Here is a 44051-nt window from a genome sequence, read left to right as displayed (position 1 = left end):
GAGCCCTGCTCACCCAGGCGGTCGCCGAAGCCGAGGCCCGCTCACCTAGGCGGTCGCCGAAGCCGAGGCCCGCTCACTGCGGCGGACGCCGGAGTCGAGCCCTGCTCACCCAGGCGGTCGCCGAAGCCGAGGCCCGCTCACCTAGGCGGTCGCCGAAGCCGAGGCCCGCTCACCTCGGTGGGAGCCGGAGACGAGGGCCCCGTCACCCCGGCGGGCGCGGCAGCCGAGCCCCCGTCAGGCCAGTAGCGTGCCGAGGCCGCCCGCGCGGGCCAGGGACTCCAGGTCGTCCAGGGCGGCCACGGCCGCTGCCGCCGCCGCCGGATCGGACGCCTCGAGGCCGCTCGCCGCGAACTCGTCCTCGTCGAGCCGCCGTACGTCCGTGCCGTCCGCCGAGCACCACAGGTCCAGGTCGAGATCCTCCACGACCAGCTCCGGGCCGGAGCGGACGGCCGGGCGGGTGATGTCGCAGTAGTGGCCCTTGAGCGTGCCGTCGTGCGCGCGGACCTCCTTCACCGAGTACCAGCGGTCGCGCCAGTAGTACTCGGTGAACACGTCACCGGGCTCGAAGCGGACGAAGCCGAAGTCGCGCACGCCGCCGCCCGCCCAGGGGGCGCGCACGGCGATCCGGCTGCCGTCGTCGGACAGCAGCCGCGCCGGGTAACGGATCTTGGTGCGGCCCGCCTTGACCAGGACGACCTCCACGGCGGGCCCTTCGTCAGCCGAGTTCACGGACATGGCGCACCTCCGTGGCGCAGACCTCGTAGCCCAGCCACTTGTTGACGGTGATCATCGGCTCGTTGCCGGTGTCGTTGCCCGTGAAGGCCTCCGTGCACCCGGCGGCGCGGGCGCGGTGCAGCGAGGCGGTCTTGGCGAGCTTGGCCAGGCCCCGGCCGCGATGGGCGCGGGCGGTGCCGGTCATGGCCGTACCGTACCGGCCGGCACCGTCGGTGTACGCGAGGGTGAAGGCGACCGGGCGGCCGTCCGCCACGGCGACGGTGGTCAGGCCGAGGTCGAGCAGCGGGTGCCGCCAGGTCGCCTCCAGCCAGGCCTCGTAGTCGGTGAGCGCGGTGTCGACGTCGCCCGGCTCGTCCGACGTCACCTCCGCGTCCAGCTCGAACACCGGGCGCGGGTCGCCGGCGAAGTCGGCGCCGCTGCGCAGCTCCATGCCCGGGGGCGGGTCCTGGAGCGGGGGCAGCGTGCCGTTCGCCAGGTCCAGCCGCAGGAAGTAGGCGGAGCGGCTGGGGCGGTAGCCGCGCCGCTCGGCGAAGGCGCGGCCCGCGGGCTCGTCCGGCACCCAGCTGTAGACCTTCCGGACGCCGAGGGCGGCCAGGCGCTCCTCGGCGGTGCGCACCAGCAGGGTGCCCGCGCCGCGCCCGGTCCGCTCCGGGTGCACATAGATGTTGGCGTTGCCCTGGCCGGGCTCGGAGCTGTCGTGGGCGAGGCTGACCTGGGCGGTGCCGGTGATCTCGCCGTCCTCCTCGGCGACGAGCTGGGTGAAGCGGGCGTCCGGGTGCGAGTGCGTCAGGTCGTGCAGCACGGACTCGGGGGTGGACAGCATGAACGGAACGGCGAGGCGGCGGACGCGGGAGAAGCCCTCGGCGTCGGCGCGTACCTCGGGTCGCAGATCGCGCACGATGACAGTCATGACGGCGCACGCTACGAGCAACCGGCCGGGCCGCGCCTCTCATTTTCCGTCCGGTGCGGGAGAATCGGGGCGTGAGCCTGAAGATCCGCATCGACGACAGTGCGCCGCCCTATGAGCAGGTGCGGGCGCAGATCTCCGAGCAGGCGCGGTCCGGAGCGCTGCCGGTGGGGTACCGGCTGCCGACGGTCCGGGGGCTGGCCCAGACGCTCGGCCTCGCGGCCAACACCGTGGCCAAGGCGTACCGGGCGCTGGAGGCGGACGGGGTCATCGAGACGCGGGGGCGCAACGGGACGGTGATCGCCGCCGCGGGCTCGGCGGCCCAGCGGGAGGCGGCGTCGGCCGCCCAGGCGTTCGCCGAGCGGGTGAAGCGGCTGGGGCTGACCGAGGACGAGGCACTGGCCGCGGTCCGGGACGCCCTGCGTGCGACCTACGGGGAGTAGCCCCTGCGGGCGACCGGCGGGAGTGGCCCCTGCGGGCGACCTGCGGGGAGTGGCCCCTGCGGGCGACCGGCGGGAGTAGCCTCCGCGGGCGACCGGCGGGAGTGGCCCCTGCAGGCGACCGGCGGGGAGCAGCCCCTGCGGGCGACCTGCGGGGAGTGGCCCCTGCGCGCGACCCTGCGGGGTTGCCGGAGCGGACCCGCCCGGTGCGCTCAGGCGTGGGCGACCTGCTCCGGGGTCCGGGTCACGTCCAGTCCCGCCGACCTCGCCGCCCGCCCGAACGCCACCGCGTCCCGCACCGCCGCCCCGCCCGGGTCGTTGTTGAAGTAGGCGTAGACGTCCTCCCCGGAGGTCCAGGTCGTCGCGATGCGGTCCACCCAGGTGTGCAGAGCTTGGCGCCCGTAGTGCGGCCACGGGCGGGCACGGCCCTGGTGGAAGCGGACGTAGCCCCAGTCGGCGGTGCGCCACAGCGGGGTCGCGGGGCGGGAGAGGATGTCCGCCCAGCACAGCGCCGCCCCCCGGGCCTGAAGGACCTCGCGCACCCGAGGCGTCCACCACGACTCGTGCCGGGGCTCCACCGCGACCCGCGCCGAGGCGGGGAAGCAGCGCAGACAGGCGTCCAGCAGGCCGGGGTCGGCGCGCAGCGTGGGCGGGAGCTGCAGCAGGACCGGGCCGAGCCGGTCGCCCAGCCCGGCCGCGTGGCTCATCAGCCGTTCGACCGGCTCCTCGGGGTCCCGCAGCCGCTTGATGTGGGTGAGGTAGCGGCTCGCCTTGACCGCGACCACGAAGCCCGGCGGGGTGCGCTCCCGCCAGGCCGCGAAGGTCTCCGTGGACGGCAGCCGGTAGAAGGCGTTGTTGATCTCGACAGTGGCGAAGCGCGCCGCGTACTCCTCCAGCCAGAGCCGCATCGGCACCCCCGCCGGGTACAGCACCTCGCGCCAGTCCCGGTACTGCCAGCCCGACGTCCCGACGAACACGGTCATACGACCATCAAACACCCGCCGCTCCACCGGGACAGCCCGGGCCCTGCAGATTCCGGGTTCTACAGGTACAGCCCGGCGTCCGTGTCCCCGCGGGGCTCCGGCAGCGCCGTCGGCGAGGTGCCCCGGCGCAGCGCGTACAGCTCGGCCAGCGTGGCGCCCTCCCGGCCGATGCCGTCCTCGCGGCCCAGCCAGTTCACCGCCTCGCGGCGGGTCAGCGGCCCCACCTCGATCCGGGCCAGGCACCGGCCGGGCCGGACCACCGCCGGGTGCAGCCGCTCCAGGTCCTCGTTGGTGGTGACCCCCACCAGCACATTGCGGCCCTGGCCGAGCAGCCCGTCGGTGAGGTTGAGCAGGCGGGACAGCGCCTGGCCGGCGGTGTGCTTGGCCTCGCCGCGGATCAGCTCGTCGCAGTCCTCCAGCAGCAGCCGCCAGCGGCCCTTGCCCGCCGGGTCGTCCTCGCCGATGGCGATGTCCATCAGATAGCCCACGTCGGAGAAGAGCCGCTCGGGGTCGAGCACGCAGTCCACCTGGCACCAGTCCCGCCAGGACCGGGCGAGCGTGCGCAGCGCGGAGGTCTTGCCGGTGCCCGGCGGGCCGTGCAGCAGGAGCAGCCGGCCGGAGATGTCCTCGGGGGTGGTCTTCATCAGGCGGTCCATCGCGTCCGCCACCGGCGCGGTGTAGTTGCCGCGCACCTCCTCCCAGGTGCCCGCCGTGATCTGCCGGGTGGTGCGGTGCGGGCCGCGCCGCGGGGAGACGTACCAGAAGCCCATGGTGACGTTCTCCGGCTGCGGCTCCGGTTCGTCCGCCGCGCCGTCGGTGGCCTCGTCCAGCACCTTCGCGGCCAGCTCCGCGCTGGTCGCCGTGACCGTGACGTCGGCGCCCCGGTTCCAGCGGGAGACCAGCAGTGTCCAGCCGTCCCCCTCGGCCAGCGTGGCGCTGCGGTCGTCGTCCCGGGCGACCCGCAGCACCCGCGCCGACGCCGGCAGCAGGGTCGCGCCGGAGCGGACCCGGTCGATGTTGACGGAGTGCGAGAACGGCTGCTCGCCGGTCGCGAAGCGGCCGAGGAACAGCGCGTCGACGACATCGGCCGGGGAGTCGCTGTCGTCGACGGTGAGCCGGATCGGCAGGGCGTCGTGCGGGTGCGCGGACATGCCGCCATGATCGGGCACACGGGGCGCGCGTGCACCCGGTTTCCCGGGCACACGCGCAGGGCCGCCCGTTTGCCCGCTCCCGCCGTTCAGTTCAGGGCCCGCGCCACCGCCCGGCGCGCCTGCCGGGCCCGGCGGACCACGGCGTACCCCTTGGTCAGCGCGCGGTCCGGGGCGAAGGTGCGCCCGATCGCCCGCCCCTGGACCAGCCGCTCGAACTCGGCGGTGGTGGTGCTCCGGCGCACCGTCACCCGCCGCAGCGCGTACGGCCCCTGCGCGCGCCGGGCGAGGTCGTTGCCCACGGCGAGCGCCTGGGCGTACCCGGCCTCCCGCACCGCCTCGCGCACCCGGCGGCTGGAGTAGCCGTAGGGGTACGCGAAGGAGGCGGGTGCGCGGCCGAGCTGGTCCGAGACGATCTCCTTGCACAGGATCAGCTCGGAGCGCAGCGCCCGGTCGTCGAGCTGGTCCAGCTGCGGGTGGGAGTGGCTGTGCCCGCCGATCTCCACGCCCGCCTCCGCCAGTTCGCGCACCTGGTCCCAGTCCAGCATGGTGTCCAGGCCGCCGCCGGTGTCGTACGGGCCGCGCAGCCAGCCCGTGGAGACGAACAGGGTGGCTATGAAGCCGTGCTTGGCGAGCACGGGCAGGGCGTGCCGGTGCACGCCCTCGTAGCCGTCGTCGAAGGTGACCAGCACCGGGCGCGGGGGCAGCGGGCGGCCCGTGCGCCAGCAGGCGGCCAGCTCCGCCGTGGTGACGGGGGTGAGCCGCTGCTCGGCGAGCACCCCCATCTGCTCGGCGAACGCCTGCGGGGAGACGGACAGCGCACGGGTCGCGTCATTGGGGTCGGTGGCGACCGAGTGGTACATGAGGATCGGCACGCGCACGTCATCCATGTGCGTCACCGCCCCGGTCACCGCCGGCCCTGCGGTCCGCGCCGGCCCTGCGGTCCGCGTCGGCCCTGCGGTCCGCGCCAGCCGCGTCGGCCCTTTCGATGTCCGCCACGGAGAACGTCACCGCGCCCGGCCGCGCCCGCAGGCTGCCCACCGCATAGCCGGCCGCGGCCGTGAGCACCCCGGCGACGATGGCTCCGGCGCGTCCCGCGCCGCCGGGGCGGCCCAGCAGGGCGTCGCGCAGTCCCCGCGCCACCCCGGCCGGCAGCACGCGGGTGGTGTAGCGGCGCTCGGACTCCAGGCCCTTGTCCGCCCCGACACTGCGCGCCACCAGGGCTTTTGACAGACCCTCGGCATAGGTGCGGGTGCGGAAGTAGCGGAAGTGCTCGCGTGCCTCGGGCACCCGGTGGTGGATCACCGCCCGGTCGTCGATCAGCAGCACGGCGTCCGGGCAGGCGCGGCTGAGCCGGATGCACAGCTCCGTCTCCTCCCCGCCCAGCGGGCGCTTGCTGCCGTCCCGTCCGATGCCGGTGGCGAAGCCGCCGGCATGGTCGAAGGCGCTGCGCCGGAAGGAGGCGTTGCCGCCGAGGACGTTGCGCACCCGGACGCGGCCGGGCGGCAGGCCCCGGTAGGTGCAGCCCACCACCCAGTCGAACTCCTCGGGGAACCAGTCGGGGCGCCGGCCCGACGCCCAGATCGGTTCGGTGCGGCCGCCGACCGCCATCACCCGCGGATCGGCGTAGGCCTCGGCCAGGTACTTCAGCCAGTCGCGTTCGGCGACGGCGTCGTCGTCCAGGAACGCCACGATCTCGCCGCGGGCGGCGGCGATCCCGGTGTTGCGCCCGGCGGACAGGCCGCGCGGGCCCGCGTTGGCGAGCACCCGCACGACGGTGCCGTCCTGAGGATCCTTGAACTCCTTGCCCAGCCGGTCCAGGAGAGCCGGGTTGTGGTCGACGACCAGCAGCGTCTCCAGGGCCGGGCGTGACTGCGCGCGCACCGAGGCGACCGCCGCGAGGACGTCCTCGAAGCGGTCCTCGGTGTAGGCGCAGATCACGACCGAGATGCCGGGCGTCCCGGGCTCGCTCAAGACACCTTCTCCCGCACCGTCTCCAGCAGCGGCGAGTGGTGGCCGCGGCGGCGCAGCGCACGCCGGTTGGAGCGCTCCTTGAGGATCACCTTGAGCACCCGCAGACCGTCGCGCACGGCGCGCAGATTGCTGGTGCCGTGGATGCGCAGATACTCGTGGCTCGGGATCTCCTGCACCTTCAGGCCCGCCTTGACGACCCGGATGTTCATCAGGGTCTCCACCTCGAAGCCGGTGCAGTCCAGCTCGATCTTGTCCAGGCAGTGCCGCCAGAACGCGTTGTATCCGTAGCAGAGGTCGGTGTAGCGGGCGCCGAACTTCCGGTTGACGATGGCGCAGAGCACCCGGTTGCCGAGCTTGCGGATGAAGGTCATGTCGTCGGTGCCGCCGCCGTTGGCGAACCGGGACCCCTTGGCGAAGTCCGCGCCGGAGACCAGGGCGGAGACATAGCTGACGATCTCGTTGCCGTCGGCCGAGCCGTCGGCGTCGACCATCACGATGATGTCCCCGGTGCAGGCCTGGAAACCGCTGATCAGGGCGTCACCCTTGCCCTTGCCGCGCTGCTCGACCACCTTGACCCCCGGCCACAGCTCGCGGGCCACCTCGACGGTGTTGTCGGTGGAGTTGCCGTCGACCAGCACCACCTCGTGGATCCAGTCGGGCAGCGTCTTGAAGACGTACGGCAGGTTCTCCGCCTCGTTCATGGCCGGTATGACCACGCTGACCGGCGGCGCTATCGCCAGATGCGAGGAGACTGGCCGGTACTTTCCCGAGGTCGACGGATCATTGTCGTCCTGATCCGTGGCCGCGGGCTGCAGAACTGAGCTCATGAGTCTGGTCCCTCTCGTCCGGTGGACCGCCCGCCCCTGGGCAGCCCGGCTCTTCTTCCGGTTCGAAAGGGGGGTTCTCACCCGTGGCATGACGGCACGGAGCTCCGTGCACGCCGGGTGAGCTGGCAAATCTGGCCGGCTGCGGAATGGCAGCCAGCCGCGCGGCACGGCTCGTTCACGGTTGCGATCACGAGCACGGCACCCCCCTACCGCGCCCCGCGCCGGCCCGTCGCGCCCCTGAGCCCTCCCCTGGAGTCGCGTACTGACGCACCGGTACGGGTGAGATGTATGACGGTATTGACGATTGAACCCGTATGGCAAGACCTGGAACGTGCCTCACCTTTTTGATGGTTTGGCCATGGGTCGGGCTTCAATGTGGCTCAGCCGCTCAGAGGGGGTCAAGGTCCGAACGGCCCTACGTCCGGAATTCGTCCGTACTTCAACCGGTGCCGTTCGCGGGTGATCCGCGCCTTACCACAGAATCCGTGAAGAAGTCGCGGAGTTCCTGGAAATAGTCCAAAGGTCTTGGCATGGACACTTCCTGTCAACACGCGTAGTTGCTACGACGGTTGCGGCAGAGATCCTGCTAAAGGGAGGTTCCATGAGACGTTCCCGACTTGTCCTCTTTCTGAGCTCACTCCTCCTCACCGCCGCCACCGCCCTCACCGGGGCCACCACGGCACACGCGTCCCAACTGGCCGCGAACAGCGGCTATGTAGCCCTCGGTGACTCCTACTCCTCCGGTGTCGGAGCCGGCAGCTACATCTCCTCCAGCGGCGACTGCAAGCGCAGCACGAAGGCCTATCCGTACCTCTGGGCCGCCGCCAACTCACCCGCCAGCTTCACCTTCACGGCCTGCTCGGGCGCCCGGACGGGTGATGTTCTCAGCGGTCAGCTCGGCCCGCTCAGCAGCACCACCGGTCTCGTCTCCATCAGCGTCGGCGGCAACGACGCAGGTTTCGCCGACGTCATGACGACCTGTGTGCTCCAGTCCGAGAGCACCTGCCTGTCCCGGATCGCCACCGCGCGGTCCTACGTCGACTCCACGCTCCCCGGCCTGCTCGACAACGTCTACTCGGCCATCCGCAGCAAGGCACCCAACGCCCGGGTCGTCGTCCTCGGCTACCCGCGCTTCTACAAGCTCGGCACCACCTGCGTCGGCCTCTCCGAGACCAAGCGGAAGGCGATCAACGACGGCGCCGACCACCTCAACAACACCATCGCCCAGCGCGCCCGCGCCCACGGCTTCACCTTCGGCGACGTGCGCACCACCTTCACCGGCCACGAGCTGTGCTCCGGCAGCCCCTGGCTGCACAGCGTGAACTGGCTCAACATCGGCGAGTCGTACCACCCCAAGGCGGCCGGCCAGTCCGGCGGCTACCTGCCGGTGCTCAACGGCGCCGCCTGACCCGGACGCGCCCGCCGCTCAGGGCGCGGCCACCGAACCGGAAGGAGAAGGGGAGGCCCCGCCCGTCGGGGTCTCCGTCTCGCACGTCACCGAGAACGGCACCTTCTGCGACGTCAGCCGCACCGGATCGCGCACCTCCACACCGATCGCGCTCTGCAGCGTGCCCGTCTCCGAATACGTCGTCACCACCACCGTGTCCCGCTTGGTCTGACCGCCGCCCTCCGGGAACGACAGCGTGCGCCACCCCGTGTCGTCCACCGCGCCGCCCTCGGCCACCCAGCGGTAGCTCACCTCGGCCGGCAGCCGGCCCACCGTGAACGTCGCCGTGAACGACGGTGCCTCGGCGCTCGGCGGGGGACAGGTCCCCGAGTACTCGGTGCGCTCCCCGTGCACCGTCACCCGCACCGTCTGCGCAGGCTCACTGGTCCGCTCCGACTCGCTCGGCGTCGGCGAGGTCGGCGGACCCGAGGTCCGCGGGTTCTCGCGGCGCTCCTCCTCGTCACCGGTCTGCGCGGGCGTGCTCACCTCGGTACCGGTGCCGGCCTCGCCCCCGCCGCCTCCGTCGCCGCGGTTCATCAGCCCGTACGTCAGCGCCGCCAGCGCCAGGACCAGCACGGTCACGCCCGCGATCAGCGCGATCCGGGAGCGGCGGGAGTGCTCCGGCTCCTGCCGGGTGACCTGGGCGGTGCCGTCCGGCACACCCGGGCCCGGCATCGCAGGCGTGGCACCGGCACTGCGGTGGGCCTGCGGACCCGTGGGCGGGCCCGGCTGCGGGGCCGCCACCGTCGGGGCGTACGGGTCCGGGCCCGCCGGAGCCGCGTGCGGCGAGCCTCCCTCGCCGATCACCCGCAGATCCGCCAGCGCCTGACCCGCCGACAGCCGCTCCGCCGGATCCTTGCGCAGCAGCCCCTCGATCACCGGGGTGAGCGGACCGGCCCGGCGCGGCGGCGGCAGTTCCTCGTCCACGATCGCCCGCAGCGTGCTCAGCGGGGTGTCCTGACGGAACGGCGAATGGCCCTCGACCGCCGCGTACAGCAGCACCCCGAGCGACCACAGATCCGACTCGGGGCCCGGGGTGCGGCCCAGCGCCCGCTCCGGGGCGAGGAACTCCGGCGAGCCGACGACCTCGCCGGTCATGGTCAGCGCGGAGCTGCCCTCGACCATGGCGATGCCGAAGTCGGTGAGCACGATCCGGCCGTCGTTCGAGATCAGCACATTGGCAGGCTTCACATCCCGGTGCAGCACCCCGGCCGAGTGCGCCGCCCGCAGCGCCGCCAGCACCTCCGCGCCGATGTGCGCGGCGCGCTGCGGGGAGAGCGGACCCTCGGCGTCCAGCACCTCGGCGAGGGACAGGCCGCGGATCAGCTCCATGACGATCCACGGACGCCCCTCCTCCATCGCCACGTCGTACACCGTCACCACATGGCGGTCGGCGACCCGGGCCGCCGCCCACGCCTCCCGCTCCAGCCGGGCGTACATCCGCTCCACATCGGATGCCGGCAGCCCCGCCGGGGCGCGCACCTCCTTGACGGCGACCTCGCGGTGCAGCACCTCGTCGCGGGCCCGCCAGACCGTGCCCATACCGCCCTCGCCGAGTGGCGACAGCAGGCGGTAACGGCCCGCGATCACCCGCTCCTGGCCCGGTTCTTCGGACACGGCGCCCCCATTTCGCATCCGGGCGAATCTTCCCGTACCTGATGAAAGTAGCTCAGCCGAGAGCGGATGCGGCCCCCCTGAACACCAAACCCGCCCCGAGAGCCACCACGACGAACGCCGAGCCCAGCGGGGCGGCGCGGCGCGCGAAGGCGGCCAGCGGGCTCCTCGTCCAGCGGGGGCGGCGCGCCAGCAGCCGGGCCGCACCGCTGCCCGCCTTCACCACGGCGTACCCGGCGGCGGTGAGGGTGAGGGCCAGTCCCACGCCGTACGCCACGACCAGCAGCAGCCCGAACCAGGCCTGGCCGAGCGCGGCGGCGCCGACGAGCACCACGACGGCCGAGGGGCTCGGCACCAGCCCCCCGGCGAAGCCGAGCAGGATGGTGCCGCGCAGGGTGGGAGCGACCGCGTGGGTGTGGGTGCGGCCGCCGTGGGTGTGCGTCAGGGAGTGGGACGGGTGCTCGTGCGCCGCGCCGTGGTCGTGCGGGTGGGAGTGCGGGTGCGCGGGGTCGTCGTGTCCGTGTCCGTGGTCGTCGGGGTGGGCGTGGGTGTGCTCGTGGCCGGGGTGGGGTCCGTCCGGGTGCTCGTGGGTGTGCCCGTGTCGGGGCGCGTGAGAGTGGCCGGGTGAGCCGGGCCGGTTGCGCAGGGCCCGGCGCACCAGGCTCGCGCCCGCCAGGGTGACCAGGACGCCGCTGGCGATGCCGAGCCAGGCGATCACCGAGGGGGCGGCCACCGAGCCTGCCGTCACCAGCAGGCCCAGGGCGACCACGCCGAGGGTGTGCGTGATCGTCACCGAGGCCGCCATGGGCAGCACGTCCCGGAGGCGGGCCCGGCCTCCGCGTGCCGCCGCCGTCGCGGCCATCAGCGTCTTTCCGTGCCCCGGTGCCAGCGCGTGCATCGCGCCCAGGAACACGGCGATCAGCAGGGCGAGGGCGGCGAAGCCCGCGGTGAGATCGTGCCGGGCGACCAGATCGTCGAGGGCGCGGGTCCACCGGTCGGCCCCGCGCGGCAGCACGGAGGAGGCGGGAGCCTCGCCGCCCTCCTCGGCCAGCGCGGGCCCGCCGGGACGCACCCGCAGGCTCGCGCTCACGGTGTCGGCGGGGGAGGACAGCAACTCCTCCGGATACCGGGTAAGTTCACGGGACACCGAGTTCTCCGGCACGTCCGAGGCGGTGAGCGTCATCCGGTCGCCGCGCGCCGTGATCTCCCGCCAGCCCGGCCCCGAGGAGGCGCCGGCGCCCCGGAACCCGACCGCCACCGTCTCGCCCTCGGGGAGCGGCGCGGTCAGCCCGCACTCCACCCGCAGGGTGTCCAGCCCGGCCTGCCCCGGCCGGACCCGCGCCCGGCTGCTGGTGACGGTGACCGGCACCTTCCGCCCGTCGACCCGGACCTCGCTGTCTCCGGCGGCTGCCGCGCAGCGCTCCCGGGCCCAGCGGTCGATGCCCAGCCGCTCGACGTCCGGACCGGCCTGGGTGGCCGGGATCTCGGCCAGGTCCTCCACATGGTGGACGCGGAGTTCGCCGGGCGCGGCCACCAGGCCGTCGTAGCGGTTGACGGTGAAGTTGCCGAGCGGATGCGCGCTCGCCGCCGGGGCCGGGACCAGGACGAGCGCACAGGCGGCGGTGAGCACGGCGGAGCCGGCGGCGAGCGCACGGCGGAGGCTCGAAGGGCGGAGGATCAACGCGCCGCCTCCGGATCCTTGAGGTCCTTCAGATCCTTTCGGTCTTTCAGATCCTTCAGGTCCTTCAGCGCGGCCCGTGCCTCGCGGGCGCCCAGCGGTGAGAAGCCCGGGTTGAGCTCCAGGGCCGCCTTCAGCGAGGCGCGGGCGGCCTCGTGGTGGCCGGTGGCGCGCTCGATCATGCCGCGGTGGTAGAGGAAGACGGCGTTGCGGTACCCGGTCGCCGTGGCCCGGCGGGCGTGGGCGAGGGCCTCGTTGTCGCGGCCGTTGACGTGCAGCGCCCAGGCGAGCGCGTCCTCGGTGTGCACGGTGCGCCGGCGCTCCCACTCCGCTCGGGCCGCGCGCAGCGCCTGGGCGGGATCGCCGTGATCGGCGAGGGCCAGCGCGGTGTCCAGGTCGGCGTTGACCCCTCCGGCCCGGGCGAGCGAGGTCCAGGCGTCGACCAGGGCGTACTGGTCCCGTGCCTTGGCCCGGTCGCCGTCGCCGCCCCGGGCCTCGTACAGCTCGCCGAGGGCCACCAGCGGCCCCGGCAGCGGGGAGCGGGCGACGACCTGCTCCAGCGTCCGGATCGCCCCGGCGCGGTCACCGTTCGCCGCCTGGGCGCGGGCGCGGCCCTCCAACGCGGGCAGATGACCGTCGTCGGCGGCGAGCGCCCGTCCGTAGTGCCGCAGCGCGGCCTTGTAGTCGCCCTGGTTCCAGGCCAGTTGACCGAGCGCCGTCGCCACGTAGGCCACGTCCGCGGGCGAGGACGCCGACTTCAGCGCCTGCTGCAGCACCCGGCGCGCGATGCCCACGTCGCCGCGCAGCTCCTGCACATACGCGTACCGGGTGAACACCGGGACCCCCGGCCTGCGGTCGTCGGCGATGTCGGCCGCCTCGGCGGCGTCCTGGTACCGGCCGAGCTCGACCAGCGCGTCGATCCGGGTGCACAGCGCGCGTTCGCTGTAGGGGTTCCGCTTCAGGGCCTGCTCCGCGTGCTTCAGCGCCCCGGGGAAGTCGTGCCGCGCGGCGGCCAGCGCGGCGCGTGCGCTGAGCGCCTGGTCGTTGCCGGGTGACACGGCGAGGGAGCGTTTGATCGCCCGTTCCGCCTGGGGGTAGCGCGAGGGGTCGCCCTTGATCCGCGCCTGCTCGACGTAGGCGAGGCCCAGGGTCGCCCATCCGGTGAAGTCCCGCGGCTGGGCCCGCAGATGGGCCTGCAGGGAACGGATGCCCGCGTCGAGATCACCGGTGAGCGCAGTGGGGGCGAAATCACCGGCGGGAGCGGCGTCGGACCCGGCCGGGGCGTCCTGGCGAACGCCGCCGACCGCCACGGCTCCTGCGGTCATGGCGACGGCCAGCAGCGCGGCGCACGAGGCGAGATGCAGGCCGCGGGAGCGCCGCGCGCTGGCCGCGAACCGGCGGAAGGCGCGGACGCGAGTCGCCTGGGGAGGGGAGTCGGCGGCGGGTGCGTCTGCCGAGCCGGTCACCGGGCCCTCGCCCGCCGGCGGATGGGCGGTGTCGGGGGCGGACGGCCCGGTGGGCTCGGCCTTCTCCTGAGCGCTGTCCGTCGTGCGCGGAGGCATGCCCTCTCCTCGTTCGGTGTGCGGTCGCTGGGGCGTGGGGGTGCGGGGGTCGAGTGGGGGTGTGGCGGGCGTGGGGGTGCGGGGGTCGAGTGGGGGTGTGGCGGGCGTGGGGCTGGGTGGGTTGTGGGGTGTGGGGGGTGTGGGGCACGGCCCGTGCCGTGGGGGATGAGTGGGGAACGGGCCGTGCCGGTCGGGGACGGGTGCTCACCCGCGGGGTAGTACGTCCGTCCGCGGGTGGGTGCTCACCCGCGCGGTAGTACGTCCGTCCGCGGGTGGGTGCTCACCCGAGGCCGGTCAGTACGCCCGGCCGCGCATCCGGCGCCACCACGCGAGGGCCAGGCCGATCAGCAGGATGCCGCCGGCTCCCGCGCCCGCGGACGCGGCGATCAGCGTGGTGTTGCCGGAGCCCTCGGCCGCGGCGGGCCGCAGTGCGTCACCCAGCTGGCTGCGCACGTCGTTGCCGCTCTTCACACCCTCGGCCAGCGGGCCGCGTGACCCCTCCGTGGGGTTGGCCAGGTACGGGAAGGACGCGCCGAACTTCTTGTCGTTGGCGTCGACCGCGTCGCCCAGGTCGTTCTTCGCGCCGACGAGTTCGCCCTCGACCACCTGGAGCGCGGCGTCGATCACGTCGTCCGTCAGCCGGCGCCCGTTCGGGAAGCCCGCGTTGTCGCCGTCCAGCACGCCCAGCCGCTTGGGCTTGTCCGTGGGCTCGATCGAGGTGTTGAGGCGCAGCATCTCCGAAGGGGTGACGTGCGGCGGCTGGTTGAGGTCCTTCACGCCCTTGAGGAACACGTCGACCAGGTCGTTGCGCGGCTCCTTCGGCGCGGGGATCTTGTAGATCCCCTCGATGAGCTTCGGCAGCTCCGGGTTGGTCACGTTCTTCAGGAACTGCGCGTCGTCCCGCGGCGTGGAGGCGTTGAAGGTGTCCTTGTCCTTCAGCGGGTTGACGACCTCGTTCACCAGCGGGTTGCCCAGGCGCGAGACCTGCTTGAAGTGACCCTTGGCGTTCTTGCGCTGCGTGGTCGACCAGATGCCGACGACCGGCTGCTCGTGCGACTCGGTGATGTGGCTGGTGGGCACCTGCAGGGCGATCGAGTTGACGTTGTAGCCCTTGAGGGTGTCGTTGCCGACCTCGGAGAGATTGCCTCCGTACAGCAGGTCGAAGACGCGCAGGTCCAGGAAGAACGGGTCGTCCGCCTGCCCGGCGAACGTCGTCACCCCGCCCGCCAGTTCGTGGATCGCCTCCTTGCGCAGCTTGTCGTAGTCCGGCATCGACGCCTTGCCGACGTTGGACGGCGCCACCGGAACGTCGTCGGCGATCTTGGTCCTGGACTCGGCCTTGAGATGACGCAGCTTGATCATCTCGAGGTCGTAGGTCTGCGTGATGTTGAGGTCCGGGTCGTCGAGGCTCTCGACCGGCCCGGTGTTGTAGAGGAACGTCTTGTCGTTCTTGGTGTGCGTCTTGAACGTGTACCGGAAGACGAGGTCTTCCTGTGCGTCCCCGTTCTTGTCGATGCGCAGGTCGTACTGGGCGTCCTCGGCGAAGGTGAAGAAGTTCGGCCCGCCGGCCGGCTCCTCGAAGGGGATCCAGTTCGCGATGATCGTCGTGGTGTCCGGCTTGTCGGGACTGACGAAGGCGTACAGGTCCGTGTTGTCGTACTGCGGGGTGCCCGAGATCAGCGGGGCCTCCCGGTGGCTGGAGGCGGAGGCCGCCCCCGGTTCCAGCGTGGTCACACCGGCGGCTGCGAGCCCCCCGGCGGCCAGCGCACCACTGATCAGGGTCGCGAGGCTCCTGCGTCCCACGCCCGTCCTGGAGTTAGGTGTCATGCGGTCCGTCCTCGGTGCCGACTTGCCTTACACCCCTCGATTCGGAGCCCGGGGCGGGCCGGATTGGTCGAATTTCCCAACGCCTTCTCGCGCGTCCGCGGCGTTGGATCCCTGAGCCGGGAGCTGGTGGCACGCCCCCCTGCCCGGCTCCCCGCACCTGTCGCCGCGTCAATCCCTGTTTTTCTCCTGCTCGACCCGCGTTTTCGGCCCGCCGATCCGTAAACCCATCCGGAGGCGCGCTCGCCGCGAATGCCTCATGACGTTCGGGTGGCCCGGAGGGGCCGGAAGAGGGGGGGAGGCCCGTTGGAAGCGGACGAGCTTCTGGTGCGAGTGGCCGGAGGTGACCACAAGGCGTTCGAGGAGCTGTACGGGCTGGTGTCCGGACCGGTGTACGGGCTGGTGCGGCGGGTGGTGCGCGATCCCGCGCAGTCGGAGGAGGTGTCGCAGGAAGTGCTGCTCGAACTCTGGCGTTCGGCCGCGCGGTTCGATCCCGGCCGGGGCAGCGCCCTGACCTGGGTGCTGACTCTGGCCCACCGCCGGGCGGTCGACCGGGTGCGCAGCGCCCGTGCCGCCGGTGAGCGCGAGCAGCGGGAGGCGCGGCGGGCCGAGGGCCCCGCCTTCGACCAGGTGGCCGAGGAGGTCGAGGCGGGGCTGGAGCGCGAATGGGTGCGCCGCTGCCTGAACCGGCTCACCGCGCTGCAGCGCCAGTCGGTCACCCTCGCCTACTACGAGGGGTACACCTACCGGGAGGTCGCCGAACGGCTGCGCCTGCCGCTGGGTACGGTCAAGACGCGGATGCGCGACGGGCTCACCCGCCTCCGCGACTGCCTGGGAGGTGCGGCATGACGCTCTTCGGCCGGCTGCTGGGGCGCGGGGACGTGCACTCCCTCGCCGCTCCCTACGCGCTGGACGCGCTCGACCCCGCCGAGCGCGTCAAGTTCGAGAAGCATCTGAAGTCCTGCGACCGCTGCGCCGCCGAGGTGCGCGATCTGGCCGAGGACACCGTCCGCCTCGCCTGGTCCACGGCCGTGCCCGCACCGGACGCCCTGCGCGAGCGGGTGCTGTCGGCCATCCACAGCATCCCGCAGGAGCCCGCACCGCAGCGCTCCGGATCCGCGCGCGAGGCTCAGCTCCCGCCGTACGTCTGGGGCACCCAGCCCCCGCCCCGCCCGCGGGAGCGGCGGCGCCTTGTGCTGCTGGTGCCGCTGGCCACGGTCACCTCCGCGGCGGCCCTGGTCGTCGCCGCCCTGTTCGGCGTGCAGGCCGAGCGGACCCAGGACCGACTCGACGCCGAGCGGGACCGGGCACGTGAGATCGCGCACGTTCTCTCCGCCCCGGACGCCCGTGCGAGCACCGGACGGGACGAACGGGGACGAACGATCGGAGTGATCGCTTCCGCGTCGGAGGAGAGCGCGATCGTCACCCTGGGCGGCTACGGCGAGCCCCCGGGCGGGCGCGTGCACCAGTTGTGGCTCATGCGCCCTGGCGCGCAACCGCGCTCCCTCGGCCTCTTCGAGGGCGACACGCCCGTGGTGGCGACCGGACTGGAAACCTCCGGGACGTCACTCGCCGTGACCGTCGAACCTGACGGAGGGTCACCGCAACCCACTACCCAGCCCATTGCACAACTCGCCCTGAAAACAGTTGGATTCGGAGAGTAATCGCCGAGTGTTCGTCAACACCCTTATGGGGAAGGTGAATCCTGTGACCTCGATACACGAGTGCCGGGATGGGGCGATAGGGTTACCCTGCCCGGGCTGGGTGGACTCGTACGGGTGGGGAGTGACATGGAACGGATAACAGTGCGCAGCAGGGCCAGGGTCCCTGCGATCACCTGCGGGAGCGGTGCGAGCAGTTCGCGCCTGGACCGGCATCTGTCGGTGCTGGCGGGACCCGCCGTGCCGCAGCGCGACACGGCGGAGGCCACCACGCTGATGCGTGAGCTGACCGCGCGTGACCGCGGCGCCCGGGGTGCCCGCGCCCGTGCCAGCCGGGTCTCGCTGTTCGCCCCTCTGCGCCGTCTGCGCCGCACCCTGTTCGGCGGCCACTGACCCACACATCACCGCACGCCGGCGCCCCCGGTCCCACCCGGCAGCACACCGGGGGCCCGCCGGAAACTCTCCAGGACCTCACCGCTGCCCGTGCGCGTACTGCCGTACGGCCAGCGGCACGAACACCGCGAGCAGGACCGCGCACCAGCCCAGCGACCCCGCCACGGGATGCGCCACCGGCCAGGCCGCGCCCTCGGGCACCCCGCGTTCCCGAACAGCTCGCGTGCTGCCGTCACCACCCTCCGGTTCAGATCAGCGCGAGCTGGCCCTCCGGGCCCTCCTCCTGGGTGTCCAGGACGGAGGCGGGACGGCTGGCCGAGGGCGGGGGCGGCAGGACTCCGGCCATGTGCAGGTCGGTGGCGGTCACCGGGTCGGGGACCGTCAAGGCGGCCTGCCGGGGGCGGAGTTCCGCCAGCAGGGCCAGGACCGTGATCAGCTCCAGGAGCTCCGAGGTCCAGGTCTGCGGCCAGGCCGGCGGGCGGATCGCGGCCAGGGTGCCCGGTTCGGCCGGGGCCGTGCGGGCGGTGAACCACTGCTCCAGGACGCGGGTGCCGCCCAGCTCGAAGTCCCAGGCCGCCGCCGGCACCGGCGCGATGCGGCCCTCGTCGAGGTGCAGGCTCTCCTCGTCCCGGTCGTAGTGCAGGGTCAGCGGACGGGACGGCAGCGGTGCGCGGACGTACGGGCGGCGCCCGCCGGGAAGCTTCGGACGCTCCCCGTCGCGCCGCATCAGCCACAGCATCCGGCGGCCGACCGCCACACCCCGCGCCCAGGCCTCCGCGTCCCCGGTGAGCGGCACGGCGAGCCCGCCGGGCGACGGGCGGGCCACGGCCAGGGTCCAGGCGAGGACGTCGAGCGGGCCGGCCTCCCGGCCGTGACGGTCGGTGAGGTGGGCGAGCAGGCCGGGGGCGAGATTGGGCTCCCGGCCGCCGGGCCGCCGGTAGAGGGGACGGACGCGGCCGGGGCGCAGCAGGGGGAGGAGGGAGGTGGCGACGAGGGGAGGGCCCGAGTCGGCTCCGGCGTCGGCCGGGGTGCGCCCGGCGGCGCCCGTCTCCAGCAGGAAGATCTGGTGGGCGTCGGCCACCCGCCACAGCTCCGGGCGGGCCGCGTCTATCAGCCGGTGGTCGGGGATCAGCCACTGCTCGTCGAACGGGGCATACAGGACGCGGACCGGGTCCGGGCACGGGCCGGCCGCGCGGGCCAGGCGCTCCGTGCCGCCGCCCGAGCCCGGCAGCCGGCCGACCGCCGTGTGCAGGGTGCGTGCGCGGGTCGGCTGGAGAAGTGCCTCGCGGTCGGGTCCCTCGGCCTCGACCAGCGCCGCCCAACGGGCCTTCAGGGACGCCGCGTCGGGGCCCGCCGGCCAGGCCCGGCCGAGCCGGGGCGGTGCGACGGACCACGGCATCAGATCCGCCAGCAGCGGAGCGTCGTCGTGCGTCACGCAGGGCATCGTACGACCTGGCACCGACGGCCGGGTCAGGTGGCGTCCAGGGTGACCGTGAAGGAGAAGCGGTCGCCCCGGTAGTTGATGACGGCCACGTCCAGCGGGCGTCCGCCGGTGTCGTAGGTGATGCCGGTGTAGTGCAGGATCGGGCTCAGCAGCGGGACCTCCAGCAGCCGGGCGGTCTCCGGGTCCGCGAGCCGTGCCTCCACGGTGTCGGTGATGCGGCTGATGTCCACCCCGACCACGTCCCGCAGCACCTTGGTCATGGGCCAGCGCACCAGATCGTCCAGGTCGATGTGCTCGGCCAGTTCGGGGCGGACGTAGTTGCGGGCGTGGTTGGTGGGCTCCCCGGTCTTCTCGTCGCTGCGCAGCCGGTGGTACGTCGCCACCTCGGTCAGGTCCGGGAAGTGCTCGGCGAGTTCCGCCGGCACCGGGGCGGGGCCGTGCTCCAGCAGCTCGGTGGTCATCCCGGACTGCTGGGCCACGATGGCGTCCACCGAGCCCAGCAGCCGCACCGGGGACCCCCTGCGGGCGCCGGGCTCGATGAACGTGCCCCGCCGCCGGTGCCGGGAGATCAGCCCCTCGTCCTCCAGCTCCTTCAGCGCCTGCCGCATGGTCAGCACGCTCACGCCGTAGTGCCCCGCCAGCTGCTCCTCGGTGGGCAGCCGCAGCGGGTCCTGCGGCGAGCGGCCGAGGATCGAGGCGCGCAGTGATTGCGACACCTGATACCAGAGCGGCAGCTTGCGGTTCAGGACGATCGAATCCGGAGCGAAGGAGGTCACGGGCTATCCGTACCGGTCGGGAACGCTCAGTGCAATCGGTGGACGGAAGAGGCGTGCGGCATCACTGCTCCCTGAAGTGACGTTCGAAGCCTTCCCAGACGGCGTCGTACCGCTCCTGGACGTGCTCCGCGCGCGCCGCCTGCGGCGTCAGGATCACCGGCCAGCGCGTCTCGAACATGAACGCCAGGCCGTCGTCGATCTTCTGCGGCTTCAGCTCCGCGTTGCTCGCCCGCTCGAAGGTCTCCCGGTCCGGGCCGTGCGCCGACATCATGTTGTGCAGCGAGCCGCCGCCCGGCACGAAGCCCTCGGCCTTCGCGTCGTAGGCACCCTCGATCAGGCCCATGTACTCGCTCATCACGTTCCGGTGGAAGTACGGCGGCCGGAAGGTGTCCTCGCCCACCAGCCAGCGCGGAGCGAACACCACGAAGTCCACCCCGGCCAGCCCGGGGGTGTCGCTCGGCGAGGTCAGCACCGTGAAGATCGACGGGTCCGGGTGGTCGTAGGAGATGGTGCCCAGCACATTGAAACGGCGCAGGTCATAGATGTACGGCACATAGTTGCCGTGCCAGGCGACCACATCCAGCGGGGAGTGGCCGTAGGTCGCCGACCACAGGTTGCCGCAGAACTTGTTCACCACCTCCACCGGGCCCTCGACGTCCTCGTACGCCGCGACCGGCGCCTGGAAGTCCCGTGCGTTCGCCAGCCCGTTGGCGCCGATCGGGCCGAGGTCGGGCAGGCGGAAGGCGGCGCCGTAGTTCTCGCAGACGTAGCCACGGGCCGTGCTGTCCAGCAGCTCGACCCGGAAGCGGACGCCGCGGGGGATCAGCGCGATGTGCCCCGGCTCGGCGTGCAGCAGGCCGAACTCGGTGCGCAGCAGCAGCCCGCCGCGCTCCGGGACGATCAGCAGCTCGCCGTCCGCGTTGCTGAAGACGCGCTTCATGGAGGCGTTGGCGTGATACAGGTGCACGGCCATGCCGGTGCGCTGGGTGACGTCCCCGTTGCCGCCCAGGGTCCACAGGCCGGCCAGGAAGTCCGTGTCCGGTCCGGGCTCGGGCAGCGGGTCCCAGCGCAGCCGGTTGGGGTCCGGCGCGGTCTGGTTGAACGGGGCGGTGCGCAGCGTGCCGTTGCCGGTGCGGGTGAACGCCGGGTGGGCGGCCGACGGGCGGATCCGGTACAGCCAGGAGCGGCGGTTGACGGCCCGCGGCTCGGTGAAGGCCGTACCGCTCAGCTGCTCCGCGTACAGGCCGAGCGGAGCGCGCTGCGGCGAGTTCCGTCCCACGGGCAGGGCGCCCGGCACGGCCTCCGAGCTGTGCTCGTTGCCGAAGCCGGACAGATAGGTCAGCGCCTCGGCGACCTTGCGCGCCTCGTCGCGCTCCGACTCGCCCGCCCGGGCGGTGCCCCCATCACTCATCTTCGCTGCTCCCTTGCGGCGCGGATTGATTCCTATGCATCACCGTAGGATTGCGGTTTCCCCGGCGCAAGAGGGCCGCGCGGACCGATGTGCGTAGAGGGGGGACGTAATCCTCTCGGTCCTCTCGGCGGATGACCCCGAACCCGACTCCAGGTGGATCCGCGGGCTCGCACCGCTGTTCTACGGTCCTGGCATGTCCAGGACGCGGAGCCTGATCGCCGCGCTCGCGGTCTGCGCGGTCACCGTGGCCGGGGCCACGGGCTGCGCCTCCCGTGACGCCCCGGAGTCGGACGCGGTCTCGCCCTCGCCGGTGGGCAAGCTGCTGGAGGACCGCGACCCGGACGGGCGGCCCTACCGCGAGGTGGACGAGCAGGACGCCCCCGAGGTCCGCGTCGAGGTCACCCCCGACCCCGACGGCGGCTGGGACGTACGCCTCACCCTGCGCAACTTCCGCTTCTCGCCCCAGGGGGCGCCGAAGCGGGCGGAGGCCGGCCGCGGACTGGCGCACCTCTACGTCGACGACCGCCTCGTCGCCCGGCTGCGCACCGCCGAGCACCATCTGTCCGCCCGGATGCTGCCGCGCGGCACCCACCAGGTCACCGCCCGCCTCTACGCCGACGACGGCTCGGGGTGGGCCGTCGACGGGGAGCCGGTGGAGAGCACCGCCGACGTCACCGTCTCGGAGCCGGCCCCGGGCCCGGCCGGCACGCCGGCGGGGGAGAGCGGAGGGAACGGCAGCCCGCCGGAGGACAGCGGCGGGGGCGGCACCCCTGCGGAGGACGGCGGCGGGAACGGCACCCCGCCGGAGGACAGCGGCGGGAAGGGCGCCCCGGCCGCGGGCGGAGGGCGAGGTTCACCGGCCGGTGGCGAACAGGCATCATGAGGGCCGTGTCCCATGTGACCTCTCTCCGCCGTGCCCCCGTGCAGCGGCGCAGCGCCGAACGGCTGGCCAGGATCCTGGACGCCTGCGCCGACCTCCTCGACGAGGTCGGCTACGACGACCTGAGCACCCGCGCCGTCGCCCAGCGGGCCGGTGTGCCCATCGGCTCCGTCTACCGCTTCTTCGGCAACAAGCGGCAGATGGCGGACGCCCTGGCCCAGCGCAACCTGGAGCGCTTCACCGCACGGGTCACCGACCGCCTCAAGGGCGCCGGGGACCGCGGCTGGCGCCATGCCATGGACGTCGTGATCGGCGAGTACCTGGACATGAAGCGCACCGCCCCCGGCTTCTCCCTGGTCGACTTCGGCAACCAGATACCGGTGGGCACCGAGCGCACCGAGCCCAACCACCGCGTCGCCGACCGCCTCACCGACCTGCTCTCCGCCCACCTCGGCCGCACCGCCGACGAGAACCTGCGCCGCACCGTCCTGATCGCCGTCGAGACCGCCGACGGCCTCATCCAGCTCGCCTTCCGGCTGTCGCCCGAAGGGGACGAGAAGGTCATCGAGGAGCTGCGGGAGATGCTGCGGGCCTACCTCGCCCGCGTGCTGGACTGAGCCGTCCCCGCCCGGCTGCATGACCCTGACCGTTCCGGCCTTAAGGCCCTGATCGTTCCGGCCGTAGGACCCTGACCGTTCCGGCCGTAGGACCCTGATCGTTCCGGCTGGACCGACCCGCCCGGCTCGCAAGCCGGCCGGGTTCGCGCGCCGAAACCCCTCCCCTCCATGCCTACCGGTCGGTATGCTCGGTCCGTCCGAGTGCCGCCGCCGTACCCGGGAGGACCCGTGTGCCGCACCGCTCTGCGCATCTGCCCCCTGTGCGAGGCCACCTGCGGCCTGACGCTCACCATCGAGGACGGCAGGGTCACCCGAGCCCGCGGCGACCGCGAGGACGTGTTCAGCAAGGGCTTCATCTGCCCCAAGGGCGCTGCCTTCCCGGAACTGGACAACGACCCCGACCGGCTGCGCACCCCCCTCGTCCGCGACGGAGGCGAGCTGCGCGAGGCCACCTGGGAGGAGGCGTTCGACGCGGTCGCCGCCGGCCTCCGGCCCGTCGCCGGGCGATACGGCGCGAACTCGGTGGGCGTGGTCCTCGGGCAACCCCAATGTGCACACCATGGCGGGCGCCCTCTACCCGCCCCTGCTGGTCGCCGGGCTCGGCACCCGCAGCCTGTTCACCGCTTCCACCGTCGACCAGATGCCCAAGCACGTCTCCAGCGGGCTGCTCTTCGGCGACGCCAACGCCATCCCCGTCCCCGACCTGGACCGCACCGACCACCTCCTGCTGATCGGCGCCAACCCGCTGGAGTCCAACGGCAGTCTGTGCACCGCCCCGGACTTCCCCGGCCGCCTCAAGGCGCTCAAGGCCCGCGGCGGCACCCTCACCGTCGTCGACCCGCGCCGCACCCGCACCGCCCGCCTCGCCGACCGGCACATCGCGGTCCGCCCCGGCACGGACGCCCTGCTGCTCGCGGCGATGGCGCACACGCTCCTCGACGAAGGGCTCGCCGACCCGGGCCCGCTCACCCCGCACCTGGACGGTCTCGGCGAACTCCGCGACGCCCTGCGGGACTTCACCCCCGAGGCCGCCGCCGCGGCCTGCGACGTCGACGCGGACACCATCCGCACCCTCGCCCGCGAACTCGCCGCCGCCCCCACCGCCGCCGTCTACGGCCGCATCGGCAGCTGCACCGTCCCGCACGGCACGCTCGCCTCCTGGCTGGTCGACGTCCTCAACATCCTCACCGGCAACCTCGACCGGCCCGGCGGCGCCCTCTTCCCGCTGTCGGCCACCGACAAGACCCCGCGCCCCGCCGGACCCGGCCGCGGATTCGCCCTCGGTCGCTGGCACTCACGCGTCTCCCGCCACCCCGAGGCCAAGTCCGAACTGCCGCTGCCGGCCCTCGCCGAGGAGATCGACACCGTCACCGACGAGGGCGAACCGATCCGCGCCCTGATCGTGGTCGCCGCCAACCCGGTGCTCTCCGCACCCGACGGCAACCGCCTCGACAAGGCCCTCGGCTCGCTCGACTTCATGGTGAGCGTCGACCCCTACCTCAACGAGACCTCCCGCCACGCCCACGTGGTGCTGCCGCCGCCCCCGCCCTCGCAGAGCCCGCACTACGACTTCGCCTTCAACACCCTCGCGGTCCGCAACCAGGTCCGCTACACCCGCCCCGCCGTCCCCCTGGAGCCCGGCCGCATGGCCGAGACGGAGATCCTGGCCCGGCTGGTCCTCGCCGCCACCGGCATGCACGGCGCCGACCCGTCCGCCGTGGACGACATGGTGATCGACCAGACCCTCGGCAAGGCCGTGAACGACCCCGTCTCCCCGGTGCACGGCCGCGACCCGAAGGAACTCGCGGGCCTGCTGACCGGCGCCGACGGCCCCGAGCGGCGCCTGGACATGATGCTGCGCCTCGGCCCCTACGGCGACGGCTTCGGCGCCCGCCCCGACGGACTCCACCTCGCCCGGCTGCTGGAGCACCCGCACGGCATCGACCTCGGCCCGCTGCGCCCGAGGCTGCCGCAGCCGCTGAAGACCCGCAGCGGCAAGGTGGAGCTGCTGCCCGCACCGATCGCCGCCGACCTGCCCCGGCTGCGCACCGCCCTCCACGAGCGCGCCGAGGGACTCGTCCTCGTCGGCCGCCGCCATCTGCGGTCCAACAACAGCTGGCTGCACAACGTGCCCGCCCTCACCGGCGGCTCCAACCGCTGCACCCTGCACCTGCACCCCGACGACGCCGAGCGCCTCGGCATCACCGACGGACAGCCGGTGCGGATCACCGGCGCCGGGGGAGCGGTGACCGCGCCCGCCGAGATCACCGACGCGGTGCGCAAGGGCGTGGTGAGCCTCCCGCACGGCTGGGGCCACGACCGCCCCGGCACCCGGCTGCGGCACGCCGCCGGCGACCCCGGAGCCAACGTCAACCAGCTCCTCGACGGCACCCGGCTGGACCCGCTGTCCGGCAACGCCGTCCTCAACGGCATACCGGTCGAGGTGGCCCCGGCGGAGGCCGAGACGACCGAAAAGCTCGAGGCGCTGACCTGAGCAAAGCCCTGACCAGCAGTTTTGCGCTTACTGCTCGCGGGTCAACGTCTTGTTGACGCCGTTCAGCGGTACCTAACGTCGTCGCACCGCCGGCCCTGGTGGAGTTCACTGCCGCACGCCTCGCTGACCCGACCGCGCCGCCGGGCCGCCGACGCCCTGCTGAGAGGACGATTGAGAGGACGACTGAGAGGACGACTGGTTCCACCCGGTCCGTCGTCTCAACAGGCGGACGGGGGCGCCGAGATCTCGTCACGTGTCTTCCCCGTTCCGGCCACAATCCGTTAGCTTCCGTGACTCAAACGCCCCGTACTACCCGGACGAGGCGTCAGAACCGCGGAGCACCAGCGCCTAGTGAGCCCCCGGGGGCACCCTCATGACACGCGCCATCTCCCTGCACGACGTGAGCAAGTCCTACACGCGAGGCGTCCGCGTGGTGGAGCACCTCTCCCTCGACATCGCCCCTGGCGAGTTCCTCGTCCTGCTCGGCCCGTCCGGCTGCGGCAAGTCCACCGTGCTGCGGATGATCGCCGGCCTGGAGACCATCGACGAGGGTCACCTCTTCCTCGACGGCGAGCTGAGCAACGATCTGCCCCCGTCGGAGCGGGACATGGCGATGGTGTTCCAGAACTTCGCCCTCTACCCGCGGATGACCAGCCGGGACAACATCAGCTTCCCGCTGCGCATCGAGGCCCCCGGCGAGGACCCGGGCCCGCGCGTGGACGCCACCGCGCGCATGCTGGGCATCGAGGACATCCTCGACCGCTTCCCCGCCCAGCTCTCCGGCGGCGAACGGCAGCGGGTCGCCATGGGCCGGGCCATCGCCCGCCACCCCTCCGCCTTCCTGATGGACGAGCCGCTGTCCAACCTGGACGCCAAGCTCCGCAACCATCTGCGTGCCGAGATCTCCACGCTCACCCGCAAGCTGGGTGTCACCACCGTCTACGTCACCCACGACCAGGCCGAGGCGATGTCCCTCGGCGACCGGGTCGCCGTGCTGCGCGGCGGGGTGCTCCAGCAGGTCGGCAGCCCGCGCACGGTGTACGCGCTGCCGAAGAACGTCTTCGTCGCCGCGTTCATCGGCACCCCGCGCATCAACCTGCTGCGCGGCCTGATCCGCGCCCCGCTCGACGGCGCCATGAGCATCAGCCTCGGCAAGCAGTTCCTGCGGCTGCCCGAACCGCTGTCCCTGGACCACCAGCTGCTCCGGGTCCAGCAGGGCCGCGAGGTCATCGTGGGCCTGCGTTCCGAGGCGGTCCGGATCGCCAAGCCCAGCGCCGCCCGCCCCGGCGAGGTGCCGCTCACCGGGCTGGTGGAGCACCTGGAGTTCCAGGGGCACGAGGTCCTCGTCCACTTCAACACCGGCTCCAGCCCCGCCGTCGTCCCGGAACTGGAGGCCCCGCGCCCGCGGCCCGGCCGCACCGACCGGCGGCGCCGCCGCGACGGCACGGTCCTGGAGCGGCTGCGCGAGCGCGCGGTGGCGCTGCGCTCATCAGGCGTGGCCACCCTGGAGCGGCCACCGGAGCCGGAACCGCCGTCCTCCGCGGTCGAGCCGCGCCTGCCCGGCGATCTGATCGTCCGCACCACCCCCGACATCCGCCTGCAGCACGGCATGCAGGTCCCGCTCCTGGTCGACCTCGCCCATCTGTTCGTCTTCGACCAGCACGGCGAACGCATCTGCCCCAGCCCGTCGCGGCTGCCGGATCTGGAGGAGTGAGGGCGCAGGACCTCTCCGGGGCGCGAGGGCCGATGACGGGGCTGGACCCCGCTCGACGCCGGTCCCCTCTGGCGCCCGAAAACTAACATCGCTAGTTTATGTGCCGGACGACGACGCCCCCGCCCCGGAGGAAGCGTGATGAAGGCATACGACGGCATGTTCATCGACGGCGCCTGGCGCCCCGCCGCCGGCCCGGATGTGATCGAGGTGGTGAACCCGGCCGACGAGCAGGTGATCGCCACCGTCCCCGCCGGCACCGCCGAGGACGTCGACGCCGCCGTACGGGCCGCCCGCGCCGCCCTCCCGGCCTGGGCCGCCACACCGCCCCCCGAGCGCGCCGCCCGCCTCGCCGCCCTGCGGGACCGGCTCGAGGCCCGCAGGGACGAGATCGCCGAGACGGTCACCGCCGAACTCGGCGCACCCCTGAAGCTCTCCCAGACCGTGCACGCCGGCGTGCCCATCGCGGTCGCCGGCTCCTACGCCGAGCTGGCCGCCACGTACTCCTTCGAGGAGAAGGCGGGCAACTCCACGATCCTGCACGAACCGGTCGGCGTGGTCGGTGCGATCACGCCCTGGAACTACCCCCTGCACCAGATCGTCGCCAAGGTCGCCCCCGCCCTGGCCGCCGGCTGCACCGTCGTCGTCAAGCCGGCCGAGGACACCCCGCTGGTGGCGCGCCTCTTCGCCGAGACCGTGCAGGAGGCCGGGATCCCGGCGGGCGTGGTCAACCTGGTCACCGGACTCGGCCCGGTCGCGGGCCAGGCCCTCGCCGAACACCCCGGCGTCGACCTGCTCTCCTTCACCGGCTCCACCGCCGTCGGCCGCCGCATCGGCGCCATCGCCACCGGCATGGTCAAGAAGGTGGCCCTGGAACTCGGCGGCAAGTCCGCCAACGTCATCCTGCCCGGCGCCGACCTGGCCCGCGCCGTCAACGTCGGCGTCGCCAACGTGATGTCCAACTCCGGCCAGACGTGCAGCGCCTGGACCCGCATGCTGGTCCACCGCGACCACTACGACGAGGCGGTCGAACTGGCCGCGGCCGCCGCCGCCAAGTACGGCGACCGCATCGGCCCGCTGGTCAACGCCGCCCAGCAGCAGCGCGTTCGCGGCTACATCGAGAAGGGCGTCGCCGAGGGCGCCCGCCTGGTCGCCGGCGGCCCCGAGTCCCCGCGTGAGAAGGGCTACTACGTCAGCCCGACCGTCTTCGCCGACGTCACCCCCGAGATGACCATCGCCCAGGAGGAGATCTTCGGTCCCGTCCTGTCCGTCCTGCGCTACGACGACGAGGAGGAGGCGCTGCGCATCGCCAACGGCACCGTCTACGGCCTCGCCGGCGCCGTGTGGGCCGGAAGCGAGGAGGAGGCGGTGGCCTTCGCCTGTCGCATGGAGACCGGCCAGGTCGACATCAACGGCGGCCGCTTCAACCCCCTCGCCCCGTTCGGCGGTTACAAGCAGTCGGGCGTCGGCCGTGAGCTCGGCGTGCACGGCCTGACCGAGTACCTCCAGACCAAGTCCCTCCAGTTCTGATCAGTCCACGTCCCTCCAGTTCTCAGGGGAGTCACCTCCGCCATGGCTGTCCGTGCCGCCGTCCTGCCCGCCGTCGACGCCCCGCTGGAGATCACCGGCATCGAGCTGCCCGAGCCCGGCCCCGGCCGGGTCCGCGTCCGGCTCGCCGCCGCCGGGGTCTGCCACTCCGACCTGTCCCTGTCCAACGGCACCATGCGCCTGCCGGTCCCGGCCGTCCTCGGCCACGAGGGCGCCGGCACCGTCGTCTCCGTCGGCGAGGGCGTCACCCATGTCGCGCCCGGCGACGGCGTGGTGCTCAACTGGGCGCCCTCCTGCGGCGCCTGCCCCGCCTGCGCCCGCGGCGAGGTGTGGCTGTGCGCCGACGCCCTCAGCGGCGCCGCCGCGGTGCACGCCCGCCGCGCCGACGACGGCACCGAACTGCACCCCGGCCTGAACGTCGCCGCGTTCGCCGAGGAGACGGTGGTGCCCGCCTCCTGCGTCCTGCCCGCCCCCGAGGGCGTCCCGCTCGCCGACGCCGCCCTGCTCGGCTGCGCGGTCCTCACCGGCTACGGCGCCGTCCACCACTCGGCCCGCGTGGGGCCCGGCGAGACGGTCGCCGTGTTCGGCGTCGGGGGAGTGGGGCTCGCCGCCCTCCAATCCGCGCGCATCGCGGGGGCGTCCAGGATCGTCGCGGTGGACGTCTCCCCGGCGAAGGAGGAGCTGGCACTGGCGGCCGGCGCCACCGACTACCTCCTCGCCTCCGACACCACACCCCGCGAGATCCGCGCCCTCACCGGCAAGCAGGGCGTGGACGTGGCCGTCGAGTGCGTCGGCCGCGGGGCGACCATCCGTGCCGCCTGGGAGTCCACCCGCCGCGGCGGCCGCACCACGGTCGTCGGCATCGGCGGCAAGGACCAGCAGGTCACCTTCAACGCCCTGGAGATCTTCCACTGGGGCCGCACCCTGGCCGGCTGCGTCTACGGCAACTCCGACCCGGCCCGCGACCTGCCCGTCCTCGGCGAGCACATCCGCGCCGGCCGCCTCGACCTGGGCGCCCTGGTGACCGAGCGCATCGCCCTGGACGGCATCCCGGCCGCCTTCGAGAACATGCTGGCGGGCAAGGGGGGCCGCGCACTGGTGGTCTTCTGACGGCCCCCGCCGCCACCCCGGCCTGTGCCTCTTCAGGCCGGGGACTCCGGCATGCGCACGGGCCGGAGCCGGGCCGTCCCGCCTCCGGAAAATCGGTCCTGCACACCCGTTGACGTCCATACCGTCCGGTCAGTACGTTCCCCGGAACCCGGGCCACCGTTTCGCTGTTCCGTCCCCGCACCCTCGGAGCGAGCACGTATGGACACCGCAGACACCGCACCCTCCGCTCAGCCGCTCACCTCCACCACCTCCGCGGCCCCGCACCGCCGCCGGGTCGCCACCGCAGCCGCGCTCGCCTCGGCCGTCGAGTGGTACGACTACTTCGTCTTCGGCATCGCCGCCGCCCTGGTCCTCGGCGACCTGTACTTCCCGGCCGGCAGCTCCGCCGCCGGCGTCCTCGCCGCCTTCGCCACCTTCGCCGTCGGCTTCCTCGCCCGCCCGCTCGGCGGCATCGTCGCCGGCCAGCTCGGCGACAAGCGGGGCCGCAAGCCGATGCTGGTCCTCGCGCTCACGCTGATGGGCCTGGCCACCACCGGCATCGGCCTGCTCCCGACCTACGAGACGATCGGCGTCGCCGCCCCCGTCCTGCTGGTCCTGCTGCGCATCGCCCAGGGCGTCGCGGTGGGCGCCCAGTGGGGCGGAGCCATGCTGCTGGCCACCGAGTACGCCCCCGAGGGCAAGCGCGGCCTCTACGGCAGCGTCGTCCAGCTCGGCGTGCCCATCGGGGTGGTGACGGCCAACACCGTCTTCCTGATCGCCGGCGCCCTCACCAGCGACACCGCCTTCACCGCCTGGGGCTGGCGGGTGCCGTTCCTGATCGGCCTGTTCGTCCTCGCCCTCGCCTGGTACATCCACACCCGCGTCGAGGAGACCCCCGAGTTCCGCGAGGCCGAGCGGGCCCTGGCCGAGAAGGAGAAGGGCGAGCAGGCCTCGCCCCTGCGCACCGTCCTGCGCGGCCACCTGGGCACGGTCCTGCTGGCCGGCGGCTCCTTCGCCGTCAACACCGCGACCTTCTACATCCTGATCACCGGGGTCCTCGACTACACCACCCGCGAACTCGGCATGGACAAGGGGCCGGTGCTCGCCGTCTCCCTGTGCGTCAGCCTCACCCAGCTGGTGCTGATCCCGGTCTCCGCCGCCCTCTCCGACCGCCTCGGGCGCATCCGCATCTACGCCCTGGGCGCCGTGGGCATCGCCCTGTGGGCCGTCCCCATGTTCCTGCTCATCGACACGGCCTCCCTGCTCTGGCTTGCGGTCGGCACCTTCGTCGCCAGCTGCTTCCTGAGCATCATGTACGGCCCCCAGGCGGCCCTGTTCGCCGAGCTGTTCACTCCGGAGATGCGCTACACGGGAGCGTCCCTCGGCTACCAGATGGCAGCGGTCGCGGGCGGCGGCCTGGCCCCCTTCGTGATGGTCCTCCTCCTGGAGGCCACGCACACGTCCATGTCGGTCTCGGCCTACATCATCGCCCTCGCGGTGATAGCCCTCATCAGCATCAAGATCCTGGCAGACCGGGCCCGCTCACGCTGACGCGGATGCCGGGTGCGGGGCCGACCGAGGCCGCGGGGCGCAGGCCGGGGGAGTGACGCGGGGGGCCCGAAAACCCCGCCGGCCGCAACTCCCTCAGGGGCGCGGGGAACTGCGCGCCCAGCCACCCCGCACCCGCACCCGGCAACCGCCCGAGCCCGGCACCCCCTCTGCCACCGCCCCTCACTCAACTCACCCGGACCCGATCCGGAACTCACCCGCCTCGATGCCCAGCACCTCCGACAACACCCGCTCCCCGACCGCCGTGACCTTCACCGCCCGCCCCGACCCGATCCGCACACACCACCCCTTCTCCAGCGCATGCCGGCACAACGCCGCCCCCGCCGCACCGGCCAGATGCGGTCGCCGTTCGGTCCAGTCCAGGCACGCCCGCGCCAGCGGCCGCCGCCCGCCCCGCGCCAGCGGAATCCCGACCTGCCCGAACCACTCCACCCCCGCATCCGTCAAGGCGAACCCGGTGTCCTGCCGCAGCAGCCCCAGCCGGGTCATCGCATCCGTCACCGCGATCCCCAGCCGCCCCGCGAGATGGTCGTAACAGGTGCGCCCCCGAGCCATCGCCGACCCCGCACTCGCCTCACGCAGACCACGGGGCGCCCGCCGGGCCTCCGCCGGCACCTGCGCCGCCAGATCCTCCACCAGCTGGGCGACCCGCGCGTCGGCCAGCCGCACATACCGGTGCCGCCCCTGCCGTTCCTCCGTCAGCAGCCCGCCCGCGACCAGCTTCCCCAGATGCTCGCTCACCGTGGACGCCGCGACCCCCGCGTGCCGCGCCAGCTCACCCGCTGTCCAGGCCCGCCCGTCCAGCAGGGCCAGCAGACACGCGGCCCGCGTCTCGTCGGCGAACAGCCCGGCCAGCCGAGCCAGCCCCGCCGCCTGTGGATCCCTCGAGGTCATGCCTCCCAGCATGCGGCAGGCACACTTCGGCGGACACCGAACGATGCACGCCGGAAGATGCACGCACCGAAAGATGAACGCACCAAGCACGCACGCACCGAAACCTGCACACACCGAAACCTGCACGCACCCGAACCGGCACGCCCGCCCGCCTACGCAGTACCCCGCACCTGCTCGTACTGCCGCGTCAGCCCGTCCAGCAGCGCCGTCAGCCCCGTCTCGAACGCCCGCTCGTCGATCTTCTCCTGCTTCTCGGCGAGCAGATGCGCCTGCTGCAGATGCGGATAGTCGGCCGGGTCGTAGGCGCTCGCGTCGTCCGGGAAGCCGCCGGCGAAGGACCCCAGGGCGGAGCCCATGATGAAGTACCGCATCAGCGCCCCGATGGAGGTCGCCTGCGCCGGCGGCCACCCCGCCTTCACCATCGCCCCGTACACCGCGTCGGCGAGCCGCAGCGCGGCCGGACGCCGGCCGGGACCCCGGGCGAGCACCGGAACGATGTTGGGGTGGTCGCGCAGCGCGGCCCGGTAGGAGACGGCCCAGTCGTGCAGCGCCGTCCGCCAGTCCCGCCCGTCCTCGAACATCGACAGATCGACCTGCGCGCTCACGGAGTCGGCGACCGCCTCGAGGATCTCGTCCTTGGTGCGGAAGTGGTTGTAGAGCGAGGGCCCGCTGACCCCCAGTTCCGCGGCGAGCCGGCGCGTTGAGACGGCCGCGAGGCCCTCTGCGTCCACGAGCGCACGGGCCGTCTCGACGATCCGGTCGGTGCTGAGGAGGGGCTTGCGCGGTCGGGCCATGGCGCACATAGTAGGGCTGCGACTAAAAACTAGCAGTGATAATTTAAGGATTGCACGTTCAACTTCTTCTCTGGAGTGAGTGACCCTCATGAACCTGGAGCTCAGCGAGGAGCAGAGCGCCGTCCGCCGGCTCGCCCGGGACTTCGTCGAGCGCGAGGTCGTGCCCCACGCCGCCGCCTGGGACCGGGCCGAGGAAGTGGACCGCGGCATCGTCAAGAAGCTCGGTGAGCTCGGGTTCCTCGGTCTGACCATCGACGAGGAGTACGGCGGCTCCGGGGGCGACCACCTGGCGTACTGCCTGGTCACCGAGGAGCTGGGCCGGGGCGACTCCTCCGTGCGCGGCATCGTCTCGGTCTCCCTGGGGCTGGTCGCCAAGACCATCGCCGCCTGGGGGAGCGAGGAGCAGAAGCGGCAGTGGCTGCCGGGCCTCACCTCCGGCGAGTACGTCGGCTGCTTCGGCCTCACCGAGCCCGGCACCGGCTCCGACGCCGGCAGCCTCACCACGCGTGCCGTGCGCGACGGCGACGACTACATCGTCAACGGCACCAAGATGTTCATCACCAACGGCACCTGGGCCGACGTCGTGCTGCTCTTCGCCCGCTCCACCGACGCCCCCGGCCACAAGGGGATCTCCGCCTTCCTGGTCCCCGCCGACGCCCCCGGCCTGACCCGCCGCACCGTCCACGGCAAGCTGGGCCTGCGCGGCCAGGCCACCGCCGAGCTGGTGTTCGAGGACGTCCGGGTGCCCGCCTCCGCGATGCTGGGCCCCGAGGGGAAGGGCTTCTCGGTCGCCATGTCCGCCCTGGCCAAGGGGCGCATGTCGGTCGCGGCCGGCTGCGTCGGCATAGCCCAGGCGGCCCTGGACGCGGCCGTGCGCCACGCGGGCGAGCGCGAGCAGTTCGGCCGGACCATCGCCCACCATCAGCTGGTGCAGGAGCTGATCAGCGACATCGCCGTCGACGTGGACGCCGCCCGGCTGCTGACCTGGCGGGTCGCCGACCTGATCGACCGCGGACTGCCCTTCGCGGTGGAGTCGTCCAAGGCGAAGCTGTTCGCCTCGGAGGCCGCGGTGCGTGCCGCGAACAACGCCCTTCAGGTGTTCGGCGGTTACGGCTACATCGACGAGTACCCGGCCGGGAAGCTGCTGCGCGACGCCCGGGTGATGACCCTCTACGAGGGCACCAGCCAGATCCAGAAGCTGGTCATCGGCCGCGCCCTGACCGGGGTCTCCGCGTTCTGAAGCGGACCGGGACCGCCCGATGCTGAGTACGTCGCCTGAGTATCCGAGCGGAGGTGGCGCGGGCCACGTCGGCCGATGCTGTTCCGCATGAGTGACACACCGGTCAAGCAGCAGAGTACGGCCGCCTTCTACGGTCAGGCCGTCGCCTCCTTCGCGATCGCCCTCGGCGCCACCGCGATCGGTATCTTCAATCTCCAGACCGATGCCTGGGTCCGGGCGTTCCTGGGCATCGCGGTCCTGTATCTGGTCACCTCGGCCTTCACCCTGGCCAAGGTCATCCGTGACCGCCAGGAGGCCGGGCAGCTCGTCAACCGGGTCGACCAGGCCCGGCTGGAGAAGCTGCTCGCCGAGCACGACCCGCTGCAGAAGCTCTGAGGCCGCAAAGGGTCCGTGATCACGGAGGCTCCCGAGAGCACGGAAGCTCCGAGGTCGCTAAGCGCTCGCTCACCCTTGCCGGTATGGTGTTGTCCCTGCCAGCGAATGGGGTGAGTGATGAGTACGGCGGAGGAAACGGCCGGTGGCGAGGTGCAGCCGTGGGCCGAGGTCACGCCCGACGCGGCCCGACGGCTGCTGCTCGCCGCCGTGGAGGCGTTCGCGGAACGGGGCTACCACGCCACGACGACCCGGGACATCGCGGGCCGCGCGGGAATGAGCCCGGCAGCGCTCTACATCCACTACAAGACCAAGGAAGAGCTGCTGCACCGCATCAGCAGGATCGGGCACGAGAAGGCCCTGGACATCCTGCGCACCGCGGCCCGCGGCGAGGGCAGCCCGACCGAGCGGCTCGCCGACGCGGTGAGCTCCTTCGTGCGCTGGCACGCCGGCGGGCGCACCACGGCGCGGGTCGTGCAGTACGAGCTGGACTCGCTCGGCCCGGAGGCGCGCGCCGAGATCGTCGGCCTGCGCAAGCAGGTCAACGCCGAGGTGCGCGGCATCATCGAGGACGGCGTGCGCACGGGCGAGTTCGACGTGCCCGACGTCCACGGCACCACGCTCGCGGTGCTCTCGCTCTGCATCGACGTGGCCCGCTGGTTCAATGTGAACGGGCCGCGCACCCCGGAGGAGATCGGCGACCTCTACGCCGACCTCGTGCTGCGGATGGTCGGGGCCAAGAACGCCGGCTCCCGGTCGTGAACCGCAGGCAGACGCATCACAGGTAGTAGCGGGCCACCGACTCGGCCACGCACACCGGCTTGTCGCCGCCCTCGCGCTCCACGGTGAAGGCGGTGGTCACCTGCACCCCGCCCGGCACCTCGTCGACGGCGGTGATCATGGCCGTGGCGCGCAGCCGGGAGCCGACCGGCACGGGGGCGGGGAAGCGCACCTTGTTGGTGCCGTAGTTGACGCCCATCTTCACGCCCTCGACGGAGATCAGCTGCGGCCCGAAGAGGGGCAGCAGGGACAGCGTCAGATAGCCGTGGGCGATCGTCGTGCCGAAGGGGCCCGCGGCGGCCTTCTCCGGGTCGACGTGGATCCACTGGTGGTCGCCGGTCGCCTCGGCGAACAGGTCGATCCGCTTCTGGTCGATCTCCAGCCAGTCGGTGTAGCCCAGCTGTTCGCCCACCGCCGCCTTCAGCTCGTCGACGGACGTGAAGATCCTCGGCTCTGCCATGTCCCGGCCTCTCTCTGCGCCTACCTCGGGCTGATGTCTAAGCGACTGCTTAGCATGGTGGGTGTGCGCGGCCCCTGTCAACGGACCGGACGCCGGGAGGGGTGGGTAGGCTTCGAGGGGTGCCCAAGATTCCCGAGAAGATCCACGAGCTCACCGTCGGCCAGCTCTCCGCACGCAGCGGCGCCGCCGTCTCCGCCCTGCACTTCTACGAGTCCAAGGGCCTGATCAAGAGCCGCCGCACCTCCGGCAACCAGCGCCGCTACAGCCGGGACACGCTGCGCCGGGTCGCCTTCATCCGAGCCGCCCAGCGGGTCGGCATCCCGCTCGCCACCATCCGCGAGGCGCTCGCCGAGCTGCCCGAGGAACGCACACCCACGCGGGACGACTGGGCCCGGCTCTCCCAGGCGTGGCGCTCCGAACTGGACGAGCGCATCACCCAGCTCAACCGCCTCCGCGACCACCTCACCGACTGCATCGGCTGCGGCTGCCTCTCCCTGGACACCTGCGTCCTCTCCAACCCCGACGACGCCTTCGGCGACCGCCTCACCGGCTCCCGCCTCCTCCCCGAACGCAAACAGCCGACCCGCTGACGCGCCTACGCCTCCCGTAGCGCGTCGCCGGCCCCGCCGACTGGCGCCGGGGCCGGCGTTGACCGCAGCCCGGCGGGCGACTGCCGCCACCGGTCCGGCCTGTGGCCGGTCACCGGTGCTGTCACCGCTGGTCCGCTCTGCGGCTGTTCACCGCGGCTCTCGCCACGCGCCCAGCCCGCGGCCGACCACGCGGCTCCCCGCGCCGCCGCGGTCACCCGCGCCCGCCTCGCTGCGGGAGCAGCCGAACCTCCCCAGCTGCGGGCGGGCGGGTCTCCCTCGCCGCGGGCGATCGGGCGTCCTGGCGCGGGCGGCCGCGTCCCTCGTTGCGGGCAGTCGTGCCGCCTGGGGCGATGGGGGTCCCCCCGCGCGAGCGAAGCCGAGCGTGGGGGAGGGTGGGCGCAGCGGCACCCTGCCAGCGCCGGTAAGCGCACCCCACCCCCGGCCGGTACCCGCGCCGGGTGCCCATTGCGGGCGCAGCCCGGCAAGGGTGCGCGTCACCGCGGGGTACCTGGCCATGAGCAGACGTGCCGCTGGGGCGGGGGCCGCTCACCACGGAAACCGCCGACCGACGGCCCCGCTCACTCGTACTCCGTGCCCCCCTTGCGGGTCAGATAGGCAGGGCTGATCGCCTTGGCTATGGCACGGCCGCCCGTGACGGGGCTGTGGCGTTCGACCGCCGGGCGGATGACGACACCCTCCCGCAGATGCAGCCCGCGCCCGGAGACGGTCTCGCGCCCGGTAGCGATCCGCAGGACCTCGTCGCTGTCGTAGGGGCCCTCGTACAGCCGGGGCACCAACGGCAGCCTGCCCTCCAGCCCCTCCAGCAGTTCGGCCGCGTCCAGCCAGCGCACCTGCCCGTCGATCTCCGCGGACACGTCGAACACGGCGTAGCCCACCGTGTCGCGCCGCCCGTCCGCCCCGTACGTCAGGTCCTGCACCCCGGCGCCGTACACCTCGCCGAAGATGCCGACGCGCCGCGCGCCCAGCCGGCCGGCCAGCTCCGCCGCCGCGCCGGCGACCCCGTAACCACGCACCGCACGCCAGTACAGATTGCGCGGATCCTCCTTCAGCGCCAGCGACTTGGCACCGTAGCCCTTGGAGGAGACGTACACGCGGTCCTCGTCCGCGACATAGGTCAGCAGACAGGCCGAGCCGTGCAGCTTCTCGGTGAGGACTACGGGCTCGCCCGGCGTGAAGATGTCGGGGTAGCGCTGGATGTTCTCGATGTCCACCCAGGGCAGCAGGTCCGGGGCGGGCTCCACCTCGCCGCTCATGGTGGGCGGCACCGGGGGAACCCACTTGGTGATCCCCAGCAGCTCCGCGAAGTCCGTGCCGTCCTCGGCCGCCTGTTTCAGGTCGACGTCCGCCAGCGCCTTCGGGCTTCCGCACGCCCCGCACCGTTCAGGCCGACACCAGCAGAGTGGCGCGCCGTGCGTTCGCCAGCGCCTCGGCCGTGAGGACCGGCGTCGGCACCAGGATGCCGCAGTCCGTGCACACCGGGCCCGCCGACGGTTCGTGATCCAGGTCGTAGCGCCAGACGAGCCGTTCCCCCCGGCACACGGGGCATGCCGAACCCGGCTCCCGCTCCAGCGCGGCGATCAGCCGCCGCAGCACCTCCGCCAGCGGCTCGCGCGGATGCACCCGGGGGTCGTCGCACCAGGCCACACCGAAGCCGCCCCAGGCCATCCGGTGCCAGTCGTCCACGCTGCCGGGCCTGCGCAGCCCTTCCTGCTTCTCCTTCCTGCGCCGCTCGGCGAACTCCGCCTCATAGGCCAGCCAGACCGCCCGGGCCTCCTCCAGCTCCTCCAGTGCGGCCACGAGCCGCGCTGGGTCCACGGAGCGGTCCTCGGGGTCGAATCCGGCCCGCGCGCACAGATGGTCCCACGTCGCCCTGTGCCCATAAGGAGCGAACCGCTCCAGGCACTTGCGCAGCGAATAACGTCGCAGTGCCAGGTCGCACCGCGGATCGCGGACCTGTCTCGCCAGACTTCGGAAACCGGCCATCGTCCTGCACCTCCGTCACACCTGCACCTGTCGTTCGGTCACTTCGGCGTCGTCGAAGGACGTCGCCGAATAGACGTACCGAAAAGCGAATCGGCTCCATCTGTTTTCCGATGGCCCCCATCGGCGGGCCGCGGGGCTCGCGCGCCAACCCCCTTGCGCCCGGGTTCAGTTGTGGTCCGCAGCACGCGCCGGGCGCACCTCGCGCGCCCCCGGGCACCCCCTGGTCCGGACCGAGAACTCCCGCACTGAGAACTCCCGGCACAGGCCACGGGTTCCTGAAAGCGGGCACCGGTATGCATCGCGGCGGCAGAACGGCGTGGAAAATGCGGTGGCGGCCGGGGTGATCCCCGGCCGCCACCGCATCGCATTCCCGCCCGGCGCCGCCTCAGCGGTACAGCAGGTACTCCCGCCGCATCCGGCGGAATTCCCGCAGCTCGTCCTGCCAGGCGCCCACCACCTCGTCCACGCCGGCACCCGAGTCGATCAGGGTGCGCACCAGCGTGGATCCGGTCAGTTTGTCGATCCAGTTGTCCGCGCGCCAGGCGAAGCCGCTCCACACCCGCTTGGCCGAGATCAGCAGGCCGATGCCGGTGCGCACGGGGTCGAACGCCTCGCGGTCGTGCACATGCAGCTGCACGCCCCCGACCGTCTTGCCCTGGAACTTGGAGAAGGTCGGGGTGAAGTACGCCTCACGGAAGCGCACGCCCGCGAGCCCCAGCTCGTTCGCCGCGGCCGCCCACCGCCCGTCGATGCCCTCCGCGCCGAGCAGTTCGAACGGACGGGTGGTGCCGCGCCCCTCCGAGAGGTTGGTCCCCTCGAACAGGCAGGTCCCCGAGTACACCAGCGCGGTCTCCGGCGTCGGCATGTTCGGGCTCGGCGGCACCCAGGGCAGCCCGGAGGCGTCGTAGAAGTCCGAGCGCCGCCACCCCGACATGCGCACCGTCTCCAGCGGCACCGGGGAGGTGAGGAACTCGTGGTTGAACAGCCGCGCCAGCTCCGCCACCGTCATCCCGTGCGCCTGCGAGATCGGCTGCCGTCCGACGAAGGTGGCGAACTCCTTGTGCAGCACCGGGCCGAGGGCCGCCCGCCCGGTCACCGGGTTGGGCCGGTCCAGGACCACGAACCGCTTCCCGGCGAGCCGCGCCGCCTCCATGCAGTCGTACATCGTCCAGATGTAGGTGTAGAAGCGGGCGCCGGCGTCCTGGATGTCGAAGACCACCGTGTCCACGCCGGACGCGGTGAAGATGCCGGCGAGCGGCTGACCGCTCTTCAGGTAGGTGTCGTAGACCGGCAGCCCGGTCGCCGGGTCGTCGTAGCGGCCCTCGGAGCCGCCCGCCTGCGCGGTGCCGCGGAAACCGTGCTCGGGGCCGAACACGGCGATCAGGTCGACCCGGTCGTCGGCGTGCATCACGTCGACGATGTGCCGCACGTCGCGGGTGATGCCCGTCGGGTTGGTGACCACCCCGACCCGCTGCCCGTCGAGCAGCGCGTAGCCGTCCGCCGCGAGCCGCTCGAACCCGGTGCGCAGCTTGCGTGCGGAGCCGTGGCCCGGGCCGGGGGCCGCGTACGCCGGTGCCGCGCTCACCGCCGCGGCTGCGGTTCCGGCGGCGAGCAGGTTCCGTCTGGACAGCTTCATGCGGTGACCTCCGTGATCGCGGCAGATGTCATGCCCATGCACGCTAGCGCGCACCCGGGCCCCGCGGAACGAACCTGACCGACCCGCGTGGGATCACCCCTTCCCAGCGACATACCGACCGGTTAGTCTGGCGGCGCGCGTCACCGCCGAGGAAGGCCTGGTCGACCGAGCCGGACAGCGTACGGGCCGTAGGCGGCGGTCGCGCGGAACTCGCTTGGGACGCCGCGTCGAAGGAGACCGATCGTGGAAGCCGTGCAGGGTGCGAAGGTGGTCGTCACGGGGGCCGGGGGCGGCATCGGGGCGGCCCTCGCCCGCCGCTTCGCCGCCCAGGGGGCGCGGGTCGTCGTCAACGACCTCGACGCCGACGGGGCCAAGGCCGTGGCCGAGGAGATCGGCGGCATCGCCCTGCCGGGCGACGCCGCCACCATCGTCACCGAGGCCCGCGACGCCCTCGGCGGCACCGTCGACGTCTACTGCGCCAACGCGGGCGTCGGCTGCGACGGCGGCGACGTCGGCGAGCCGCTCGACGAGCGGGCCTGGTCGCTGTCCTGGGACGTCAATGTGATGGCGCACGTCCGCGCCGCCCACGCCCTGCTGCCCGACTGGCTGGAGCGCGGCAGCGGCCGCTTCGTCTCCACCGTCTCCGCCGCCGGACTGCTCACCATGATCGGCGCCGCCCCCTACAGCGTCACCAAACACGGCGCCTACGCCTTCGCCGAATGGCTGTCCCTGACATACCGTCACCGCGGCCTGAAGGTGCACGCGATCTGCCCGCAGGGCGTGCGCACCGGCATGCTCGACGCCAGCGGCAGCGCCGGGGACCTGATGCTCAGGCCGACCGCCATCGAGCCGGACGACGTGGCCGACGCCCTCTTCCGCGGCATCGAGGAGGACCGCTTCCTGATCCTGCCGCACCCCGAGGTCGCCGAGTACTACCGCGCCCGCGCCACCGACCCCGAGCGCTGGCTCGGCGGCATGAACCGCATCCAGCAGCAGTGGGAGGCCACCCGGTGACCGCCTCGCGCTACGCCGCCAAGCCCTGGCTGGACCTCCTCACCGAGGCCCAGCGCGCCCCGATCGCACCGGCCGACTCCCTGGTCCACGCCCTGCGCGCAGCCGTGACGGCCGCACCCGACCGCACCTTCCTCGCCTACTTCGACGGCCGGCTCACCTACCGGGAGACCGACGAGCTCAGCGACTCCGTCGCCGGGCACCTCGCCGAGCGGGGACTGCAGCGCGGCGACCGGGTGGCGATCATGCTGCAGAACTCGCCGCTGTTCGTCCTCGCCCTGCTCGGCGCGTGGAAAGCCGGCGCGGTCGTGGTCCCCGTCAACCCCATGTACAAGTCGGGCGAGGTCGGCCATGTCCTGCACGACGCCGGCGTCACCGCGCTGATCTGCGCCGACCGGGCGTGGGAGGAGTATCTGCGCGACACCGCGGCCGGCTCACCGGTGCGCATCGTGCTCACCGGCTGCGAACTGGACTTCCAGAGCCGCGGCGACACCCGCGTGCTCACCTTCGAGCGGCTCCCCGAGGCCCCGGACGCCGACGACCTCACCACCGTCGCCCGCCGCGGCCGGCGCGCACCCGGGGACCGCGACCCGGCACCCGGCGACATCGCGCTCATCAGCTACACCTCGGGCACCAGCGGCACCCCCAAGGGCGCCACCAACACCCACGGCAACATCATGTACAACGCCGAACGGCAGCGCACCGGCCTGGGCCTGCCCGAGGCGCCCGTCTACTTCGCGCTCGCGCCGCTGTTCCACATCACCGGCATGGTCTGCCAGCTGGGCGCCTGCCTGAACAGCGCGGGCACCCTCGTACTGGCCCACCGCTTCGAGGCGGGCGTGGTGCTGGACGCCTTCGCCGAGCACCGCCCGCACTACACCGTCGGCCCCTCCACCGCCTTCATGGCGCTGGCCGCCCACCCCTCGGTGACCCGCGACCACTTCTCCTCCTTCCAGGTGATCAACTCCGGAGGCGCCCCGCTGCCGCCCGCCCTGGTGGAGAAGTTCCGCGCCGGCTTCGGCCCCTACATCCGCAACGGCTACGGGCTCACCGAGTGCACCGCACCCTGCGCCTCCGTCCCGCCCCACCTCGAGGCCCCCGTCGACGAGGCCTCCGGGACACTGGCGGTGGGGCTGCCCGGACCGGACACTGTCGTCCGGATCGTCGACGAGCAGGGCGCCGAGGTGCCCTTCGGCGAGCCGGGCGAGATCCTGGTGCGCGGCCCGCAGGTGGTGCCCGGCTACTGGCAGCGGCCCGACGCCACCGCCGAGACCTTCCCGGACGGGGAACTGCGCACCGGCGACATCGGCTTCATGGACGAGCAGGGCTGGCTCTATGTCGTCGACCGCAAGAAGGACATGATCAACGCCTCCGGCTTCAAGGTGTGGCCGCGCGAGGTCGAGGACGTCCTCTACACCCACCCCGCGGTCCGCGAGGCCGCCGTGGTCGGCGTGCCCGACGGCTACCGCGGGGAGACCGCCAAGGCCTACATCAGCCTGCGCCCCGGCGCCGAGGCGGACCCGGACGAGCTCGCCGCCCACTGCAAGGAGAGACTGGCCGCCTACAAATATCCCCGTCAGGTGGAGATCCTGCCCGACTTGCCGAAGACGGCCAGTGGGAAGATCCTCCGTCGGGAACTGCGTTCCCGGACGCACGACAATGGACGACGACCCGCCGGTGACAGCCGGCAGTGAGACGGAAGGCAGGTGGCGGCAGTGCCCAGGACGACGGACGGTGACGGGACTCCTGTGCCGCAGCGGCTCCTGGCCGCCGCCACCCGGCTCTTCGCCGAGCAGGGCTACGACCGCACCTCCGTGCAGGAGATCGTCGAGGCGGCCGGCGTCACCAAGGGGGCGCTGTACCACTACTTCGGCTCGAAGGACGACCTGCTGCACGAGGTGTACGCGCGGGTGCTGCGGCTGCAGCAGGAGCGCCTGGACCACTTCGCCGACAAGGACGAACCGGTCGAGAAGCGGCTGCGCGACGCGGCCGCGGACGTCGTGGTCACCACGATCGAGAACCTGGACGACGCGTCGATCTTCTTCCGCTCCATGCACCATCTGAGCCCGGAGAAGAACAAGCAGGTGCGCGCCGAGCGCCGCCGCTACCACGAACGCTTCCGGGCGCTGATCGAGGAGGGCCAGGAGTCGGGCGTCTTCTCCAAGGCCACCCCGGCCGACCTGGTGGTGGACTACCACTTCGGCTCGGTCCACCACCTGTCCACCTGGTACCGGCCCGACGGCCCGCTCAGCCCGCAGCAGGTCGCCGACCACCTCGCCGACCTGCTGCTGCGGGCGCTGCGCCCCTGAGCCGAGGCGGCCGCGCTTCCGAGGCATCCGTGAGGTGGCCGGCCGAGGCGGCCATCAGGTGATCGAGCAGCGCGGCCGCCGCCGGGTTGCGCGGCCGGGCCCCGCGCCCGGCCAGGACCACCGTGCGGCCGGGCTCCGGCTGCCGCACGGTCACACACGGCAGCCCGGCCCGCTCGCCGATCGGCCGGGGCACGAAGGCGACCCCGATCCCGGCCCGCACCAGCTCCACCAGCAGACCGGCCTGGGTGACGTCACAGGTGATCCGGCGGCGCAGCCCGCAGTGCGCGGCCAGCCGCCGCACCGCCGTCTCCAGGCCGGTGCCCGCGCGGAAGTCCACGAACGGCTCCTCGGCGAGATCGCTGATGCGCACCCGCCCCGCCCCGGCCAGCCGGTGCCCCGGCGCGGTGATCAGCACCAGCTCCTCGTGCCAGGTGGCGTGCACCGTCAGCCCCTCGGGCAGCTCCCGGGCGTCCGGCGCCAGATACGCCAGATCCAGCTCCCCGGCCCGCAGCGCGTCGGTCAGCTCGTCCACCGTGGCGTCCCGCACCGACACCTGGACGCCGGGGAACGCGCCGTGGAAGGCGGCCAGTTCGGCGGGCAGATCCACACTGGTCAGCGTCTGGATGGTGCCGATCGCCACCCGGCCGCGCTCCAGCCCGGTCACCGCCGCCACCGCCTGCCGCGCCGCCTCCGCCCCGGCCAGCAGCGCACGGGCCTGCGGCACCAGCGCACGGCCCGCCTCGGTCAGCACCACCCGGCGCCCGGTGCGGTCGAACAGGTCGGCGCCCAGCTCCCGTTCCAGATTGCGGATCGAGGCGCTGAGCGCCGACTGCACGATCAGCTCGGCCCGGGCGGCGGCGGTGAAACCGCCCTCATTGACGACCGCCATGAAATGACGCAGCTGACGTATCTCCATCCGGCGATCCTAGAGACACCCATCGGTTTTGCAGATGGGTCGCAGCGAAACCATCTGTTGGACCGGCCGGCCGGACTCGGCCGATCCTGACGGCATGGACCTCGTACCGAGCCTGTGGACCACCGCGTACGCCCCCAGCAGTCCCACCGCCCTGCGCCTGGCGGCCCGTCAGCTGTTGCGCCTGCGCTGCCTGTTGCGCCGGCTGGCGCTGACGGACCACACACCCTGGGCGGGCTACTAGATGAATGAGTCCAAGGGGTGTCGTTGCGGTCAGTGATCGTAGGCGGTCAGTGACCGCTTGATCGGCTGCCCG

At 72.9% G+C, this 44051-nt stretch carries 39 protein-coding genes and 3 pseudogenes; 20 read left to right on the top strand and 22 right to left on the bottom strand.

The window, feature by feature from the left end; translation table 11 throughout:
• Positions 1 to 234 precede the first annotated feature (234 nt).
• Both ABD198_RS15330 and ABD198_RS15325 read right to left on the bottom strand, forming a co-directional pair.
• The gene (locus ABD198_RS15330) at positions 235 to 735 is read right to left on the bottom strand and encodes a ribonuclease FAU-1 family protein (protein WP_344001432.1); all 501 of its coding nucleotides are present in this window, start codon (positions 733 to 735) and stop codon (positions 235 to 237) included.
• A complete protein-coding gene (locus ABD198_RS15325) occupies positions 716 to 1645 on the bottom strand; it encodes a GNAT family N-acetyltransferase (protein ID WP_344001430.1) in 930 nt (309 codons plus the stop codon). Before ABD198_RS15325 ends, ABD198_RS15330 begins: the two co-directional genes overlap by 20 nt.
• A gap of 71 nt (positions 1646 to 1716) precedes the next feature.
• Here ABD198_RS15325 and ABD198_RS15320 point away from each other — a divergent pair, with 71 nt between their 5' ends.
• A complete protein-coding gene (locus ABD198_RS15320) occupies positions 1717 to 2085 on the top strand; it encodes a GntR family transcriptional regulator (RefSeq protein WP_344001428.1) in 369 nt (122 codons plus the stop codon).
• A gap of 209 nt (positions 2086 to 2294) precedes the next feature.
• Here the strand turns inward: ABD198_RS15320 and ABD198_RS15315 are convergent, their stop codons facing one another.
• The 5 genes from ABD198_RS15315 to ABD198_RS15295 form a co-directional block, all read right to left on the bottom strand.
• Positions 2295 to 3065 (bottom strand): DUF72 domain-containing protein, encoded by a 771-nt coding sequence (locus ABD198_RS15315; RefSeq protein ID WP_344001426.1) that lies wholly within the window; start codon positions 3063 to 3065, stop codon positions 2295 to 2297.
• A gap of 59 nt (positions 3066 to 3124) precedes the next feature.
• Complete coding sequence (locus tag ABD198_RS15310; protein WP_344001424.1) at positions 3125 to 4216, bottom strand: DUF5925 domain-containing protein; 1092 nt, start codon at positions 4214 to 4216, stop codon at positions 3125 to 3127.
• Positions 4217 to 4302: 86 nt separating this feature from the next.
• Entirely contained in the window at positions 4303 to 5103 is an 801-nt protein-coding gene (locus ABD198_RS15305) for a polysaccharide deacetylase family protein (protein ID WP_344001422.1), read from the bottom strand.
• Positions 5096 to 6187 carry a glycosyltransferase family 2 protein gene (locus tag ABD198_RS15300; protein WP_344001420.1) on the bottom strand — a complete coding sequence of 364 codons (1092 nt, stop codon included), beginning with the start codon at positions 6185 to 6187 and terminating at the stop codon, positions 5096 to 5098. The genes ABD198_RS15305 and ABD198_RS15300 overlap by 8 nt, the downstream gene beginning before the upstream one ends.
• Positions 6184 to 7014, bottom strand: a complete 831-nt coding sequence (locus ABD198_RS15295) for a glycosyltransferase family 2 protein (RefSeq protein ID WP_344001419.1) — start codon at positions 7012 to 7014, stop codon at positions 6184 to 6186. The genes ABD198_RS15300 and ABD198_RS15295 overlap by 4 nt, the downstream gene beginning before the upstream one ends.
• Positions 7015 to 7615: 601 nt before the next feature.
• On the opposite strand from ABD198_RS15295, the gene ABD198_RS15290 reads away from it, so the two are divergent.
• Positions 7616 to 8422 (top strand): SGNH/GDSL hydrolase family protein, encoded by an 807-nt coding sequence (locus ABD198_RS15290; RefSeq protein ID WP_344001417.1) that lies wholly within the window; start codon positions 7616 to 7618, stop codon positions 8420 to 8422.
• A gap of 18 nt (positions 8423 to 8440) precedes the next feature.
• On the opposite strand, the gene ABD198_RS15285 is transcribed toward ABD198_RS15290, so the two are convergent.
• The 4 genes from ABD198_RS15285 to ABD198_RS15270 all read right to left on the bottom strand — a co-directional run bounded on the left by ABD198_RS15285 (position 8441) and on the right by ABD198_RS15270 (position 15142).
• Positions 8441 to 10096, bottom strand: coding sequence for a serine/threonine-protein kinase (locus tag ABD198_RS15285; RefSeq protein ID WP_344001416.1), 1656 nt, complete (start codon positions 10094 to 10096; stop codon positions 8441 to 8443).
• Positions 10097 to 10130: 34 nt separating this feature from the next.
• Positions 10131 to 11756, bottom strand: a complete 1626-nt coding sequence (locus ABD198_RS15280) for a HoxN/HupN/NixA family nickel/cobalt transporter (protein WP_344001415.1) — start codon at positions 11754 to 11756, stop codon at positions 10131 to 10133.
• Positions 11753 to 13315 (bottom strand): tetratricopeptide repeat protein, encoded by a 1563-nt coding sequence (locus ABD198_RS15275; RefSeq protein WP_344001413.1) that lies wholly within the window; start codon positions 13313 to 13315, stop codon positions 11753 to 11755. The genes ABD198_RS15280 and ABD198_RS15275 overlap by 4 nt, the downstream gene beginning before the upstream one ends.
• Positions 13316 to 13609: 294 nt before the next feature.
• On the bottom strand, positions 13610 to 15142 hold the full coding sequence (locus ABD198_RS15270; protein ID WP_344001411.1) for a DUF4331 domain-containing protein: 1533 nt from the start codon (positions 15140 to 15142) through the stop codon (positions 13610 to 13612).
• Between the two features lie 303 nt (positions 15143 to 15445).
• Between ABD198_RS15270 and ABD198_RS15265 the strand changes: the two genes are divergently transcribed.
• The 3 genes from ABD198_RS15265 (at position 15446) to ABD198_RS15255 (ending at position 17193) form a co-directional block, all read left to right on the top strand.
• The gene (locus ABD198_RS15265; RefSeq protein ID WP_344001409.1) at positions 15446 to 15988 is read left to right on the top strand and encodes a sigma-70 family RNA polymerase sigma factor; all 543 of its coding nucleotides are present in this window, start codon (positions 15446 to 15448) and stop codon (positions 15986 to 15988) included.
• The gene (locus tag ABD198_RS15260) at positions 15985 to 16803 is read left to right on the top strand and encodes an anti-sigma factor (RefSeq protein ID WP_344001407.1); all 819 of its coding nucleotides are present in this window, start codon (positions 15985 to 15987) and stop codon (positions 16801 to 16803) included. Before ABD198_RS15265 ends, ABD198_RS15260 begins: the two co-directional genes overlap by 4 nt.
• A 126-nt stretch (positions 16804 to 16929) precedes the next feature.
• Entirely contained in the window at positions 16930 to 17193 is a 264-nt protein-coding gene (locus ABD198_RS15255) for a hypothetical protein (RefSeq protein WP_344001405.1), read from the top strand.
• A gap of 78 nt (positions 17194 to 17271) precedes the next feature.
• Here ABD198_RS15255 and ABD198_RS15250 read toward each other — a convergent pair.
• From ABD198_RS15250 to hmgA, 4 genes and pseudogenes are all read right to left on the bottom strand, one after another.
• A pseudogene (locus ABD198_RS15250) lies at positions 17272 to 17432 on the bottom strand (ABC transporter permease); the annotation flags it as partial.
• Between the two features lie 8 nt (positions 17433 to 17440).
• A complete protein-coding gene (locus ABD198_RS15245; protein ID WP_344001404.1) occupies positions 17441 to 18637 on the bottom strand; it encodes a type ISP restriction/modification enzyme in 1197 nt (398 codons plus the stop codon).
• A 26-nt stretch (positions 18638 to 18663) separates the two neighbouring features.
• Entirely contained in the window at positions 18664 to 19413 is a 750-nt protein-coding gene (locus tag ABD198_RS15240) for a GntR family transcriptional regulator (RefSeq protein ID WP_344001402.1), read from the bottom strand.
• A 61-nt stretch (positions 19414 to 19474) separates the two neighbouring features.
• Complete coding sequence (hmgA, locus tag ABD198_RS15235; RefSeq protein ID WP_344001400.1) at positions 19475 to 20824, bottom strand: homogentisate 1,2-dioxygenase; 1350 nt, start codon at positions 20822 to 20824, stop codon at positions 19475 to 19477.
• Between the two features lie 193 nt (positions 20825 to 21017).
• On the opposite strand from hmgA, the gene ABD198_RS15230 reads away from it, so the two are divergent.
• From ABD198_RS15230 to ABD198_RS15200, 7 genes and pseudogenes are all read left to right on the top strand, one after another.
• Complete coding sequence (locus tag ABD198_RS15230) at positions 21018 to 21707, top strand: hypothetical protein (RefSeq protein ID WP_344001398.1); 690 nt, start codon at positions 21018 to 21020, stop codon at positions 21705 to 21707.
• Positions 21704 to 22321, top strand: a complete 618-nt coding sequence (locus ABD198_RS15225; protein WP_344001396.1) for a TetR/AcrR family transcriptional regulator — start codon at positions 21704 to 21706, stop codon at positions 22319 to 22321. Before ABD198_RS15230 ends, ABD198_RS15225 begins: the two co-directional genes overlap by 4 nt.
• Before the next feature lie 228 nt (positions 22322 to 22549).
• Positions 22550 to 24815: pseudogene (locus ABD198_RS15220) on the top strand (molybdopterin oxidoreductase family protein).
• Between the two features lie 373 nt (positions 24816 to 25188).
• Positions 25189 to 26529 carry an ABC transporter ATP-binding protein gene (locus ABD198_RS15215; protein WP_344001395.1) on the top strand — a complete coding sequence of 447 codons (1341 nt, stop codon included), beginning with the start codon at positions 25189 to 25191 and terminating at the stop codon, positions 26527 to 26529.
• A gap of 138 nt (positions 26530 to 26667) precedes the next feature.
• Positions 26668 to 28056: an aldehyde dehydrogenase family protein gene (locus ABD198_RS15210; RefSeq protein ID WP_344001393.1), complete on the top strand. Its 1389-nt coding sequence runs from the start codon at positions 26668 to 26670 to the stop codon at positions 28054 to 28056.
• Positions 28057 to 28098: 42 nt separating this feature from the next.
• On the top strand, positions 28099 to 29184 hold the full coding sequence (locus tag ABD198_RS15205) for a Zn-dependent alcohol dehydrogenase (RefSeq protein ID WP_344001391.1): 1086 nt from the start codon (positions 28099 to 28101) through the stop codon (positions 29182 to 29184).
• 198 nt (positions 29185 to 29382) lie between these two features.
• Positions 29383 to 30714 carry an MFS transporter gene (locus tag ABD198_RS15200; protein WP_344001389.1) on the top strand — a complete coding sequence of 444 codons (1332 nt, stop codon included), beginning with the start codon at positions 29383 to 29385 and terminating at the stop codon, positions 30712 to 30714.
• 189 nt (positions 30715 to 30903) lie between these two features.
• Here ABD198_RS15200 and ABD198_RS15195 read toward each other — a convergent pair whose 3' ends face one another.
• Positions 30904 to 31638, bottom strand: a complete 735-nt coding sequence (locus ABD198_RS15195; RefSeq protein ID WP_425580480.1) for an ArsR/SmtB family transcription factor — start codon at positions 31636 to 31638, stop codon at positions 30904 to 30906.
• 140 nt (positions 31639 to 31778) lie between these two features.
• Positions 31779 to 32429: a TetR/AcrR family transcriptional regulator gene (locus ABD198_RS15190; RefSeq protein WP_344001385.1), complete on the bottom strand. Its 651-nt coding sequence runs from the start codon at positions 32427 to 32429 to the stop codon at positions 31779 to 31781.
• Between the two features lie 79 nt (positions 32430 to 32508).
• Here ABD198_RS15190 and ABD198_RS15185 point away from each other — a divergent pair, with 79 nt between their 5' ends.
• The 3 genes from ABD198_RS15185 to ABD198_RS15175 all read left to right on the top strand — a co-directional run bounded on the left by ABD198_RS15185 (position 32509) and on the right by ABD198_RS15175 (position 34794).
• Positions 32509 to 33660 (top strand): acyl-CoA dehydrogenase family protein, encoded by a 1152-nt coding sequence (locus ABD198_RS15185; protein WP_344001383.1) that lies wholly within the window; start codon positions 32509 to 32511, stop codon positions 33658 to 33660.
• Positions 33661 to 33747: 87 nt separating this feature from the next.
• Entirely contained in the window at positions 33748 to 34035 is a 288-nt protein-coding gene (locus ABD198_RS15180) for a YiaA/YiaB family inner membrane protein (protein ID WP_344001381.1), read from the top strand.
• A 117-nt stretch (positions 34036 to 34152) separates the two neighbouring features.
• Complete coding sequence (locus tag ABD198_RS15175) at positions 34153 to 34794, top strand: TetR/AcrR family transcriptional regulator (protein WP_344001379.1); 642 nt, start codon at positions 34153 to 34155, stop codon at positions 34792 to 34794.
• 16 nt (positions 34795 to 34810) lie between these two features.
• Here ABD198_RS15175 and ABD198_RS15170 read toward each other — a convergent pair whose 3' ends face one another.
• Positions 34811 to 35272 carry a MaoC family dehydratase gene (locus tag ABD198_RS15170; RefSeq protein ID WP_344001377.1) on the bottom strand — a complete coding sequence of 154 codons (462 nt, stop codon included), beginning with the start codon at positions 35270 to 35272 and terminating at the stop codon, positions 34811 to 34813.
• A 119-nt stretch (positions 35273 to 35391) separates the two neighbouring features.
• Between ABD198_RS15170 and soxR the strand changes: the two genes are divergently transcribed.
• Positions 35392 to 35862: a redox-sensitive transcriptional activator SoxR gene (gene soxR / locus ABD198_RS15165; RefSeq protein WP_344001375.1), complete on the top strand. Its 471-nt coding sequence runs from the start codon at positions 35392 to 35394 to the stop codon at positions 35860 to 35862.
• Between the two features lie 578 nt (positions 35863 to 36440).
• Here the strand turns inward: soxR and ABD198_RS15160 are convergent.
• From ABD198_RS15160 to ABD198_RS15150, 3 genes and pseudogenes are all read right to left on the bottom strand, one after another.
• Positions 36441 to 37241, bottom strand: a pseudogene (locus tag ABD198_RS15160) (RNA ligase (ATP)); the annotation flags it as partial.
• A gap of 22 nt (positions 37242 to 37263) precedes the next feature.
• Positions 37264 to 37866 carry a hypothetical protein gene (locus ABD198_RS15155; RefSeq protein ID WP_344001373.1) on the bottom strand — a complete coding sequence of 201 codons (603 nt, stop codon included), beginning with the start codon at positions 37864 to 37866 and terminating at the stop codon, positions 37264 to 37266.
• 385 nt (positions 37867 to 38251) lie between these two features.
• Positions 38252 to 39502: an exo-beta-N-acetylmuramidase NamZ family protein gene (locus ABD198_RS15150; RefSeq protein ID WP_344001371.1), complete on the bottom strand. Its 1251-nt coding sequence runs from the start codon at positions 39500 to 39502 to the stop codon at positions 38252 to 38254.
• A gap of 240 nt (positions 39503 to 39742) precedes the next feature.
• Between ABD198_RS15150 and ABD198_RS15145 the strand changes: the two genes are divergently transcribed.
• The 3 genes from ABD198_RS15145 to ABD198_RS15135 are packed head-to-tail and all read left to right on the top strand — an operon-like array spanning position 39743 to position 42822.
• Positions 39743 to 40516, top strand: coding sequence for an SDR family oxidoreductase (locus ABD198_RS15145; RefSeq protein WP_344001494.1), 774 nt, complete (start codon positions 39743 to 39745; stop codon positions 40514 to 40516).
• On the top strand, positions 40513 to 42207 hold the full coding sequence (locus tag ABD198_RS15140; protein WP_344001369.1) for a class I adenylate-forming enzyme family protein: 1695 nt from the start codon (positions 40513 to 40515) through the stop codon (positions 42205 to 42207). Before ABD198_RS15145 ends, ABD198_RS15140 begins: the two co-directional genes overlap by 4 nt.
• Positions 42208 to 42228: 21 nt before the next feature.
• Positions 42229 to 42822, top strand: a complete 594-nt coding sequence (locus ABD198_RS15135) for a TetR/AcrR family transcriptional regulator (RefSeq protein ID WP_344001367.1) — start codon at positions 42229 to 42231, stop codon at positions 42820 to 42822.
• Here the strand turns inward: ABD198_RS15135 and ABD198_RS15130 are convergent.
• Complete coding sequence (locus tag ABD198_RS15130) at positions 42761 to 43738, bottom strand: LysR family transcriptional regulator (RefSeq protein WP_344001365.1); 978 nt, start codon at positions 43736 to 43738, stop codon at positions 42761 to 42763. The two genes, ABD198_RS15135 and ABD198_RS15130, sit on opposite strands and share 62 nt — an antisense overlap.
• Positions 43739 to 43832: 94 nt before the next feature.
• On the opposite strand from ABD198_RS15130, the gene ABD198_RS15125 reads away from it, so the two are divergent.
• Positions 43833 to 43979, top strand: coding sequence for a hypothetical protein (locus ABD198_RS15125; RefSeq protein WP_344001363.1), 147 nt, complete (start codon positions 43833 to 43835; stop codon positions 43977 to 43979).
• Positions 43980 to 44051: the final 72 nt, after the last annotated feature.

It is taken from the genome of Streptomyces thermocarboxydovorans (assembly GCF_039524635.1).
Lineage (GTDB): Bacteria > Actinomycetota > Actinomycetes > Streptomycetales > Streptomycetaceae > Streptomyces > Streptomyces thermocarboxydovorans.
The sequence above is the reverse complement of the archived record's forward strand: the minus strand, read 5'-3'. Positions and strand labels throughout refer to the sequence as shown.

Bases quoted from the DNA above. Each gene is read 5' to 3' on its own strand.
- ABD198_RS15330 (WP_344001432.1), bottom strand. From the start codon at position 735: ATGTCCGTGAACTCGGCTGACGAAGGGCCCGCCGTGGAGGTCGTCCTG.
- ABD198_RS15325 (WP_344001430.1), bottom strand. From the start codon at position 1,645: ATGACTGTCATCGTGCGCGATCTGCGACCCGAGGTACGCGCCGACGCC.
- ABD198_RS15315 (WP_344001426.1), bottom strand. From the start codon at position 3,065: ATGACCGTGTTCGTCGGGACGTCGGGCTGGCAGTACCGGGACTGGCGC.
- ABD198_RS15310 (WP_344001424.1), bottom strand. From the start codon at position 4,216: ATGTCCGCGCACCCGCACGACGCCCTGCCGATCCGGCTCACCGTCGAC.
- ABD198_RS15305 (WP_344001422.1), bottom strand. From the start codon at position 5,103: ATGGATGACGTGCGCGTGCCGATCCTCATGTACCACTCGGTCGCCACC.
- ABD198_RS15295 (WP_344001419.1), bottom strand. From the start codon at position 7,014: ATGAGCTCAGTTCTGCAGCCCGCGGCCACGGATCAGGACGACAATGAT.
- ABD198_RS15290 (WP_344001417.1), top strand. From the start codon at position 7,616: ATGAGACGTTCCCGACTTGTCCTCTTTCTGAGCTCACTCCTCCTCACC.
- ABD198_RS15285 (WP_344001416.1), bottom strand. From the start codon at position 10,096: ATGCGAAATGGGGGCGCCGTGTCCGAAGAACCGGGCCAGGAGCGGGTG.
- ABD198_RS15275 (WP_344001413.1), bottom strand. From the start codon at position 13,315: ATGCCTCCGCGCACGACGGACAGCGCTCAGGAGAAGGCCGAGCCCACC.
- ABD198_RS15270 (WP_344001411.1), bottom strand. From the start codon at position 15,142: ATGACACCTAACTCCAGGACGGGCGTGGGACGCAGGAGCCTCGCGACC.
- ABD198_RS15260 (WP_344001407.1), top strand. From the start codon at position 15,985: ATGACGCTCTTCGGCCGGCTGCTGGGGCGCGGGGACGTGCACTCCCTC.
- ABD198_RS15255 (WP_344001405.1), top strand. From the start codon at position 16,930: ATGGAACGGATAACAGTGCGCAGCAGGGCCAGGGTCCCTGCGATCACC.
- ABD198_RS15245 (WP_344001404.1), bottom strand. From the start codon at position 18,637: ATGCCCTGCGTGACGCACGACGACGCTCCGCTGCTGGCGGATCTGATG.
- hmgA (WP_344001400.1), bottom strand. From the start codon at position 20,824: ATGAGTGATGGGGGCACCGCCCGGGCGGGCGAGTCGGAGCGCGACGAG.
- ABD198_RS15230 (WP_344001398.1), top strand. From the start codon at position 21,018: ATGTCCAGGACGCGGAGCCTGATCGCCGCGCTCGCGGTCTGCGCGGTC.
- ABD198_RS15225 (WP_344001396.1), top strand. From the start codon at position 21,704: ATGAGGGCCGTGTCCCATGTGACCTCTCTCCGCCGTGCCCCCGTGCAG.
- ABD198_RS15215 (WP_344001395.1), top strand. From the start codon at position 25,189: ATGACACGCGCCATCTCCCTGCACGACGTGAGCAAGTCCTACACGCGA.
- ABD198_RS15210 (WP_344001393.1), top strand. From the start codon at position 26,668: ATGAAGGCATACGACGGCATGTTCATCGACGGCGCCTGGCGCCCCGCC.
- ABD198_RS15205 (WP_344001391.1), top strand. From the start codon at position 28,099: ATGGCTGTCCGTGCCGCCGTCCTGCCCGCCGTCGACGCCCCGCTGGAG.
- ABD198_RS15200 (WP_344001389.1), top strand. From the start codon at position 29,383: ATGGACACCGCAGACACCGCACCCTCCGCTCAGCCGCTCACCTCCACC.
- ABD198_RS15195 (WP_425580480.1), bottom strand. From the start codon at position 31,638: ATGCTGGGAGGCATGACCTCGAGGGATCCACAGGCGGCGGGGCTGGCT.
- ABD198_RS15190 (WP_344001385.1), bottom strand. From the start codon at position 32,429: ATGTGCGCCATGGCCCGACCGCGCAAGCCCCTCCTCAGCACCGACCGG.
- ABD198_RS15185 (WP_344001383.1), top strand. From the start codon at position 32,509: ATGAACCTGGAGCTCAGCGAGGAGCAGAGCGCCGTCCGCCGGCTCGCC.
- ABD198_RS15180 (WP_344001381.1), top strand. From the start codon at position 33,748: ATGAGTGACACACCGGTCAAGCAGCAGAGTACGGCCGCCTTCTACGGT.
- ABD198_RS15175 (WP_344001379.1), top strand. From the start codon at position 34,153: ATGAGTACGGCGGAGGAAACGGCCGGTGGCGAGGTGCAGCCGTGGGCC.
- ABD198_RS15170 (WP_344001377.1), bottom strand. From the start codon at position 35,272: ATGGCAGAGCCGAGGATCTTCACGTCCGTCGACGAGCTGAAGGCGGCG.
- ABD198_RS15155 (WP_344001373.1), bottom strand. From the start codon at position 37,866: ATGGCCGGTTTCCGAAGTCTGGCGAGACAGGTCCGCGATCCGCGGTGC.
- ABD198_RS15150 (WP_344001371.1), bottom strand. From the start codon at position 39,502: ATGAAGCTGTCCAGACGGAACCTGCTCGCCGCCGGAACCGCAGCCGCG.
- ABD198_RS15130 (WP_344001365.1), bottom strand. From the start codon at position 43,738: ATGGAGATACGTCAGCTGCGTCATTTCATGGCGGTCGTCAATGAGGGC.
- ABD198_RS15125 (WP_344001363.1), top strand. From the start codon at position 43,833: ATGGACCTCGTACCGAGCCTGTGGACCACCGCGTACGCCCCCAGCAGT.